Annotated in this window: 65 protein-coding genes and 2 pseudogenes (1 of these 67 running past the window's edge); 53 read left to right on the top strand and 14 right to left on the bottom strand. The window is 25.8% G+C overall.

Going from position 1 to position 57,671, the window contains the following annotated elements; genetic code table 11:
* The 4 genes from MBCUR_RS02830 to pyrE form a co-directional block, all read left to right on the top strand.
* Window positions 1-925 carry the 3' portion of a sodium:solute symporter family protein gene (locus MBCUR_RS02830; protein WP_067089965.1) on the top strand. 659 nt of this gene lie to the left of the window's left edge, so 925 of the gene's 1,584 nt are visible here — the last part of the coding sequence; its start codon lies off the left edge, out of view; its stop codon occupies window positions 923-925.
* A gap of 139 nt (window positions 926-1,064) precedes the next feature.
* A complete protein-coding gene (locus tag MBCUR_RS10995) occupies window positions 1,065-1,172 on the top strand; it encodes a symporter small accessory protein (protein ID WP_394329074.1) in 108 nt (35 codons plus the stop codon).
* Between the two features lie 110 nt (window positions 1,173-1,282).
* On the top strand, window positions 1,283-1,495 hold the full coding sequence (locus MBCUR_RS02825; protein ID WP_067089962.1) for a PRC-barrel domain-containing protein: 213 nt from the start codon (window positions 1,283-1,285) through the stop codon (window positions 1,493-1,495).
* 132 nt (window positions 1,496-1,627) lie between these two features.
* Window positions 1,628-2,152: an orotate phosphoribosyltransferase gene (gene pyrE, locus MBCUR_RS02820; RefSeq protein WP_211265118.1), complete on the top strand. Its 525-nt coding sequence runs from the start codon at window positions 1,628-1,630 to the stop codon at window positions 2,150-2,152.
* A gap of 146 nt (window positions 2,153-2,298) precedes the next feature.
* Here pyrE and MBCUR_RS02815 read toward each other — a convergent pair whose 3' ends face one another.
* The gene (locus MBCUR_RS02815; RefSeq protein WP_067089959.1) at window positions 2,299-2,814 is read right to left on the bottom strand and encodes a MogA/MoaB family molybdenum cofactor biosynthesis protein; all 516 of its coding nucleotides are present in this window, start codon (window positions 2,812-2,814) and stop codon (window positions 2,299-2,301) included.
* A gap of 409 nt (window positions 2,815-3,223) precedes the next feature.
* On the opposite strand from MBCUR_RS02815, the gene MBCUR_RS02810 reads away from it, so the two are divergent.
* The 20 genes and pseudogenes from MBCUR_RS02810 (at window position 3,224) to MBCUR_RS02725 (ending at window position 24,814) form a co-directional block, all read left to right on the top strand.
* Window positions 3,224-4,639 carry a DUF2117 domain-containing protein gene (locus tag MBCUR_RS02810; RefSeq protein ID WP_067089956.1) on the top strand — a complete coding sequence of 472 codons (1,416 nt, stop codon included), beginning with the start codon at window positions 3,224-3,226 and terminating at the stop codon, window positions 4,637-4,639.
* Between the two features lie 161 nt (window positions 4,640-4,800).
* Window positions 4,801-5,778 carry a methanogenesis marker 2 protein gene (locus MBCUR_RS02805; protein WP_067089953.1) on the top strand — a complete coding sequence of 326 codons (978 nt, stop codon included), beginning with the start codon at window positions 4,801-4,803 and terminating at the stop codon, window positions 5,776-5,778.
* A 200-nt stretch (window positions 5,779-5,978) separates the two neighbouring features.
* Complete coding sequence (mmp3, locus tag MBCUR_RS02800; RefSeq protein WP_067089950.1) at window positions 5,979-7,517, top strand: methyl-coenzyme M reductase-associated protein Mmp3; 1,539 nt, start codon at window positions 5,979-5,981, stop codon at window positions 7,515-7,517.
* Between the two features lie 202 nt (window positions 7,518-7,719).
* Window positions 7,720-8,190 (top strand): methanogenesis marker 6 protein, encoded by a 471-nt coding sequence (locus MBCUR_RS02795; protein WP_067089947.1) that lies wholly within the window; start codon window positions 7,720-7,722, stop codon window positions 8,188-8,190.
* 699 nt (window positions 8,191-8,889) lie between these two features.
* The gene (locus MBCUR_RS02790; protein WP_067089944.1) at window positions 8,890-9,246 is read left to right on the top strand and encodes an ArsR/SmtB family transcription factor; all 357 of its coding nucleotides are present in this window, start codon (window positions 8,890-8,892) and stop codon (window positions 9,244-9,246) included.
* 72 nt (window positions 9,247-9,318) lie between these two features.
* The gene (locus tag MBCUR_RS02785; protein ID WP_084269436.1) at window positions 9,319-11,499 is read left to right on the top strand and encodes a heavy metal translocating P-type ATPase; all 2,181 of its coding nucleotides are present in this window, start codon (window positions 9,319-9,321) and stop codon (window positions 11,497-11,499) included.
* A 1-nt stretch (window position 11,500) separates the two neighbouring features.
* Window positions 11,501-12,115 carry a methyltransferase family protein gene (locus MBCUR_RS02780; protein WP_067089941.1) on the top strand — a complete coding sequence of 205 codons (615 nt, stop codon included), beginning with the start codon at window positions 11,501-11,503 and terminating at the stop codon, window positions 12,113-12,115.
* A 719-nt stretch (window positions 12,116-12,834) separates the two neighbouring features.
* Window positions 12,835-13,314 (top strand): methanogenesis marker 5 protein, encoded by a 480-nt coding sequence (locus tag MBCUR_RS02775; RefSeq protein WP_067089938.1) that lies wholly within the window; start codon window positions 12,835-12,837, stop codon window positions 13,312-13,314.
* On the top strand, window positions 13,315-14,553 hold the full coding sequence (locus MBCUR_RS02770) for a methanogenesis marker 15 protein (protein WP_067089935.1): 1,239 nt from the start codon (window positions 13,315-13,317) through the stop codon (window positions 14,551-14,553). It abuts the gene before it with no gap.
* A gap of 79 nt (window positions 14,554-14,632) precedes the next feature.
* Window positions 14,633-15,190 carry a methanogenesis marker 17 protein gene (locus MBCUR_RS02765; RefSeq protein WP_067089933.1) on the top strand — a complete coding sequence of 186 codons (558 nt, stop codon included), beginning with the start codon at window positions 14,633-14,635 and terminating at the stop codon, window positions 15,188-15,190.
* A gap of 341 nt (window positions 15,191-15,531) precedes the next feature.
* A complete protein-coding gene (locus MBCUR_RS02760; protein WP_067089930.1) occupies window positions 15,532-16,398 on the top strand; it encodes a radical SAM protein in 867 nt (288 codons plus the stop codon).
* Window positions 16,399-16,805: 407 nt separating this feature from the next.
* The gene (locus MBCUR_RS10260; protein ID WP_157077591.1) at window positions 16,806-16,997 is read left to right on the top strand and encodes a helix-turn-helix domain-containing protein; all 192 of its coding nucleotides are present in this window, start codon (window positions 16,806-16,808) and stop codon (window positions 16,995-16,997) included.
* A gap of 343 nt (window positions 16,998-17,340) precedes the next feature.
* Window positions 17,341-18,219 carry an AAA family ATPase gene (locus MBCUR_RS02755; protein WP_067089927.1) on the top strand — a complete coding sequence of 293 codons (879 nt, stop codon included), beginning with the start codon at window positions 17,341-17,343 and terminating at the stop codon, window positions 18,217-18,219.
* Window positions 18,220-18,305: 86 nt separating this feature from the next.
* Window positions 18,306-19,454 carry a VWA domain-containing protein gene (locus tag MBCUR_RS02750; RefSeq protein ID WP_067089924.1) on the top strand — a complete coding sequence of 383 codons (1,149 nt, stop codon included), beginning with the start codon at window positions 18,306-18,308 and terminating at the stop codon, window positions 19,452-19,454.
* 243 nt (window positions 19,455-19,697) lie between these two features.
* Entirely contained in the window at window positions 19,698-19,976 is a 279-nt protein-coding gene (locus MBCUR_RS02745; protein ID WP_067089921.1) for a helix-turn-helix domain-containing protein, read from the top strand.
* A gap of 569 nt (window positions 19,977-20,545) precedes the next feature.
* A pseudogene (locus MBCUR_RS11045) lies at window positions 20,546-20,758 on the top strand (transposase); the annotation flags it as partial.
* A gap of 319 nt (window positions 20,759-21,077) precedes the next feature.
* A complete protein-coding gene (locus tag MBCUR_RS02740; protein WP_067089918.1) occupies window positions 21,078-22,502 on the top strand; it encodes a flippase in 1,425 nt (474 codons plus the stop codon).
* Window positions 22,503-22,855: 353 nt separating this feature from the next.
* Entirely contained in the window at window positions 22,856-23,131 is a 276-nt protein-coding gene (locus tag MBCUR_RS02735; protein WP_067089915.1) for a DUF749 family protein, read from the top strand.
* Between the two features lie 189 nt (window positions 23,132-23,320).
* Window positions 23,321-23,857 carry a DUF2096 domain-containing protein gene (locus MBCUR_RS02730; protein WP_084269430.1) on the top strand — a complete coding sequence of 179 codons (537 nt, stop codon included), beginning with the start codon at window positions 23,321-23,323 and terminating at the stop codon, window positions 23,855-23,857.
* A 246-nt stretch (window positions 23,858-24,103) separates the two neighbouring features.
* A complete protein-coding gene (locus MBCUR_RS02725) occupies window positions 24,104-24,814 on the top strand; it encodes a metallophosphoesterase family protein (RefSeq protein WP_067089912.1) in 711 nt (236 codons plus the stop codon).
* A gap of 41 nt (window positions 24,815-24,855) precedes the next feature.
* Here MBCUR_RS02725 and MBCUR_RS02720 read toward each other — a convergent pair whose 3' ends face one another.
* Window positions 24,856-25,275, bottom strand: a complete 420-nt coding sequence (locus MBCUR_RS02720; protein ID WP_084269428.1) for a UPF0146 family protein — start codon at window positions 25,273-25,275, stop codon at window positions 24,856-24,858.
* Window positions 25,276-25,738: 463 nt separating this feature from the next.
* Between MBCUR_RS02720 and MBCUR_RS02715 the strand changes: the two genes are divergently transcribed.
* Complete coding sequence (locus MBCUR_RS02715) at window positions 25,739-26,086, top strand: NifB/NifX family molybdenum-iron cluster-binding protein (protein ID WP_084269426.1); 348 nt, start codon at window positions 25,739-25,741, stop codon at window positions 26,084-26,086.
* Window positions 26,087-26,194: 108 nt separating this feature from the next.
* Window positions 26,195-26,977: an endonuclease NucS gene (gene nucS, locus MBCUR_RS02710; protein WP_067089907.1), complete on the top strand. Its 783-nt coding sequence runs from the start codon at window positions 26,195-26,197 to the stop codon at window positions 26,975-26,977.
* Window positions 26,978-26,998: 21 nt separating this feature from the next.
* On the opposite strand, the gene MBCUR_RS02705 is transcribed toward nucS, so the two are convergent.
* Entirely contained in the window at window positions 26,999-27,292 is a 294-nt protein-coding gene (locus MBCUR_RS02705; RefSeq protein ID WP_067089905.1) for a manganese efflux pump, read from the bottom strand.
* A 49-nt stretch (window positions 27,293-27,341) separates the two neighbouring features.
* On the opposite strand from MBCUR_RS02705, the gene MBCUR_RS02700 reads away from it, so the two are divergent.
* The 3 genes from MBCUR_RS02700 to MBCUR_RS02690 are packed head-to-tail and all read left to right on the top strand — an operon-like array spanning window position 27,342 to window position 29,796.
* A complete protein-coding gene (locus tag MBCUR_RS02700; protein WP_067089904.1) occupies window positions 27,342-28,577 on the top strand; it encodes a tyrosine-type recombinase/integrase in 1,236 nt (411 codons plus the stop codon).
* A gap of 3 nt (window positions 28,578-28,580) precedes the next feature.
* Window positions 28,581-29,207 carry a hypothetical protein gene (locus MBCUR_RS02695; RefSeq protein WP_067089900.1) on the top strand — a complete coding sequence of 209 codons (627 nt, stop codon included), beginning with the start codon at window positions 28,581-28,583 and terminating at the stop codon, window positions 29,205-29,207.
* Between the two features lie 58 nt (window positions 29,208-29,265).
* On the top strand, window positions 29,266-29,796 hold the full coding sequence (locus tag MBCUR_RS02690; RefSeq protein ID WP_067089897.1) for a hypothetical protein: 531 nt from the start codon (window positions 29,266-29,268) through the stop codon (window positions 29,794-29,796).
* A 528-nt stretch (window positions 29,797-30,324) separates the two neighbouring features.
* On the opposite strand, the gene MBCUR_RS02685 is transcribed toward MBCUR_RS02690, so the two are convergent.
* Window positions 30,325-30,528, bottom strand: a complete 204-nt coding sequence (locus tag MBCUR_RS02685; protein ID WP_157077589.1) for an AbrB/MazE/SpoVT family DNA-binding domain-containing protein — start codon at window positions 30,526-30,528, stop codon at window positions 30,325-30,327.
* A 200-nt stretch (window positions 30,529-30,728) separates the two neighbouring features.
* Here MBCUR_RS02685 and MBCUR_RS02680 point away from each other — a divergent pair, with 200 nt between their 5' ends.
* From MBCUR_RS02680 to MBCUR_RS02610, 17 genes are all read left to right on the top strand, one after another.
* Window positions 30,729-32,003 carry a phage tail tape measure protein gene (locus MBCUR_RS02680; RefSeq protein ID WP_067089892.1) on the top strand — a complete coding sequence of 425 codons (1,275 nt, stop codon included), beginning with the start codon at window positions 30,729-30,731 and terminating at the stop codon, window positions 32,001-32,003.
* Window positions 32,004-32,012: 9 nt separating this feature from the next.
* Window positions 32,013-32,735: a peptidoglycan-binding domain-containing protein gene (locus MBCUR_RS02675; protein ID WP_067089890.1), complete on the top strand. Its 723-nt coding sequence runs from the start codon at window positions 32,013-32,015 to the stop codon at window positions 32,733-32,735.
* Between the two features lie 125 nt (window positions 32,736-32,860).
* Window positions 32,861-33,886 carry a hypothetical protein gene (locus MBCUR_RS02670; protein WP_067089887.1) on the top strand — a complete coding sequence of 342 codons (1,026 nt, stop codon included), beginning with the start codon at window positions 32,861-32,863 and terminating at the stop codon, window positions 33,884-33,886.
* 32 nt (window positions 33,887-33,918) lie between these two features.
* A complete protein-coding gene (locus tag MBCUR_RS02665; protein WP_067089885.1) occupies window positions 33,919-34,908 on the top strand; it encodes a transglutaminase-like domain-containing protein in 990 nt (329 codons plus the stop codon).
* A 26-nt stretch (window positions 34,909-34,934) separates the two neighbouring features.
* Window positions 34,935-36,080: a phage baseplate protein gene (locus MBCUR_RS02660; RefSeq protein ID WP_067089882.1), complete on the top strand. Its 1,146-nt coding sequence runs from the start codon at window positions 34,935-34,937 to the stop codon at window positions 36,078-36,080.
* The gene (locus MBCUR_RS02655; RefSeq protein ID WP_067089879.1) at window positions 36,081-36,458 is read left to right on the top strand and encodes a DUF2634 domain-containing protein; all 378 of its coding nucleotides are present in this window, start codon (window positions 36,081-36,083) and stop codon (window positions 36,456-36,458) included.
* Entirely contained in the window at window positions 36,455-37,567 is a 1,113-nt protein-coding gene (locus MBCUR_RS02650; protein WP_067089877.1) for a baseplate J/gp47 family protein, read from the top strand. Before MBCUR_RS02655 ends, MBCUR_RS02650 begins: the two co-directional genes overlap by 4 nt.
* A gap of 50 nt (window positions 37,568-37,617) precedes the next feature.
* On the top strand, window positions 37,618-38,139 hold the full coding sequence (locus tag MBCUR_RS02645; RefSeq protein WP_157077588.1) for a hypothetical protein: 522 nt from the start codon (window positions 37,618-37,620) through the stop codon (window positions 38,137-38,139).
* Entirely contained in the window at window positions 38,136-38,321 is a 186-nt protein-coding gene (locus MBCUR_RS02640) for a hypothetical protein (RefSeq protein WP_067089871.1), read from the top strand. The genes MBCUR_RS02645 and MBCUR_RS02640 overlap by 4 nt, the downstream gene beginning before the upstream one ends.
* A 1-nt stretch (window position 38,322) precedes the next feature.
* Window positions 38,323-38,556, top strand: a complete 234-nt coding sequence (locus MBCUR_RS02635) for a hypothetical protein (protein WP_067089869.1) — start codon at window positions 38,323-38,325, stop codon at window positions 38,554-38,556.
* A 5-nt stretch (window positions 38,557-38,561) separates the two neighbouring features.
* Entirely contained in the window at window positions 38,562-38,690 is a 129-nt protein-coding gene (locus MBCUR_RS10920; RefSeq protein ID WP_281190508.1) for a hypothetical protein, read from the top strand.
* Between the two features lie 9 nt (window positions 38,691-38,699).
* Window positions 38,700-39,269 carry a hypothetical protein gene (locus MBCUR_RS02630; RefSeq protein ID WP_067089865.1) on the top strand — a complete coding sequence of 190 codons (570 nt, stop codon included), beginning with the start codon at window positions 38,700-38,702 and terminating at the stop codon, window positions 39,267-39,269.
* A 23-nt stretch (window positions 39,270-39,292) separates the two neighbouring features.
* On the top strand, window positions 39,293-40,309 hold the full coding sequence (locus tag MBCUR_RS02625) for a hypothetical protein (protein WP_067089862.1): 1,017 nt from the start codon (window positions 39,293-39,295) through the stop codon (window positions 40,307-40,309).
* A 5-nt stretch (window positions 40,310-40,314) separates the two neighbouring features.
* Window positions 40,315-40,491 carry a hypothetical protein gene (locus MBCUR_RS10255; RefSeq protein ID WP_157077586.1) on the top strand — a complete coding sequence of 59 codons (177 nt, stop codon included), beginning with the start codon at window positions 40,315-40,317 and terminating at the stop codon, window positions 40,489-40,491.
* Window positions 40,492-40,505: 14 nt separating this feature from the next.
* Window positions 40,506-40,940, top strand: coding sequence for a hypothetical protein (locus tag MBCUR_RS02620; RefSeq protein ID WP_067089860.1), 435 nt, complete (start codon window positions 40,506-40,508; stop codon window positions 40,938-40,940).
* Window positions 40,941-40,966: 26 nt separating this feature from the next.
* Window positions 40,967-41,170: a hypothetical protein gene (locus tag MBCUR_RS02615; protein WP_169805783.1), complete on the top strand. Its 204-nt coding sequence runs from the start codon at window positions 40,967-40,969 to the stop codon at window positions 41,168-41,170.
* Window positions 41,167-41,862, top strand: coding sequence for a pseudomurein-binding repeat-containing protein (locus MBCUR_RS02610; protein ID WP_067089856.1), 696 nt, complete (start codon window positions 41,167-41,169; stop codon window positions 41,860-41,862). Before MBCUR_RS02615 ends, MBCUR_RS02610 begins: the two co-directional genes overlap by 4 nt.
* 192 nt (window positions 41,863-42,054) lie before the next feature.
* Here the strand turns inward: MBCUR_RS02610 and MBCUR_RS02605 are convergent, their stop codons facing one another.
* The 6 genes from MBCUR_RS02605 to MBCUR_RS02580 form a co-directional block, all read right to left on the bottom strand.
* The gene (locus MBCUR_RS02605; RefSeq protein WP_067089853.1) at window positions 42,055-42,441 is read right to left on the bottom strand and encodes a hypothetical protein; all 387 of its coding nucleotides are present in this window, start codon (window positions 42,439-42,441) and stop codon (window positions 42,055-42,057) included.
* Window positions 42,442-42,586: 145 nt separating this feature from the next.
* Entirely contained in the window at window positions 42,587-42,775 is a 189-nt protein-coding gene (locus MBCUR_RS02600; RefSeq protein ID WP_067089850.1) for a hypothetical protein, read from the bottom strand.
* 27 nt (window positions 42,776-42,802) lie between these two features.
* On the bottom strand, window positions 42,803-43,030 hold the full coding sequence (locus tag MBCUR_RS02595) for a hypothetical protein (RefSeq protein WP_067089848.1): 228 nt from the start codon (window positions 43,028-43,030) through the stop codon (window positions 42,803-42,805).
* A gap of 94 nt (window positions 43,031-43,124) precedes the next feature.
* On the bottom strand, window positions 43,125-43,394 hold the full coding sequence (locus MBCUR_RS02590; RefSeq protein WP_067089846.1) for a hypothetical protein: 270 nt from the start codon (window positions 43,392-43,394) through the stop codon (window positions 43,125-43,127).
* On the bottom strand, window positions 43,394-43,657 hold the full coding sequence (locus tag MBCUR_RS02585; RefSeq protein WP_067089844.1) for a hypothetical protein: 264 nt from the start codon (window positions 43,655-43,657) through the stop codon (window positions 43,394-43,396). Before MBCUR_RS02585 ends, MBCUR_RS02590 begins: the two co-directional genes overlap by 1 nt.
* 415 nt (window positions 43,658-44,072) lie before the next feature.
* On the bottom strand, window positions 44,073-44,402 hold the full coding sequence (locus MBCUR_RS02580; RefSeq protein WP_169805782.1) for a manganese efflux pump MntP: 330 nt from the start codon (window positions 44,400-44,402) through the stop codon (window positions 44,073-44,075).
* 510 nt (window positions 44,403-44,912) lie between these two features.
* Here MBCUR_RS02580 and MBCUR_RS02575 point away from each other — a divergent pair.
* From MBCUR_RS02575 to MBCUR_RS02555, 5 genes are all read left to right on the top strand, one after another.
* Window positions 44,913-46,913 (top strand): minichromosome maintenance protein MCM, encoded by a 2,001-nt coding sequence (locus MBCUR_RS02575; protein WP_067089840.1) that lies wholly within the window; start codon window positions 44,913-44,915, stop codon window positions 46,911-46,913.
* Window positions 46,914-47,309: 396 nt separating this feature from the next.
* Window positions 47,310-47,717, top strand: coding sequence for a translation initiation factor IF-2 subunit beta (locus tag MBCUR_RS02570; RefSeq protein WP_067089837.1), 408 nt, complete (start codon window positions 47,310-47,312; stop codon window positions 47,715-47,717).
* A gap of 278 nt (window positions 47,718-47,995) precedes the next feature.
* On the top strand, window positions 47,996-49,048 hold the full coding sequence (locus tag MBCUR_RS02565) for a 60S ribosomal export protein NMD3 (RefSeq protein ID WP_067089835.1): 1,053 nt from the start codon (window positions 47,996-47,998) through the stop codon (window positions 49,046-49,048).
* A 296-nt stretch (window positions 49,049-49,344) separates the two neighbouring features.
* The gene (locus tag MBCUR_RS02560) at window positions 49,345-50,322 is read left to right on the top strand and encodes a tyrosine--tRNA ligase (RefSeq protein ID WP_067089833.1); all 978 of its coding nucleotides are present in this window, start codon (window positions 49,345-49,347) and stop codon (window positions 50,320-50,322) included.
* 250 nt (window positions 50,323-50,572) lie between these two features.
* Window positions 50,573-50,800, top strand: coding sequence for a hypothetical protein (locus MBCUR_RS02555; RefSeq protein WP_067089831.1), 228 nt, complete (start codon window positions 50,573-50,575; stop codon window positions 50,798-50,800).
* A gap of 153 nt (window positions 50,801-50,953) precedes the next feature.
* On the opposite strand, the gene tmk is transcribed toward MBCUR_RS02555, so the two are convergent.
* Window positions 50,954-51,544 carry a dTMP kinase gene (gene tmk / locus MBCUR_RS02550; RefSeq protein WP_067089828.1) on the bottom strand — a complete coding sequence of 197 codons (591 nt, stop codon included), beginning with the start codon at window positions 51,542-51,544 and terminating at the stop codon, window positions 50,954-50,956.
* Between the two features lie 447 nt (window positions 51,545-51,991).
* On the opposite strand from tmk, the gene MBCUR_RS02545 reads away from it, so the two are divergent.
* Window positions 51,992-53,938: a MutS-related protein gene (locus MBCUR_RS02545; RefSeq protein WP_067089826.1), complete on the top strand. Its 1,947-nt coding sequence runs from the start codon at window positions 51,992-51,994 to the stop codon at window positions 53,936-53,938.
* Window positions 53,939-53,982: 44 nt separating this feature from the next.
* On the opposite strand, the gene MBCUR_RS02540 is transcribed toward MBCUR_RS02545, so the two are convergent.
* Both MBCUR_RS02540 and MBCUR_RS02535 read right to left on the bottom strand, forming a co-directional pair.
* Window positions 53,983-54,414, bottom strand: coding sequence for an amino acid-binding protein (locus MBCUR_RS02540; RefSeq protein ID WP_067089823.1), 432 nt, complete (start codon window positions 54,412-54,414; stop codon window positions 53,983-53,985).
* Between the two features lie 21 nt (window positions 54,415-54,435).
* Entirely contained in the window at window positions 54,436-55,740 is a 1,305-nt protein-coding gene (locus MBCUR_RS02535) for a phenylacetate--CoA ligase family protein (protein ID WP_067089820.1), read from the bottom strand.
* Window positions 55,741-56,723: 983 nt separating this feature from the next.
* Between MBCUR_RS02535 and MBCUR_RS02525 the strand changes: the two genes are divergently transcribed.
* On the top strand, window positions 56,724-57,233 hold the full coding sequence (locus tag MBCUR_RS02525) for a type I restriction-modification system subunit M N-terminal domain-containing protein (RefSeq protein ID WP_067089816.1): 510 nt from the start codon (window positions 56,724-56,726) through the stop codon (window positions 57,231-57,233).
* On the opposite strand, the pseudogene MBCUR_RS10555 reads toward MBCUR_RS02525, so the two are convergent.
* Window positions 57,151-57,671: pseudogene (locus tag MBCUR_RS10555) on the bottom strand (hypothetical protein); the annotation flags it as partial. The gene MBCUR_RS02525 and the pseudogene MBCUR_RS10555 overlap by 83 nt on opposite strands.

Here is a 57,671-nt window from a genome sequence, read left to right as displayed (position 1 = left end):
TTCTCATTATCCTGCAGAGGCAATTGCTCTTGGTGGAACTGGTTGGACGAGTTTCCCAAGTTTTGGAAGTCCAATATGGTGGAATTTAGTAACAACTGTTATTATAGGTGTTGGGATTGGTGCTTTAGCTCAACCTCAACTGGCTGTTCGCTTTATGACTGTTGAATCGAATAAAGAAATTAATCGTGGGGTTCTAATGGGAGGAATATTTATTGCTGGGACTGTTGGTTCTGCCTACATTGTTGGAGCTCTTTCAAATCTTTATTTCTTTAGATTTTTTAATGATATTTCAATTAACATTGTAGGTGGAAACATTGATAAAATTATTCCAAGTTTTATTAATGCTGCACTACCTGAGTGGTTTGTTTATGTATTTTTACTAGCTATTTTATCTGCAGCCCTTTCTACTTTGTCTTCACAATATTTAGCTCAAGGGACTTCTTTAGGAAGAGATATTTATGAGACTATTAAAAATAAGAAAAACCAAAATTCTATTACTTTAACAAGAATTGGTATTATAATTGCTGTTATTTTAGCATTTGCTCTTAGTTTAATACTTCCAGGAAGTATAATTGCTCAAGGAACTTCTTTATTCTTTGGAGTATGTGCTTCTGCATTTTTACCTATTTTTATTGGTGCTTTGTATTGGAAACGTCTTAACCGTCAAGGAGCAATTGCAGGTTTAGTCTCTGGAACTGTAGCAAGTTTATTTTGGCTATTATTTATTTTTAAAAAAACAGCTATTGGTTTAGGTATTTGTAAATTCTTACTTGGTCAAGATATTTTAATTAATGCAATGCCATGGCCAGTTGTTGATGGAATTATTTTTGCTGTTCCAATATCCCTTATTGTAATGGTTGTTGTAACTTTACTTACTAAACCAATGGAGAAAAATCATATTGATCTTTGTTTTAATGGTGTATAGTAAAAATTTTCTTTAAAGAGTATTTTTAAAGAATATTTTTAAAGAGTTTTATTAAAAACTTTTTTATTAGATGATCTTTTTTATCAATTCTTTTTTATATAAGATTTATTCATTTTTAAGCATTATTTAAGGTGTTATGATGATTTTAGGCATTAATGACCCATGGGTTTGGGGAGCATATCTTCTTGTTATTTTAACTGCTCTTTTATGCGTTGTTTACGGAGCAATTAACTGGAACAAAGATTAAAAAATTTTTTTTTAAAATTTATAAATAGCTAATTAAACATATTATTACTGATATATGTTTTTTAGTTAGATATTATTGTATTTTTTAATAAAGTTAAATGGAGAATTATTATGAGAGTTATTAAAGAAATTGTTGGAAAAGAAGTTTTAAATAAAAATGCTCAAATTATTGGAAAGGTTCATGAAGTTGAAGTCGATGAATCAACATTCATAATTACTAGTTTAATTGTAAAAAAACATGGTTTTACTGTAACAAAAGACGAAATCATTGTTCCTTTTGATGCCGTTGAAAAAATTGGAGATAAAATTTTACTAAATGAATAAATAGTTTTTTTTTATTTAAATTTTTCTATTTTTCCATTTTTTTTTTTTTTTTTTTTAAACTAAATTTTTAACTGAGTTTTTTTTTTGGAATAGTTTTTAAATTTTATTATTTTCATGGTTATAGGGATTAAAATGTCTAAAGAGAGATTAATTCAACTTTTAAAAGAAAATGACATTGTAAAATTTGGTGATTTTACATTATCTTCTGGGAAAAAAAGTAAATATTATATTGATATGAAAAAAGCAATTACAAATCCTATAATTCTAAAAACAATTGCAATCTTAATATCTAATGATTTTAAAAATCTTCAAATAGATAAAATAGCTGGACCTGCTTTAGGTGCAGTTCCAATTGCAACAGCTATTTCATTAGAGTCAAATACTCCTTTATTAATGATTAGAAAAGAAAAAAAAGGTTATGGGACTTCTAAATTAATAGAAGGTGAGTTAAATCCTGGAGACAATGTAATTGTTGTTGAGGATGTTACTACTACTGGAGGATCTCTTTTAAAAGCCATTAAAGCCATTGAAGAAAATGGAGGAAATGTAATTTCTTCCTATGTTGTTGTAGATAGGAAAGAAGGGGCATTGTATGAATTTAGAAAGAATAATGTTCATTTAAAACCTCTTCTTCAAATTTCTGATTTTTTAAGTTGAGAAATCAGATTTTATTTTAAATTTTTTCTGTAATTTATATTGTTATAATTATTCTTTTTGCAATATGCTTATAGTTGATATGTCAATTACATATTTATAGTTAATACTCCATTATATTGTTTTATAAATTTTAATGTTTGTTTGAATTATTCTTTTAAATGTTTGGTTAAATGACCTAATTCGTCAATAATTAAACTTAATCCTAATTTAACTGCATTTGGTGATCCAGGCATTGCAAATATGAGTGTTTTTTCAAATATTCCTCCAGTTGCACGCGATAAAAATGCTGTTGAGCCTAAGTCTTTATATGTTTCATATCTAAATATTTCCCCAAATCCAGTTAGTTCTTTTTCAAAAATACTTTGTAATGTTTCAACTGTAATGTCTCTTGAACTTATTCCAGTCCCTCCAGTTGTAAATATTACATCAGAGTTATTTTTTATCATATTAATTGTACTTAATAGCTCATTTTCATTATCAGAAATTATTTCATAATGTGATAATTCATACTTCTTTTCAATTTCTGCTATTATAATATGACCTGATTTGTCAGTTTTTTTTCCATCTTCTGTCTTTGATTTACTATCACTAAGAGTAATAACTGAACATTTAATTGTTTTTGGAGATAATTTTTTATGTTCTTCGGCTGTTTTACTTTTCATATTTTCCACTCAAAAGTATAAATGATATTGTGAGTGGGTAGGGTTAAAAACGGATTGGAGGCGGTTTCAATGCCATATTTAAAAATATCATAGAGTTATGATGTTTCCCTACCCATAAAAATTTTTATTTATTATAATTTAAATAATTTTCTTTTTATCTATTCTACTTTTAATAATATAATTATTTGGTCAACTTAAGGGAAAATTACTAAATTTTCTACTGATTATTTTAATTGGGTTATAAATATATGAAAAATTATTTTTGATACTATGAAACAGTATTAAAAAATTCTTTAATTGGTCGAGTTGTTTAAAATAGAAATACTCATATAAGATAACCATAAAAATGAGAACATATATATTTAGTAGTATAATAATTATTTTCTTTTTTTATTTTTCAGGTGATTAATTGATTTCATGTTTAAAAATAGCTATTGTTGTTCATGGACCAAAAATAATAGATTCTTCTTATGGATTGAAGATTATAAATTTTTTAAAACAGTATGGAACAGTTCATTGTCGTTTAGGGGGGACAATGGGTAGAACCGCAGTCATTGATGCAAACTTACAAGATTTAATTGACATTTCTCAGAAATTATTGCCTAGCGAATCTGTAAAATATTATAAAAATTATAATAAAACTTTTTTTGAAGATAATTTTGAAGATAATTTAAAAGATAATTTTGATGTTATTTTTTTATTAAACTATGGAAAATCATCTATTACAGGTCACACTTTTGGCTTTAAAGTTTTTAGGAATTCTTATAATGAAAAAATAGATAGTATCTATTTTAAACATGAAACTATGAATAATATAGATAATACTAATGATAATAAGAATAATAATAGTAATAATAATAGTAATAATAATGCATACAAGGATAATGCTAAAATTTCACCATCTTTTATTCAAATTGAAAGGCCTGGAGAGATTGATGGTACGATCATTCCTTGGTTTAATGAAAATGAAAAAATAAATTGTTTAACAACTGATTTATTAGAAAAATTTAATTTAAATCTTGTTAATCCTTTGAATATAATTGAAAAACATTTTCCAGATAAATTAAGATATTCTTCTATTGAAAAAGTAGAAGATGAGGATAATGATTTGCTTTATATTCGTGAAGTCCATGGGGTAAGTCCAAATGAAAACATATTTGTCAATGGTGTAGTTATTGGAAAATCAACATCTTCAAATCTTTCTATTATTTTTAAAAATGGATTTATCATTGATGTTTCAGGAGGAAAAGTAAAAAAGCATGGAATAGAAAAACTTGGAAAAATAGATCTTGAAAAAGCGATTATAAAGACAGGTTTACTTAGAAAAAATCTAGTTAAACCTCGTGTTGTTGATATTGAGGAAAATAGCTCTTTAATCAAGGATAATAATATTGATAATAATATATTTGAAATAGCTATTGTTGATCATGCAGCATATGATATTTATTCATTGAATAACTGTGATTTAGTTTTAACTGTGGGTGATGATACAACTTTAGTTGGATCAGATATACTTTATAGATTCAATATTCCAGTCATTGGAATTACTGATGGAGATTTAGATAAAGTCGTTGAATTAGGGTTTAAAGCTAAAGGATCAAGAATAATCGAAGTTGAAAAGGGTTTTGATGATATTATTGGTCAAGAAATTCATAAAAAGTTGTTTAACTCTAAAAATAAAATTTCACTACCAATTTTATTTAATGTTATTAAATCAAAGCAAAGTAAAAATTCAATTAAAGAAGACATTATTGAGAATTTATTATCTAAAATTATTAAAATTATCAAGGATAAAGATTTAAATTATAAATTAACTAAATTATAAATTAACCAAAGTATAAATAGCAAAATATATAATTATCTAAAAATTTATTTTTTAAAAATTTTTTAAAAACTTTTTTTAAAAGTTTATTTTAAAAGTTATTATCAAAATTCATATAAAAAGGATATTATTATAAATTTAATCAATTAAATAGAGATGAAAAATTGGATTTAAAAAGAATTATAAACTCAATACAAAATTTTGAAGGAGTAAAAAGAAAAAAAGCTATTGAAAATGTAACTAATTCTTTAAAAGAAGTTTATAATATTACCAATAATGTTGTAGTTCCATTTGGTGATGATTCTTCAGCCATTGATGTGGATGGAGAGAATCTTATTTTAATAGCTGCTGATGGTATATGGGGGAAATTAATCGAAGTAGATCCTTATTGGGCAGGATATTGTTCTATTTTAGTTAATGTAAATGATATTGCAGCTATGGGTGCTAAACCGATTGCTATGGTGAATACATTATCTTTAAATGATGAAAAAATTGGAGATAAGATATTAAAAGGAATTATTGATGGTTGTCATAAATTTAATGTCCCTATGGTAGGTGGTCATCTTCATCCAGATGCAGATTTTAATTCTTTAGATGTTTCAATTGTAGGAATAGCTAAAAAAAATCATATACTAACTAGTGGTGGAGCTAAACTAGGGGACAAAGTTTTAGTTGCAATAGATTTAGATGGTAGACAACATCCTAAATTTAAATTAAACTGGGATACAACTTATCATAAAGATCCTAAACTTGTTCAAGACCAGATTAAAGTTATGGAAAAAATAGCTAAACTTGATTTGATTAATTCTTGTAAAGATATTTCAAATCCTGGTGTTTTAGGGACTTTAGAGATGTTACTGGAGGCATCTTCTTTGGGGGCTATTGTAAATTTAGAAAAAATTCCAAAAAGTCCTGATATTGGTTGGGATGATTGGTTAAAGATTTATCCTGGAGCTGCTTTTGTTTTGACAGCTAATCAAGATAATGTTGAGAAAATTATTGAGATTTTCGAAGAATATAGTCTAAATACTGCCGTTGTTGGTGAAATTATTGAGGATAAGAAGCTTTTCTTAGATTACAATGGCGAAAGAGAAGTTTTATTTGACCAAAAAATAAACCCTGTTATTGGATCTTTTGATTAAAGTTTATTGTAAATTTTATTGTAAATTTTATTGTAAATTTTATTATAATATGGGAATTTAAATATACTACTCAATTAATTATTGCAAATTCCCATTTATTTTAGTATTTTTGTTGTTATTTTCAAAATAATTAAATATGAATTAAACAATATATTTAATTAATAGTTCTTATTAATTAATGATTAATTTTAGGGAAAGCAATGTTAATAAAAATTAATGGTGAAGATTTTGAAATAGAAGATGGATCTACAATTGCTGAAGCTATTGACTTAGCTAATGCACCCTACAACGAAGGTTGTATTCTATCTTTAATTAAAGGAAAAAAGGAATTTGAAGAAAATATTAATAAATACAAAATTAAAACATCTAAAGGTAGTATAATAATTGCTTTGTTGGAAAATAAAAATTTATCCGATGCTGTTGAAACTTTTAAATCTAATTATAACGAGTTTTCAAATTCTCATATTCGATGGACCACATCTAATGAAATGGCAGTTGGACCTATAGTTAGTAAGCTAAAACCTTCAACTGAAGAGTATACATTTAAACAGTGGGATGTAATTTTAAGTCTTTCTGGATTTAGTGCTGATTCTACCCATATACTCATGTTTAAAGAGGACACGACTGGAATTTATGGAGTTCCTCAAAATACTAATGGTGTTTTTGCACATGTTATTGGGGGTAAAAGAACTTTAAAGTTACTGGAAGACTCTGATGAGATTTATTCTATTGAACCAATTGTTGAGCGAAGTAGTGTTTTAGATACTGCATCTATTTCAGATTTAGATACTATTTTAAATGATGGAAATGAGCTATTTACTTATGTTTTAGTAGAACCTAATTCTAATTCGCCTCAATCTGTTGAACATTTATTCTCTTTAATTGATGATGATACATTATCTGTTGATTATGATTCTAATTCATTTTTAGGATTTTATAAATTACATGGTCTTAAAAAAATCCCTGAAGAGGTTACAGCTAGAAAAAGAGGCACTATTACTTTAAGAAATGATGGGGTAGGTATTGGAAGAGTTTATTTTTATCGTGAAGATAGAGTTATTTCTAATGCTCATACAGCCATTGGACATGTTAAAAAAGGAATGGAATTAATTGACATGGCTAAAAAAGGAGATTTAATTACAATTAAATCGAATCCTGATAGAATATTAACCCTAGATTTAACCCAAAGTGAAGCCTCTAAATTTTTAGATTCTAAAAATATACTTCATGAAAAGGATGGACTATTAGATGATGATGCAGTTGTAGTTATTCAAGATCCTGCTTTTACCATGGATATTATTAAAGAAGGAAAAGTAAAAACTTTTGGAATTAATAAAAATGATTTAGCACTAATTAAATTAGAGTCTAATGCACCTCGTTCGATTTTATACTTTAAAAAACTTAGTAATTTAATTGAAAGACCTATTGGTCAATTAAAAGTATTTTTTGCATATGAGGGAATTTCTACAATATTTGAAAAGAAAGATTCTGAATCAAAAGGTTTAGTTCCAGAAAATACTCCTGAAAATCATGTTGATGCTGGAGTTTTAGCTTTAACTAATATGTCAAGAAAAAATCTTGGTTTAATTGGTGTTAGATTTGAAGATAGTGATACATATGGTCCCACAGGTGAGCCATTTACTGGAACAAATATTATTGGTAAAATAACCACAGATTTAGATGTTATTAAGAAACTTAAATCTAATGATATTTTATATATCAAAGAAGATAAAAATTAATTGTTATTTCATTGCATTTTATTATATATTAATTATTTTTATTATATATTAATTATTTTTTTATTGAATTATTTTAATTTATTTTATTATTTTATATTTTAATTATTTTTTTAATATTTTAATTAGATAAATCTTTTAATTTTTTAATAAATTTATTTGAACACAGATATATTTAAGATAAGTATTTAAAAATGGTGTAAAAATGTTTGAAAATGTTTCTCCATCCCCTGATTTAAACCATGAGGATTTAGACCCAGAAAATCGCACAAGAATGATAATTTTAGGTCCAAAAGCAGAAGTAAGTGAAAGTGAAGTAGTAACTTTTTTACATCTTTTAAATTTACCTATAACAATTAAACAAACATGTTATGGTGCAATGGTTTCAGGAAAAAAAGAAGATGTATCTAAAAGTTTAAAAGAACTTAGAAAACTTGATCAGTATAATTTGTTTTTTAAAGAAAGAGGTTTTCCAGCAGGAGACCCAAGACGATGTAGAGGCCATAGAAAAGGACCAAGAGAAGGCTTTCATCAGCTAGAACATGAGTTTAAACTTTTAGGTGATGTATCAGATGCTTTAAAACACCCAAAAAAAGTTTTTACAAATAGAGAAGAAGCTATTTCTGTAGATGAGTTTGAAAATATAATGAATGAAGTTTTAGAAAATGAGAAGTAGATATTTTTTTTAATGTTATTTTTTTATCTTTTTTAATGTTGTTTTTTTATTTTTTTTTAATGTTATTTTTTTTATCTTTTTTTTTTAAAAAAAAGTTAAATCCTCAATTGAATAGTTGTACAAGGCTGATGACAAGTGTTTTATTTGAGCATAATTGAGGATTCTATTTTTTTTTGGAGATATATTCATATAGGCGATATATCATAGGTGTGTCTTTAACTACTTTCGTAGCCAATTATTATATTATTTTTTTTAGTATTTAAATGTTTAGGTATACCTAAATTTTTACTAAAATATTTTTTAAAAAGTTTCTTTTTTACTTTATTTTTTGATCTAATTTTAATATATTCGACTTTTTTATGGGTTTAAAAAAAGTTAAATCCTCAATTGAATGTTTCATGACTAAGATGATGTAATGTTAATTATGGGTTTAATTGAGGATTCTTTTTTTGGAGATATATTCATATAGGCGATATATCATAGGTGTGTCTTTAACTACTTTCGTAGTCAATTATTATATTATTTTTTTTAGTATTTAAATGTTTAGGTATACCTAAATTTTATATTGTTTTTCTTGATTATTTGTCACAATGATATAAATTAAAAAAGGAAAACTTTAAATATGTTCATATGAATATATCTTCATATGAAATAAATTATTTTTATTTTTATTATTTTTATTATTAATAATGTGATATCATGTCAAATCAAGTTTGTGAAATAAAAAGTGTTAGAGATAATTTATTAAATGAAATATCAAATGGGTTACTTTCAGAGGAGGAATATTATGAATCTTCAGAGCTATTTAAAATATTAAGTGATTTCAATAGACTTAGACTTATGGATGCTCTAAATACTCATGAATTATGTGTATGCGAGCTTTCTTTGTTGTTGGATATGAGCCAATCAGCTATTTCTCATCAACTCAGACAATTACGTCATAAAAAAATAGTAAATTTTAGAAAAGAGAATAAAAAAGTATTTTATTCAATTTCCGACAATGAAATTATATTTTTATTAAATAAACTCCACAATAAAAAGAAATCAGAGAAATAATGAATTAATAATAGTTGAAATAATTATAGTTAATAGCTTAGTAATTTAAAAATTTTTTAAGGTGAATATTTAATGTTTAATGATAAAGAATTTAATGAGAAAATTAACAGTAATGGTAATAACAATAGTAATAACAATAGCAATAGTAATAATAATATTAACAAAAATATTAATAAAAATTATCCCATTGAAGGTTATTGTCATGATGAGGAATGTCATGATGATTTTTGTTCTGATGAAGAGTGCCATGATGATTGTAGGGATGACCACTGTCATGAAGTGGGATGTAGTTGTGAGCATGGGCTTTTGGAAGACATTGATAAAGACACACAAAACAGTTCTAAAGAACCCCACATAATAATTGGGACTGGAATAATTCTAATAACAATTGGAAAGTTACTTGAATACTTCATGGTTCAACCTTCGTTTTCTTTTGGATTTTTCCATACAAATGAACTAATTTCTTTTATAATTTTTCTTGTAGTTATTGTTGCAGTTGGAAATGGAGTAATCATAGATGGTATTAAATCTCTTTTTAAAGGCAAAGTTAGGATGGAGCTTTTAATGACAATAGCTACATTTGGTGCTTTTTTACTTGGAGATGGCTTTGAAGGTGCTTCATTAATGGTTTTATATTATTTAGCTGAATATATTGAAGGTTTGGCTCTTGACAGATCTAAAAAATCATTAACAAAACTTGTAAATTTAAACCCAGATAAAGCAATCTTAAAAAAAGATGGAAAAGAGCTTGAAGTTGCTGTAGAAGATTTAAAAATTGGAGATACAGTTGTGGTTCGTTCAGGAGATAAAATCCCAATAGATGGTGAGATAATATCTGGAACTACATCAGTAAACCAAGCATCTATTACTGGCGAAAGTTTAGCTGTTGATAAAAATATTGGAGATGAGGTTTATAGTTCAACAATAAATGAAGATGGATACATTGAAGTTGAAGTTAGGAAAACTTCTAAAAACACTATTTTTTCAAAAATCATAGAATTAATTAAAGAATCAGAAGAGAAAAAAGCTAAAATTGACCTATTTATAGACAAATTTGCAAGCTACTACACTCCTTTAATGGTAGTATTGGCTATTCTTGTAGCAACTGTTCCTTACCTATTTTTCCAAGAAGACCTTGTAACTTGGATTAAGACAAGTTTAATTTTACTTGTTATCTCATGTCCTTGTGCTCTTGCAATATCCACACCTGTTTCTATGGTTTCAGCTATTACTGCAGGAACTAAAAATGGGATTATAATTAAAGGAGGGGAATATATTGAGGAATTAAACAAAATTAAAGCTATTTTATTTGACAAAACTGGAACTTTAACTGAAGGAAAACTAGAAATCAGTAGTATAGATATTATTGGTGATATTTCAAAAGAAGAGCTTATTTTAATAGCTTGTAGTATTGAAAACATGTCAAAACACCCTATTTCCCATGCATTTAAAAACTATGCTCAAGAAAATAAAATTAAATTGCAAGATGTTTTAAATTTCCAATCAATATCTGGAAAAGGACTTATAGGGATAATTAACAATGAAAAATATTTAATTGGTAAAAAAGATATATTTTCTGATTTAAATCTTGATGAAGAATCAAAAATCTTAATCAATGAAAATTTTAAAAGCTCTAATGACACTATTCTTAAAAATAAGTATGGAAAAACTCAAATGTATATTGGAACCGAGTCTAAAATACTTGGAAGAATTTATTTAAAAGATAAACTAAGAGTAGATGCAAAAGACACTATTGAATCCCTTAAAATAAGAGACATAGAAACTATAATGTTAAGTGGGGACAATGAAGAAGTTGCAGAAGAGGTTTCTAATATTTTAGGTTTAGATGAGTATCATGGAAATCTACTTCCTGAAGATAAACTTGAAAAGATAGAATCTTTAGCTTTAAAGCATGGAGACATTGCAATGGTAGGGGATGGTGTAAATGATACTCCATCTCTTGCAAGAGCAAATGTAGGAATAGCTATGGGTATTGGTGGAGCTGATGTAGCTATTGAAACAGCGGATATTGTTTTAATGGACGACAAGCTTTCTAAAATCGATCAACTCATTTCCATAGCCAAAAAAACCATGTTTGTTTTAAAGGAAAATGTCTTCATTGTAATTGCAGTTAAAGCTACTTTGGTGATTTTAGCCGTTTTGGGGCACATAAATCTTTTAACAGCAATTATAATTGGGGATGTTGGTTTAACATTATTAGTTGTTTTAAATTCATTTAGAATTGGAAGATAAAATGCATAATTTTCTTTTAATTTTAAATTTAATATTATTTTATCTGATTTTTTTTGGTAGAACCTTTCTTTTAGCTCGTCAAGGTGTAAAAGTCATTGTGGTAGATGAAGGATTAAAGTACAAGTCTAAAGTGCAAGCTATCTTAGAAAAATTAGCCATTCCATTTCTAATAATATATGGAGCTGTAATTTTTCTTTTTTCTATTGAATTTAAAATAATATCTATTAATTTCATCAATCTTTCAATTATTAATTTTTACAGTATTTATAGAATTTTTTCAATTACTGGCTTGACTTTTACATATCTAGCCATTATTATTTTTGTTTTAGCTTTATACTATTTTGATAATTCATGGAGAGTTGGTATTGATAATCAAAACCAAGGAGAGCTAATAACTAATGGAATTTTTAAGTTTTCAAGAAACCCAGTATTTTTATCAATGAATCTATTTTTTATTGGCGTTTTTTTAGTTTTTCCTAATATTTTATTTCTTCTTGTAACTATAGCTTTGTTAGTAGCCATTCACAGAATAATTTTAAATGAAGAAAAACATCTTTTAAAGCATTATGGAGAGGATTATATCAAATACCAAAAACAAACTAATAGATACTTTTAATTTTAGTATTAAAGAATTTCACGCTTTTTTTTTAATTTATAATTTTTTTTTTTTTTTTTTTTTTTTAATGGCTGTGCAACAATTCGAAAGTATAAGTTTCTAAATTTAGTTAATTAAGTTAAAATTAGAGTTATAAAGTTCTAATGAATTTTATTATAAAATAAATATAAATATTTAATAAAATTCTATTTTAATTAATATTAATGTCTATTTAATAAAAATAATTATTTTTAAAACATTTAATTTTTATTATTCTTTAAAATATTTAATTCAAATTTAACTAATTAATATAAGCTATTTGCTAATTATAATTATTTTTAAATATTCATTTTTTTTATAAAATATGTATTAATACTTTTTCACATGTTTTAACATATTTTAATTAAATATCTAATTTTACAAAAAACAATCATTGCACAGCATCTTAACTATTTTTTTACAAATTTTCTTTTTTCTAATTTTCATCTAATTTTTTAATTTAATTATTTTAAATATCTTTTTTTATTAAATCATAATAATTAAATAGTAAAAATTTCAAATGTTTAATTAATATAAATTTAATTAATATAATCTTTAATTAATATAATAATATTTTAGTCTTTATTTAATCTTTTATTTTATAATTTATTGAAATTTGTTTTAATGTATTTTATTATATTATAAATTTTATTATATTAGTTTTATTTCTAATAATTTTAACATGTTTATTAGGTGTAGTTATGGTTAAGGTTGCAATTATTCCTCCGAATTCTCTTATCTTAAGTGATTTAATTGAAAGAAAAGGGCATGAGCCATTGGCTCTGCAAAAGGCTGTGAGAAAAAAAGTCATTGATCCTGAAATAGATTCTCCTCCTATGAACATTACTGAAGAAGACCCTATTAAAGGACTTAAATATGCAGCTATTGAAGTTCCGTCAGGTGTTAGGGGTAGAATGTCTATAATAGGTCCTTTAATCGAAGAAGCTGAAGCAGCTATTATTATTGATGATGCACCTTTTGGATTTGGATGTATTGGTTGTGCAAGAACTAATGAATTAACTACATTCACTTTAAGAAAAAGAGGACTTCCTACATTAGAATTAAAGTATCCAAAGACTCGTGATGAAACTGTGGACATGGTAAATAAAATTAATAAATTTTTAGACAGCTTACCTTCTTCTAATTCAGCCAATTCAACTGATTCACAGGAGGAAAAATAAATGGTCAAAATAGCCTTAGTCTCATGTGGAACAGAATACAGTGGGATACAAAGAGAAATAGAAAAAGCTGCAAATACTTTTGGTGGAGAAATAATAATTCCAGAAATAGATTTAGATTATATTAATGAATCATATGAAAAATTTGGTTTTAATGCTCAAAGTTCAAGTTTAAGGCTAATGGTTGCAAGAGCAATGTCTATTGTTGAAGGAAAGACTCAAACAGATGCAGTTTTTATTGCAACATGTTTTAGATGTGCTGAAGGAGCATTAATACGTAATGAAGTTAGAAGATTTATTCAAGATAATACAAATATTCCTGTTGTCACATATTCTTTTACTGAAAGAACTAAAGCAGATGAGCTATTTATTAGAATGGAAGCATTAACTACAACTGTTGCAAGAAAAAGCATTTTAGCTCGTGAAAAGCAAGAAGGTCTTACTTTAGGCATAGATTCTGGTTCTACCACTACAAAAGTTGTTTTAATGGAAAATAACAAGATTATTGGTACTGGATGGACTGCTACAAAGGATATTATAGGATCAGTGGATATTGGTGCTAAGGATGCATTTGAGGGAACAGGATATGGTATGGATGATTTAGATGGTATAGGAACAACAGGCTATGGTCGTCTTACTATTGGAAAAGAGTTAAAAGCTGAACTTATCCAAGAAGAACTTTCTGTTAATGCAAAAGGTGCAGTTTACCTTGCAAACAAACAAAAAGGAGAAGCAACAGTTTTAGATATTGGGGGAATGGATAATAAAGTCATTACAGTTAACAATGGAATTCCTGATAATTTTACAATGGGTGGTATATGTGCAGGTGCTTCAGGAAGATTTTTAGACATGACTTCTCGAAGATTAGATGTGGATATAAGTGAACTAGGTCCTTTAGCAATGAAAGGAGATTATAAAAAAGCATTACTTAATAGCTACTGTATAGTCTTTGGTATTCAAGATTTGGTTACAACTTTGGCTGCTGGTGGCTCAAAAGCAGATGTTGCAGCTGCTGCATGCCATTCTGTTGCTGAACAAGTATATGAACAGCAATTACAAGAAATTGATATTCGGGAGCCATTAATCCAAGTTGGTGGAACATCTTTGATTTCTGGTTTAATAAAAGCAGTAAGTGAAACTTTAGGTGGAATAGATGTTATAGTTCCAGAATATTCTCAGTATATTGGTGCTGTTGGTTCTGCTCTTTTAGTTTCAGGAATAGGAAAAAGACAGGACAAATAATTTTTATATTCCTTTTTATTTATATTTTATTTGTGTCTTATTTATATTATTTATATCTTATTTATGCATTGGTGTTAAAATGTTGGTTGAAAGTCCTGATAATGAGGGTGCAAAAGTCTATGAAATGATTATTAAACAGATATTTCAAGATTTGCAGTTATCTCCGTCTGTAAAGGATATGAAAGTCTGTGTTGATCCTGAAAAGGTTCTTTTTATAATAGCTATTAAATTAGATAAAATTCCAACAGATTTATTTTTGCGGGATTTAGCTGTTGTAAAATATGATAAAGTAAACAATTTAACACTAATTGGCATAAAAGATGAAAATTATCTCCCACAAATACTTAAAAAACTTTGGATGGAGTTTCCAAGAGAAAGTGTTGCTCAACCAAATAGATACACTATTACTATTCCAAATGAAGTTACAGGATTAAATGACTTAAATATTGTTAATGCAAAAGAAAACATTCAAAGAAAGGTCTATGATGCTATTTTTAGAATTATCCCAGAAGGTTTTAGGATAATTAGAGATTTATCTGAAGATGATGTTGTAGCAATCGTTGCTACTGACGAATTGATCAAAGATAGTTGGCTAAAAAGAGGTAAAAAATTTGTTGACGAGTTAAAAAGTGTTTAACCTAGATTTAATTACTTTTTAACATTTTTTAGATTTTTTAATATTTTTTAGTATTTTTTAAGACTTTAATATTTTAGTATTTTTTGTCTTTTTTTACATTTTTTTTTACTTAATTTAATATAACTTTTTAATTTGTTGAAATTTTTATCAAAAAATTTTTATAATATAAAAAACATAACTACATTATTATCATTTATTTTTTTAATTTTATTTTTGAATTATAAATAGATCATTTTTTAGATATATTTTCACATTTAATTTTATTTTATTTAAGAGTATTATTTATTTTTTTCAAATTATTTTAACTTTATTCAAAATTATTATTAGTATAGGTGATGTTTATGAAAGAACTTAAAGGATCTAAATTTGCACACATAACAAAGGCACATCCTTGTTTTAATGAGAAAATGCATGATAAAGTAGGCAGAGCACATGTCCCAATAGCTCCTAAGTGTAACATTTACTGCAATTTCTGTACAAGGGACATTAATAAAGATGAAAATCGTCCAGGAGTTGCCAGTTGTGTAATGGACAGTGATGCAGCTATTGAACATGTAAAAAATGTTACTGAAGACGGGCCAATATCTGTTGTAGGTGTAGCTGGACCTGGAGATTCACTTGCAAATCCTGACACAATTAAATTTTTTAAAAAATTAGGGGAAGAAAAACCAGATTTAATTAAATGTATGAGTACAAATGGACTTCTTCTTCCTGATTTAGCTGAAGAAGTAGCTAAAGTCGGTGTAAATACTATTACAGTTACAGTTAATGCAATTAATCCAGAAATTGCTGAAAAAATTTATACCTTTATTAAGTATCATGACAAAGTTTATAAAGGAAGAGAGGCCGTTGAAATTTTAATTAAAAATCAGCTAGATGGAATTGAAAAAGTATCTAATTTAGGAGTTATTGTTAAAGTTAACAGTGTCTTAATACCTGGAGTAAATGATGAACATATTATTGAAATAGCTAAGGAAGTAAAAAAACGTGGCGCTTCTTTAATGAATGTCCTTCCATTGATTCCATTAAATAAAATGAAAGATATTCCTAAACCAACATGTGAACAAATTGAAAAAGTAAGATCTGAAGTTGAAGAGATTATTCCTGTTTTTAGAGCATGTACTCAATGTAGAGCTGATGCTTATGGAATTCCTGGAAAAAAACACGAGGATCATCATTTAGGAATAACTCCAGCAAGCCATTATTAAATTTTTAATATTTAATTATTTTTTTATTTATGCTTTTGGATTTTTATAGATTATATATTACTTATTAATTTTCAATTATTTTTTTTAATAAATTTTATAAAATTTATTTAACTCAAATGAAATTTCTTTAAATAGCTTATTTTTTCTTTTTTCTTTTTTCTGGGTTTAATGCTACTATTTTTATATTGCTATTTTACTTATTACTATTTATTTCTTCTTTTCAACCATGATTAATATGTGGCATTACTGTGATACATTACTCAATTTAAGGACTTTTTTTTAAAATGGCTGTGGAACAATTCGAAAATCTAAGTCTCTAAATTTAGTTAATTAAGCTAAAATTAGATTTATATTGTGATACCTATTTTTTTGCAACATTTATATAGTATAAAATCATAATATTATGTGTGAGTAAAAATTCTAAAGAGCTAGTGGAGCATTATATTAGTTCTATTGAGCTTAATGATTTGATTTACAAGTTAGAAAAGGTAGCAAAGAAGGTTAATCGGTTGCATTTCATACGACAGTTTTATGAAGGAAAGACAGTTAAACAAGCTAGTTTAAATTTAGGAGTTCCTGAAAAAACAGCTTATAACTGATTGCATAAATGGAATGAAAGTGGTGTTGATGGATTGAATCATAAAAAAGAGCCAGAAGACTATCATTTTTAACTGAAACTCAATTTAAAGAAGTGGAAGAATTTATTAAAGATAATGATTCTTAGAAACTAAAGATGTTCATTAATTCATAGAAAAGAATTATGGTATTGATTACAGTCTAAAATAAGTAAAACAAACAATAAAAAACCTCGAATACTAGTGGATTAAGCCTTATCCAATATTTTCAAAGTCTCCTAAAAATACAAAAGAATATAATGAAAGAAAAAACACAGAATATTATTTTAGGAATACGGATATTCTTAGATGGAATAGGGGTGATTTAATGGGAAAGAATTTAGATATAGCTAATTTAGATATAGTGAGTATAGAAGATATTTTAGCTAAAAATAGCTATATTTCTGATGAAACTATAAGTACTGTGGTGTTTTTAGCTATTAAACTTAAAAAACCGATTTTAATTGAAGGTCCTCCAGGAACTGGAAAAACACAACTTTCTAAATCAATTGCAAAAGCCTTTGAAAGAGATTTTTTCAGAATACAGTGCTATGAAGGAATAACCTTTGAACAGATTGTAGGGGAATGGAACTATCAAAAACAGCTATTAAGTCTTGAAATGTCTAAAATAAAGGTAGCTAAAATAGAGAAAAGTGAAGAAGATGTTTTTAAAGAGAAGTTCTTTATAAAACGACCTCTTTTATCAGCTTTCATGAACGAAAAACCATCAATAATGCTTATTGATGAAATTGATAAAGCTGATGAAGAAGTTGAAAGTTTTCTACTACAAGCTCTTGGAGAAAAGCAAATAACAGTGAATGATCTTGGTACATTTGATTTAAACAATGATTTACTTGTTATGATGACTTCAAACTCTCAAAGACAGCTACTGGATGAAACAAAAGATAGGTGTCTATACTTATACATAGATTACCCAGATTTCAAAAGAGAAGTAGAAATAGTAAAATCTCAGATCCCAAATGCCTCAGAAAAGCTAATAAAAAGCATAGTCAAAGCTATACAGCAGATAAGACAGCTAAATCTAACAAAAAGCCCATCAATAAGAGCAACAGTAGATTGGGCTAAAAGCTTAATGATATTTGAAAAAGAAGAGTTAGACGAAGATTCTTTCAAAAATACAATAAATATAGCTATAAAAAACGAAGACGACAAACAAAAAGTCTTAGAAGATATTAAAATAAAATAATTAAAATAAGATAAAATAAATAAAATCATGAATAAAACAAGATATAACAAAATAAGATAAAATAAAAAAATAGAGAATATAAAATTATGATGGAAGAAATAGTCAAATTTTCAGGGAAATTACGGGAAAATGGGATTCCATCTAGTATTAGAAGTACACAATTAGCTTATGAAGCTAATGTTCTCTTAGAAAAAAATGGAGGGAACTTAAAAGAAGGATTAGCAGCTATCTACTTGAAAGATCAACGACATAGGAAAAAGTTTGACAAAGCATACGAAGATTTCTTTCTTAATGAAGATAAAGAAGAAGAAAAGGCAGTACTTCATGAAAATGGAATAAAATCACCATTTATGAAGACATACAATGTTTCTGTGAGTAGTAAAAGAGTTTCCAGATATGATCCTGGAAAAGACAGCCAAAAATACAAAATAAGCTATATTCAAAATAGTTTAAATGAGATAAACAACGAAGCTAACAAAGAAGGAAATTCTGAGCTTTTAAGAAATGATATAAAAACTATAAACACATTACAAGTGGAATTAATTGATCTCTGTCAGAAATTAGGTCAGAAAATAGCTACTAAAAGATCCAGACAAAATAAAATAGCTAAAAAACAAAAACCAGATATTAGAAGAAGTATTAGAAAAAATATGAAGCACGGAGGAACTCTCCTAGAACTTATGAAAAGCAAGCCAAAGATCAAAAAGCAAAACCATTACTTCCTCTCAGATATAAGTGTTTCCTGTGATTGGATTAGTATATGGTTCTTTTGTATGGTTTACATAGCTCAAAATTCGTTTAACCGAGCAAAAGTCTATGAATTTGACAATAAAATTGCTGAAATAACTCCTGCACTATATGAGCCAGATTTAATAGATGCATTTATAAAGGTAATGAAAATAAGACATTCTAATTCCATGATTCGAGGAAAATCCAATATGTTCACGGCATTTGAAGAGTTCGAAAAACATGCCAACCTAAACAGAAAGTCTTATCTCCTAATTTTAAGTGATTGTAGAGATTGGGCAGGACCAAAAGAGAATAGAATCCCAAAAAGTGCAGAACTAATTGAAAATATGGTCAAAAAATCAAAGAGAGCTATAATCTTAAACCCAGAGGAAAAAAAGAAATGGAATGTAGCAGATAGTTGTGTCTCCCACTACGAAAACGTAGGTGCAGAAATCTTTGAAGTAAGAAACCTAGAACAGCTAGCTAATTTAATCATTGAAATTTAGATAATAGTGCCCTATATTATAATTTTTTCCTAATAATGTATTATATTATGTTATAAGTATATTTACATTGTGTATATTTAGATTATAGTACGATACCTATTTTTTGGCAATATTTATATGATATAAGATCATAGTATTATGTATGAGTAAAAATTCTAAAGAGTTAGTGGAGTGTCATATTAGTTCTATTGAGCTTAAGGATTTGATTTATAAGTTAGAAAAGTTAGCAAAGAGGTTAATCTGTTGCATTTCATACGACAACTTTATGAAGGAAAGACAGTTAAACAAACTAGTTTAAATTTAGGAGTTCCTGAAAAAACAGCTTATAACTGGTTACATAAATGGAATGAAAGTGGTGTTGATGGATTGAATCATAAAAAAGGAGCTAAAAGACCATCATTTTTAACTGAAACTCAATTTAAAGAAGTGGAAGGATTTATTAAAGGTAATGATTCTTTAGGAACTAAAGATGTTCATTATTTCATAGAAAAGAATTATGGCATTGATTACAGTCTAAAATAAGTAAAACAAATAATAAAAAACCTCGAGTATTTGTGGATTAAACATTATCCAATATTTTCAAAGTCTCCTAAAAAATGCAAAAGAATATAATGAAAGAAAAAACACAGGATGTAAAATCCTGATGAGGATATTTATGGCATTTTTGATGAATGTGTTGTAAAATCTACCAAATATATCAAAAGTTCTTTAAAAAGTGAGAAGAAGCAAAAATAAAAGTTAATCCAGAGAGAATTAAAATTAGTGCTGCTGGATTTCAACCACCTAATGGGAATTCAACATTATAAACAATTCAGACTAATTTAGACAAGATATCCTTAAAAAATATCTGATACAGATACATTTAAAGAATTAACTCTAAAAAGAATTAAAAAAACAATAAATTTAGAAAATACAGAAGATAAAAGAAAAATAAGCAAAATTAAAGCTCAAAACTTCACATTAATATTATTAAACTACTTCAATATTAATGTCCCAATAGATTTAATTAAAAAACCTTTAAAACTAAAAAATTATCTGATAATAAAAATGAAGTTAATAAACTATTCCCTAAATCTTTAAAATCTGAAAAAAGAATTATTATCATAATAAACAACTTCTCTCTCCATAAAACTTACCTATCAAGAATTATATGCAAAATTTTAAATATAACACTAATTTATTTGCCTAAATACTCCCTATTTTTAAACCCAATAGAACAACTATGGAGAGCAATAAAAAATATACTAAATAGAAACCCCATTCCAAATATTGAATGCCTAAAAAAGGAAGTGGTTAAAGTTTAATACGAATTAGCTGACGAAATATTTTTTGTCGAAAATTGGATAGATAAATATATTATCAAAAAATAGGTATCATACTATATAAAATTTTAATGAATTTTATTATAAAAATAAATATAAACATTTAATAAAACTCTATTTCAATTAGAGGGTCGGACAAAAATAGCTTTTCTCAAAAAAAAGTTTCTTCTTTTGCTAAACAAAGGATTTTCCTAAGATTTTGGCAAACTGATATGGAATTTTGTCCGACCCTCAATTAATAAAAAAATAAATATCATGAAACTTAATTGTATGTTAAGCAGACTTTAAAGAGGTTTAATAGATGAGCTCAGTACAGAAAATTTTTAAAAATATTAGTTGGTTGGCCATATCACAGGTAATAGCTAATATATTTGGTTTTTTCTGGACAATTTTAATTGCCAATTATCTTGAAGTTGGAGATTTCGGAATTATTAATGCAGCTATCTCCTGTTTAACAATAGCTTCTATTTTCATGGATCTTGGTATGAGTACATACATAACCCGTGATGTTTCAAGAAACAATGAATTAGTAAGCAAATATTTAGGGAACATGGTTCCATTAAAACTTATTTTCTCTTTTTTAGTTTTAATAATTGTTTTGGCTGTATTAACGCTAATAAATTATCCTATTTTAAATTTAGAGGTATTTTTCATCTTTGGTTTACAGTTTGCACTATCAAGTATGTCTGTATTTTTTTATGGGATTTTTCAAGCAAATGAGAAAATGAAATATCAAGGAATAAGCACTATCCTAAATAGTTCTATGATATTGATATTTACAGCATTATTAATTTATTTTAAGATAGGCTTGCTTGGAGTTCCAATTACTTATATGTTAGCTGCATTAATTTCTTTAATTTATTTAATAATAACTATCAGGAATATTATTAAAATCAACATTGAATTTGATGCTAAATTCTGTTTTAATGCTATTAAAAAATCTTTACCTTTTGGTCTTACAAATTTTTTTACAACAATTTATTTTTTAATGGACACAGTAATGTTAGTAGTCATTTCTGGAGACTTTGCAACAGGAATTTATAGTTCAGCATATAAAGTCATTTTTGTTTTTACTGCACTTTATAGTACTTACACCATTGTAATTTTTCCTTTGTTCTCTAAATTCTATCGTGATTCAAGTGATTTTTTGAAGTTTACCTATGAAAAGTCAATGAAATATCTTTTAATGGTTTCATTACCTATTTGTGTTTTAATCAGTTTTTATGCAGGAGATGTAATTTCTTTAATTTATAAAAGTGAGTACATCCTATCAGCTGAGGTTATTAAAATATTAATCTGGTGTCTTCCATTTTTGTTCATAAATGGATTGTACACACAACTTTTAAATTCTTCATTTCATGAAAAAACAGTTACTAAAATTAATATAATTGCTTGTGTATTTAATGTTATAGTAAATTACATTCTTATAATTCATTTTAGCTTTATTGGCGCAAGTATTGCAGTTGTTTTAATAAATATGTTAATATTCATTTTATTTAATTATATAGTGTCCAAAGAAATTTTTAAGTTGGATTCACTTATATTAAAATCAATTGGGAAAATTCTAATTTCAAGCATTATTTTAGGAATAATACTTTATGCATTGAATGTTTCATTGTGGATAGGTATTTTAATATCTATATTTGTATACTCTTTTTCATTAATTCTTTTAAAAACATTAGATTCTGGAGATTTTTATATTTTAAAACAAATTTTTAGAAAATGAATTTCTATAAGCTAAATATTAGAAATAAAGTTTTTAGGAGTAATCTTTGAAATAAAGTTGTAGAAATTCTAAAAATTATTTTATCCATTTTATCCATTTTAAATTTTTTTTATATTTTTTTTATTATCATTTTAAGTCTTATAACAAACATATATTAAACTTAAAAAAGATTAAAAATAAGATAATAAAAAAAATTGAAGACATTTACTAAATTAATAAATTTGGAATTATACAAAAAAATTTAAATATTATTATGTTCTAAATTATATAAGATATAATAAAGTTTTTTATAATTAATTATTTATTTTTATTTAGTTTTTTTAATTTAATTTACTTAATATTGGAGTGATTTTATGTTTATAGCAAATTTATCTGGTATATTTTTATATAAAGATTTACCTAAACAATATCAAAGATTTGTACAATTTAAAGCAAGTATTGAAAAAAGAGAAGAAATTAAGCCTGATGATGCAATAGCTGTTTTAGATATTGTTGGTGTTCCTGAAACTCATCATATTTTGTTTTTGGACCAATATAAAGATATTGAAGAAGTTAAAGCAGAATTAAAAGAAGCAGAAGCAAAAGTTAATTACACTACTTTAAAAATAATTAAAAATCATCTAAAATAATTTTTTTTTAATTAATTAGCTTTTTTTTTTAAGATAAAAATGGTTTTTTATCTATCTATTTCTTTTTATTTTATTCATTTTTTTTTTTTTTTTTTTTTTTTTTTTTTTTTTTTTTTTTTTTTTTTTGATTTTCTTAATTGCTGTTGTTGTGTGTTTTTTTTAAATTATGTTAAATAATTTGAGGTAAAAATGAGTGAAGATATAGACTTGCCAATTGATCAAACTTGGCTAATTTTAGTTGAATTGTTGACTGACTTGAAAAAAAAAGGTGTAGATATTCCATCTATTTTAAATAGGGATCTTTCTCTTGTAAAATCTTCAGTAGGCTTTTATAAAAAAGACATGACTCATCCTGATATGATTAGAGAATTTGACAGAGCAAACATTACAATAACTGAAATCCAAGATAAACTATTCACATTTGCATTTGATTTTGGTAATGGCTATGTAAAACTATGGAGTGATAAGTTAAGGCGAGCTAATCTAGGAGAGACTGTATATGAGAAGCCAGACTCTTCATCTAAATTCCTTTCTAATGCTCCTCCAGGATTTTCTTTTGGGAGGATACATCTTAAAAAACCAATATCTGAAGATAGGATTCAAGAAATAGCCGAATATGATAACTTAATAATTGAATTTGATGAAGATAATGTATTAGCTCTATATGGGGATAAAATAAATGTTCAAAGAGGTTTAAAAGAATTAGCAACATTTTTTGATGAATAAATCATTTTATGCATGTTTTTAAAGATAAAAATTAATAATAAAAATTAATAATAATTAGTAATAACAACTAATAATAATAATAATAATAATAATAATAATAATAATAATAATAATAATAATAATAATAATAATAATAATAATAATTTAAATGCATATTTAAATTTAACAAATTTATTATATTTCATTTTTATTTATTCTTTTCATTCTTTGATTAATTGGTTATTATCAAATAACTCAGGTATTATTATGAAAGTTTTACAAATTAGTGATATTCACAGTGAAATAAATCCTAGATTAAATAGCTATTTAGATGAAAATAAGATTGATTTACTTATAATATCTGGAGATATTACTAATTTTGGTCCATCTGAATTTGCTATGGATTATTTAAATGAATTGAAAGAAAAAAATATTGATATAATAACTATTCCTGGTAATTGTGATACTCCTGAAGCTATTTCGGCTATTGATTCTTCAGAAACCTTGTCTGTACATAATAACGTTGTTAAATACAAAAATATTATATTTTTTGCTTTTGGTGGCTCTAATCCTACTCCATTCAATACACCTTTTGAATTTGATGAAGATACAATATATAATAAAATTAAATCCTTAATTGAAAAGAAATCAATTGATATTGCTGATAAATCTTTCAATGAATCAATAGATGATGTGAAGGAAGATTATTTTAAAGTTTTACTTACTCATGCTCCACCATTTGGCAGTGGTGCAGATTTAATTCCTAGTGGTGCTCATGTTGGTAGTACAGCCATTGAAAAAATCATTAAAGAAAATAATTTTGATATAAATCTTTGTGGACACATACATGAAGCTTGTTCTATAAGTAAAATTAATAATACTATAATAGCTAACCCTGGAAATCTTCATGAAAGCCATGGCATACTATTTGAGCTTAAAAAAAATAAATTATTAAATATTGAAATTGTTGATTTGTAATTTTTTTATTTTTTATTTGTGGAACTTTTCTTTTGCTTTTTTTATTTTTTTAGTTGGTAAAAATTAGTTTTTTTATAACTTTTTAACTTCATTTTTTCTTTTTTATATATATCGTCATTGTATAATGGCTTAATAATTAAAATAGCATTTTCTTTGTTTGCTAGTTTTATAATATTCTCTTGAAGTTCATATGGTGGTCTAATAGAATAAATTATATCTGCATTATTATATATTTCAAAATTTGGATTAAAAATATCATCTTTAATGATTTTGGAGTTATCTGGATTAATATCAGTTAATATTAAATCAATTTCATTGCAATTGGATTTTTTCAAATAATTACTTACATCAAAGAATTTTCCAACAGCTATTTCTATGACTTTTACTTTTTTGTTATTATCTTTAAGTTTACTTTTTTCAATAGCTTTTTTTTCTATATACTCTCCAAGTGATTTCCACATTTTATTTGCCTTATTTTTAAATTTTAATAAATTTTTTATTTTCTAGTAATATTTCATTTTGTTTGATTAAATACTTAATTTTTTATTATTTCTTCTTTTTTATTATTTCTTTTTTTTACTATTTTTCTCTTTTTATTTGTTTCAAATTTTTCTTTTAGCAAATTATTTAAATAAAAAAATAAATAAGATATTTTGAAATAATTTAGAATTTTAGAAAAATAAATTTTTTTAAATAAGTTAAATATTTTTTAAATATTATTTATTTTTAAATAATATGTATTATATATCTATGAATGATTTAGTAATATTAATATTAAAGTATTAATATTAAAGTATTAATATTAAAAATACATTTAAAATTATTATTTAAATTGTTATTTAAATTTTTATTTAAATATATTATTAAAACTCAGTAAAATTGTTATTAAGTATATTTATTATTTGATTTTACTGATTAAAAAGTATGGATAGGAAGTTTATGGTGTTTAAAGTAGCTGTTGCAAGTGATGATGGAGAAAATGTTAATGTCCATTTTGGAAAGGCAGAAGAATTTTTAGTTTATGAAATAAAAGATGGAGAATATGAATTTATTGAAAAAAGGAAAGTAGACCCTTCATGTGTAGATGATGGAGATCATTCTTCTCTTAGACAAATTGTAATTAATTCAATAAAAGATGTTCAAGCAGTAATTGTTTCAAATGTTGGTCCTGGGGCTATTGATGATTTAATTGCTGAAGATATTCGTCCATTTGCAACTTCTTTTGCTATTGATAATGCATTAGAAGAATTAGTCAAAGTCTTAAAGGAATAGAAACAATAACTACTGAACAATAAACTATTTAGTAATAAAATACTAAATAATAAACTATTTAGTAATAAACTACTATTAACCAATTACCAACTTAATATTTTTAGAGAAATGAAATTTAAAGGAAAAGAAGATCCAAATATTGATGAATCTTTTGATTTAATTGATGAAGGGTTAAGAAAAAAAGCTACAATTGTGATTTTTGCATGTTGTAAAGTAATTTATGAAGGTCGGGCAATTAGCCAGTTAGATTTTGGAGAAAGAATAATTTTAATTAAACCTGATGGTTCTTTTTTAATTCACCAAGATAAAAAAGTAGATCCTGTAAATTGGCAACCTCCTAAATCAAGATCTCGTGTTTTAATACGAAATGAAAAGTTATTTTTAGAAAGTTTTAGAAGAACTCCAAGAGAGCACTTAGAGGTAGAAATTAGAAAAATCCACTTTTTAAACTATGCATTAATCGAAGACTATCAAGAACTTGAAATAGCTGGTTATGAAAAAGATTTAGGTGATTTGATAATAGATAAACCTCATTTAATTGAAGAAGGATTCAAACCAACAAATAGAGAATATTCAACAGAACATGGATTTATTGATATTCTTGGTAATGATAAAGAAGGAAATTTAATGGTTTTAGAGTTAAAATCTAGAAAAATTGGTGTTAATGCAGTAAAGCAAATAAGGAGATATCTTTCTGATTTTGAGGATGAAAAAAACAGCTATTTAAAAGACTTAGGTGTTGAAAAGAAAAAGATTCGCGGACTTTTAGTTGCTCCAAAAATAGATGAAGATGCAAAAGAAATGATTGAAGAAGAAGGAATTGAGTTTGTATCTCTTGAACCTCCAAAAGAGCTTAAACGAGACAAATTAGTTACATTAGATTCATTTTAGATACTTTTTTTTAAAATTTTTTTATAAAAGTAAAGCACTTACTCCTTCCCATAGGAATTCTAGAGAAAGAAGTATAATAATAACTCCTCCAAGTATTTTAAATTTGCTACTATAATGATTTCCAATATATTTTCCAATTAAAATTCCTATTTCAGTCATTATGAATACAACAATTCCAATAACAGCAATTGCTTGTAAAATATCGATTTTTGCAAATGAAAATGTTATTCCAAGGGCAAATGCATCTATGCTTGTTGCAAATGATAATATTAGCAGCTTTTTATAAGAAAAGTAATTAGATTCCACTACATCCATAAAATCAAAAAAACATTTAAATAAAACATGAAATAATATATATTAAACAATGATTAGCAACGACCAAAAATTAGAAAATCTAATTATTCGTAGAAACATTAAAAAAGAAAGAATAAAAACATATTACATAGTATTTAATGAAATACATGATTTAACAGGCTTAAAACCATCAGAACTAATTGCTGAAGCACGTAAAGAACAAAAACCAGACTGGGACAAAAAGATATTCCTTGAAATGGAAGATAGAAAAATAAACAAATACTTTAACCAATATTATAATTATCTTAAAACGAAAAACAATAATAAAGGAACAATAAAACTAAAAATAAGTGCATTAAGAAGCTTCTACAACGAATACAATATAGAATTACCAAAACCATTCTTAATAAAACAAAAACAAAGAAGAACACGAAAAACAGAAATACCCTCATGGCAAGATGTTAAAAAAGCAGTAGACAATACCGAAAACCTAAAATACAAAGCATTAATACTATTTCTAGCAACAACAGGCTTAAGAGTAAGTGATGTAGTTAATTTAACCATAAAAGACTTATTAAAAGCAACCAAACAATATCATAATGGAACAATAGAAAATCTACTCGAACAAGACCAAAATAACATAATCCCAGTATGGGACTTTGACCCACAAAAAACAAAAGACGAAGGAAACCTCTGCATAACATTTAACACTCCAGAAACAACAGAATACTTATTTAACTACCTTAAAAACCGTATAAGTAAAGGATATAATACTAATAATGACTCTCCACTTTTTAACAGCACACAAACAACTAAAAAGTATAACTCAAAAAGCGTAACAACAATATTCAAACAAGTAATTAACCCACTAGTCGGAAACAGATTAGACACACAAAATAGAGCTTTTTTCCGTCCACACAACTTAAGAAAGCTTTTTAAAACCACTTGCAGTAATAATATTGGTCGTGCAAGCATAGAAGTAGAAGAAGAACTACCGTTTACTAAGCAGTATGATATAGTATCTATATTAGCTGGACATAAACCACATAACTCACAAATAACTGAAATATACGAAGCTATTGACTCTGAAGACATTAAACCCTATTATGTTCATTTAATCCCTTATTTAAGTATAAATAAAGTTAAAATTAAAGATATTAAATCAGATGAGTACATTAAATTAGAAAATAAGTTAAAAGACAAAGACACACAGTTAGACAATTTAACTGCTCGTTTTAACGATTTTGAAAAAGAAAGAAATAAAATTATGACTCAAATTAAAAAATTAAAAGAAAATGGAAGATAAACAATGAATAAATTAGAGAAAGTAGAAAAAATAATAAAAGATACAGAAAAAGACTTTAAAAATTATAAAACATTAGCAAAAGAATTAAAAAATCCTACTGGGAAAAATAAGGTAATAATTGAAAAAATTGCAGAAAGAAGTAAATTATTAAATCTATATCTGAATAATGTTGGAAGATTTAAAACACAAGGATTAATTACAAATGAAGATTATGAAAATAAAAAAGAACAAATATATAACTTAATGAGAAATAGTTTTAAACTTTCTAATGAAGAATTTAATAAAAAAATAAGTGAAATATATAATTTTACAGAAGAAGAGTTAGAAAAATACGAAATAGACCCTTTTTTTGATGGCTATGGACTTTATAATTATTTAATAAGAGAAATAGAAAAAATTAAAGACATTAATGATTTTGACAAATTTAAAAAACTAATAATAAAAGTCGAACATCATAATATTTCTGATAATTCTAAAGCTAAAATATATAAGTTAACAGCTGAAAAATATCTTGAATTTAATAATAAATTACTAGCTATTAATTATTATGAAAAAGCACTAAAATTTTATCCGAAAATTGGGGTTAAAAGAAAATATGATAAACTTAAAAAAGAGTTAAATTTAAATTAAATATTATTTATTATATAATATATATTATTAAATATTAAAAAAATGGAGAAAAAAAATAATGGATAGAAAAAAAATAAATGGAATAATAATTGCAGTATTCTTAATTATACTAGCATGTATCGCAGTAATAGCAATAACTGGAGACAATACAGATTCAAATAAAAAAACAATAAATACAGACATATTAAAAGTAAAAAATGCAACATTAGAAAATAATTATAATTATAAAAACTTATCAAATGTGGATGATGAATTCAGCTTATATTATAATGAGGATAGTTTTATTGTATTTATCCCAACATTTAACGAATATAAAGGATATGACGAATACTATACTGGTATAATGAAAATAACAAAATATGAGAATTATGATATAACTAATGTTACAATTGCAGGATTTAAAGGGGAGTTATTGTTTGATAGTGATTTGAATAGTTTAGAATTTTTATTTGTTGCTAATGATGGAAAGAGATACTCTATTTCTGCAGAACATAATGATATTCTTAAAGAATTTAATATTGAAGATAAAAATATTGCAAAAAACGTATTTGAAGATGTCTTAACTGCTTGGAAAACTAAATTAAATTAATATAAATTAATTTATTTTATATTTTTTTTAAATTATTAGTATTACTTTTTAGTTAAATAGTATTACTGAAGATTACTTTTCATCTGCTCTCTCACACTTACTTTATATGTGTAGTAGAAACAAAGAAAATAATGGCAATTATTTTTAAAATTACACAACAAATAATAAATTTAATAAAAGTTATTAATTATTAAAAATATTGTTAAAAAATGTAAAGAAAAAGTATAAATAAATAAAAAACTAAAAAATATTAATGTAATCAAAAATTTAAGAGAGAAAATTTTAGGTCGACGGTGTTACAGCACCTCGCTAAATTTCTCTCTAAGGTTACTATAAAAATTAATTCACTGGACGTGCTAAAATTAATGTAACCAACATTAAATATAAACGGTATGATATAAATACCTTACGATTTTACTTTATTAATTATTCTAATAGTTATTTAAGGTTAGCTAATGCTAAAAAAAGTAAAATACTCTTAAAATTAAAAAAAGCTATTTCTAAATATATTAATACAATAAAAAATATTTATTCTATTTTTTTAACAAGAAGAAATTTAACATCATTTTTTGTTAATATTCTCCAATTTAAGCTGTCTCCGTTTTTTAAATTTATTGAATTGGCTATTTCTTTCGGAATAACGGTTCTATTTGATTTTGATTTATTATTATTACTGCTTACTTTGCTTATTGCTTCGATTATTATATTTTCTTCTGTATCAATCAGTGTCATCACCTTAATTTTTCTTGTATTTAATATTTATATGTTATTTTTAGTATTTAATGTTATCCTTTTTAAAGTTTTTTTAAAGGATGAAAAAAGGATACATATATATACTATAAAAATTAAATTATAATTAAGGAAGTAAAATTCCTTGAAAACAGTGGAATTACAGTTCCACTAATGGACGTGCTACTTTTTTAAATAAGTATATGATAGATTCTCAAGATGCTAGTTTTGCTAGTGAAGAATTAGCTGGTAGTTTTGATGCATTAAAAGATAAAGCAAGTAATAGTTTCGCTGGAATAGTTTCAACAGTCGGTGAAACATTATTACCTATCTTAATTCCTGTTTTAGATAAAGTTAGGGATGTTTTAACTAAAGTTAAAGATGGTTTTAATAGTTTACCTCAGCCAGTTAAGGATTTTACGGGGGTTGTTATTTTCCTATCTGGGGCTTTTATCAGTGCTTTTTTTGCTATTAATGGTATTATTGCCCCTATGAAAGCTTTATTGATTTTTACTGGTTTATTAAAAACTGAAGAAGAAGGATTAACTCTTGCAAAAATTGCAGGAATCATTCAAACTAAAGCAAGTGCTTTCGCTGATTGGGCTGCGGGTGGTGCAAGGTCTGCATATGCTTTTTTAACTGGTGGAAATGTGCTTGCAACTATAGCAGATACTGGGGCTAAAATAGCCAATACTATTGCTACTGGTGCAGTTACAGCGGCCACTTGGTTATGGAATGCAGCATTAAGTGCGAATCCTATCGGTATTGTTGTTATTGCTATTGTTGCATTGATAGCTATATTTGTTTTGCTTTATAATAAGAATGAGACTGTTCGTAATGCTGTTAATGGTTTATGGGAGGTTTTGAAAGGTGTAGGGCAGTTTATAGTAGACGGGCTTATAAGTGCTTGGAATTGGTTAAAAGACACTTTAACAGGTTTATTTGATATGATAGTTAATAATCCGTTTGTTAAATTTGCTATTACATTGTTTACATTATCTAATCCTATTTTGTTTATTATAACTCATTTAGATTTATTAAAAGCCGTATTTGAAATGGTTAAAAATTTTATTATGTTGGCAATTGGAGTTATAATTGGTTATTTCGACCGTTTTAAACGAGGAATGATAAATCTTAAAGACAAAATTAGTGAACAAATATCTAATGTTATTACTTATTTTAATAATCTTAAAAACAAGGTTCTAGGGTATATTCAACCAATTATTGATATTTTAAACAAGGTTAAGAGTGTTGGTGAGGGTGCTTGGAGTTGGTTAAGTGATAATCTTAATTTTGGTGGTGGAGACATTCCTTTTAAGTATAGTTTGACTGGTGAGGGTAATGTTAATGGTGGAGCTTATTCTAATACTTATATTACTAATAATAACTTAACTGGTTTAATAACTAAAGATGTTATGGACATTATTAATAATGTTCGTAATGATTATGAGTCTACTGATAGAAAAAGGAGCGCATAGTGTTTTGTTATGGCTTATGAAATTTATCTGGACAATAATTTTATTGGGGATAATCTTGGTATAAGTGAGAGTAATAACATTGACTTACAATACTCTGATAGTACAACTGGTAATGCTTTATTAACTGCTCGTAAATTAAAAAGTCGTTTATGGTCTTTTGATTTTGTAATGGATTTAAATAAAGATTATAATGATAAAAAAGCTTTATTTGACAGTTTAAAAGAAAAAATACTAAAGGAAGAGATTAGTTTTGTTTGTTTACATGAGGGTGTTGCTAGTATTAGTGCATGGGTGGTTATTTTAAGTATTACTCCTGATTATAGTGTTGATAATGTTGTTACTTATAGTGTTGAGGTTTTAGAGTATAAAAAACCTGTTAAAACTGTTATTAAGTTTAATACATTTAATTATAAACCTGCGACAGTAAAAACAACTCCTGCTAAGACTAAGAAAAGTACTATTTTAAGTAAAAACAATCCATATGTACTAGAATTATTAAAATGCAATCCTGTTTTTAACTGTAAGAATCGTAATCAGAAATGTGTTTCTTTATTACAAAGATTATTACAAATGGACGGGTATTATACTAAATTTCGTGTTGATTCATGGTTTTGTGATAAAACACTTAAAGAATTAAAAAAATGGCAGAAAAACAAGGCTAAAATTAAGGTTACTGGTAAGTTTGATAATGCTACTAAGAATTATTTGAAGAAAAGATTTAATATTAAATAATTAAATTTATTTCTTATATTTTTATGTGAATAATTTAAACATTTAATCTATTATATAAAAAATATAAGAAATAAATTTAAGACACGAAAAAAGCTAAAAAAATACACAAAAAAAGAAATAATATCATGTCAACAGAATTCTATCACTCAAAAAATAAAACAAACAATTACACAAAAAAAGAAATAAGTAGCGACTGGGACATAAAAAACGATTGGAACAAAATATCCGTACTCAATTTCAGTACAAACGAAAACCTAGACGGTGCAGACCATGTAAAACTAAGAGGATTAGACATAAACAATTTTGGAGGACAAATAGTAGATTTTGATAAATCATATAATGATTTAAATACTTATAATGCTTATGATTATCGTCGTTATCTGCAAACAGAAGTAACATACAAACCTACAGGGTATCGTAGAAGCAGTGATATAGTTAAAAACTTATTAAAAAAGTATGTTATAAATAGTAATACTCCAATAAGCTTAAAAGCTAGTAATACTCCTAGTAAAGATATTTTTGTTAAATTAATATGGGAAAATGTAACAATACTAAGAATAATAAACGAACTAATCTATCTTGAATTCATAAACGGAACATTAATAGACTATGGAATAGATGATAACGGTACAATAACTTATAAACCATTACCAGCACAAATGAACATTCCAGTAATAACAGAAGCTATTGACGGTAGTTATAGTGTAGATTATAGTGATATACAAACCAGTTTAAGAGTAGACGGACTATTAGTAAAAGAAAACAAAGAATTAGTAAATCTCTGGGGTACAATTAATAAATCAGTTAATGTTGCTGGTGAAACAGATAAAAAAGACGATGAGATACTTAAAATTGTTAAAACAGTTAATTTAAGATGTAGACAGTTTAATTATTCTGCTAATGGTCCACATAAATATAAAGAAGCATTCAAGGCTGGAAAATGTAGTGATAAAGGAATGAGTGAATTAATTTATCACTATCTTAGCATTCAAAGTGTTCCTGTCCGTATTAGTCGTTATCGTGCAGGAAACAGAGACCATGACAGTGTACTAGTTTATTATAAGAACAAATGGCAAGATTTTCTTTATTCTGGAATGAATAAGAACTTTAAAGCAACTTCTGCAAGTAAAAAAGGAAGACTGATAAAATAGTTAAAACAACAAGATTTGAAGGATACACTGTAATGGTCGGAGTTAAATGGGTAATAGACGGAAATACTATAACAATAAGATGTTATCCTAAAAAAAAAGGAGTACCATACAAATTAACACAAAAAACATGGTCTAGAACCTGTCCAACATGCAAAAAAAAGAATATTTTAATAGGGAAAGGTGCAGGTAAAGGAGAATGGGGTCCAGAAGGAGGTGTATTTTGTTCTAATCCTAATTGTGATGCTGATTTTTGTGGAGTAACTGGAAGAGATACTAAAATAGGTAGTACTCGTAAATTAACCCCTGCAAGTAATGTTACAAGTTCATCTGCAACTAAAATTAATGATAAAAAAATAAATGATGCAATAACTGAATTTAATGAAGACAGTGAACCTAAAAGAGAGTTTAAAATCACTATTCCAGTTGATAAACGTATTATAGCTGGTCATTATGCTATGATTAATATTCCTGTTGGAGTTATACCTTTAAATCCTTATTTTGTTACTAGTGTTAATACAAAAGGTGGAACAATGGATGTTACTTTAAATAATTATGTTCCTGTTCCAGATGAGAATTATACTCCTCCAAATGATTCTAAAACTAGTGGAGCTAGTGGTACAGTTAAAGCAACAGGAAAAGCAGGAAGCAAAATAGAACAAGACTTAATGAATAAAGGTGCTGAATTAAAGACAATAAATAAAATATACAATTATATCCGCAAAGCTGGTTCATACGGAATGAAGTACAGTTATTACTTTAATCATATAAAAGGCGGAGATACAGATAAATTTCACCCTGCAAGTGCTAAATACTGCATTAACAATAAAAAAGCCAATTGTACTGATTTCGCATGGATATTCTGGGCAATGTGTAAAGGTGCAGGTATAAAAGTAGAGGTTTGGCATGGTCATGCTAATTTCCCTCGTCGAATTGGTCATTTATGGAATAAATATCAAGGAAAAATTTATGATTGTAGTGTAACTAGAAAACCAACTGGTTACAGTGGTAGAAAAGTAATATAAAACTATTTGAGGTAAAAAAGAATATTATGAGTTATGATAATAAAAATCCATACGAAAGATTAAACGACGGAGTATACTCTGAATACATAAATAACAGTATACTACTAAGCAGTGTACTAGTAAGTACAGCAGGATTAAACTTACCAGGTCAATTTAATAATAACAATTGGAATATTAATGGTGATACTTTAAAAGCTTTATGGTCAGATATAACATACTTAAATGGAAATACTGTTAGTATAAGTAATGGTAATTTGTTATTTAAAAGTATAACATTTAAAATAGATATAAAATTAAGCTTATTTGGTTGTTTAACTAAGATAAAAGCAAATACAAACACAAACATACAACTACAATATAGTAATAATAACATTACTTTTATAAATATAAATAATGATACAGATTTAACAACTTTAAATTTAAATAGTGCTACTTTTTACATAAAAATAAGTGGATTAAACAATAATACAGTAACTTTAACTAATTTATACTTAGAAATTGTTACAAAAAGATTAAATACTAATGATAATGTTATTTTACAAAATAAACAGTTAGATAATATTGTTAGTAATTTTAATAACCTGTTATGTGAATTTGAAGCTTTTAAATCACAAATCCAGCAAAAAATGTATCCTGTAGGGACTGTTTTTGAAACATTAAGTAATACTCCTCCAGACCAATTATTAGGGTTTGGAACATGGCAAAAACAAGAAAATATCTTCCGTTTATCCAGTGGAACAAGAAATGCAGGAACAACAGGAGGAACCTCAAATGTAACCTTGTCTATTGCAAATTTACCGTCTCATAATCATTCTGTTGGAGTAGATGATTCTCAAGCTTCTTCAACAAATCAAGTAACTGCTAGTACATCTAGTCAATCATCAAATACCACTTCTACTAATACTCATGAGCATGCATATTATACAACTCAAGCTAATGGAACTGGAACAAGTAGTTTAAGACTTGGAGGTGGAAGTACAACTATTAAAACTAATTTTACTGAAAATAATACTCATTTACATCGTTTTGACCATACTCACACTATTCCTAGCCATAATCACACGATTCCAAAACATGGACACAATGTATATCAAAATAATGTGGGTTCTAATCAGTCTTTTAGTATTTTACCACCTTTTAAGGTTTTTAATGTTTATGTGAGGACAGCATAAATGGTTTACGGTGTAGATTACGATGTAAATGGTGCTGTTAATAGTCGTGGAGATATATTGCTTGTTGCAGATGAAGAAAATATGAAACAAGCAATAAAAAAAAGACTATTAACCTTAAAAGGAAGTTATTATTACTTTGACGATGATTATGGTACTGATTTAATAATAACAACAGGTTATAATAAAGATAAAGCTACTTACGAGCATATAAAATTAGTAATAGAATCCGAACTCTTAAAAGATGAAAGAATAAGTAATGTAAATGTAACTAATATGACAGAACACAGTATAAAAATGACTGTAACACTGTTTAACGAAGAAGAAATAAATATTGGTTATGATATTGAATTAAACCGTACGGAGGATAATGAATTATGATTATAGATGTTCCTGATGACCGTGTTTTTACTCGTAATGACGGTACAGAACGGAAATTAAGTGAAATAGTACAAGAATGTTATTCTTACTATGAAGATGGTTTTTACCAAGGATTAACAAAGATAACTGATTTTAGTGTCGGTAGTGAAGCTTATAACTTATTATTATTTGTTTCAAATATAATTTTTGATAGAGAAACAGAATCAAATTTAAAACAAAGAAATTACTTAATTAATCTCGCAGAAGGGTCTGCTTTAGATGATTGGGGAGACCGTGCTTGTATTAGTCGTAATGAAGCAGAATTCACTGTTTTACCAGTTATTTTTAGTATTCCAACAGTTAAAAATGTTGATACTGTTATTCCAACTGGAACGGAGGTTTCAAGTAATGATTATGTTGTTTTTAGTACTACTGAAGAGTTAATAATCCCTGCAGGAGTTTTAAATGGAGAAGTAGAAGTTATATGTAACACTCCAGGAATAATTGGTAATGTTAAATCTAATGAGATATTTATAATTAATAGTTTGTTAGATTATCCTGTAACTGTTAATAATCCTGGTTCTGGGACTAATGGGGTTGATAATGAAGACGATGAAGCATTCCGAACTAGAATTAAAGAAACAGCATGTAATTATCCTCCGATGAGTCGTTCCTGGATTGAAAAAATAAGTCAAAAAGTTGTAGATAGTTCTAAATATGTTTATAATTCTTCAAATAAGACTGGTACTTTATATTATAAGTCTGATAAGTCTAATGCTCAAAATGACTTAGTTGAATTGTTTAATAATCCTGTTTATAATCCTGCTGATGTTGACTTACTTTTTAATAGTGCAAATAAAATAACTGTTATAAATACTAACTCTAAAATTAATATAACCCTTGACGGGAGTGTTATTTTTAATGTTGTTAAAATTGAAGCTACTAATATAATTAATGATTTTTTCAATAATATGAAAGTTAATCAGAATTTTAAAGCTAATTGTCTCTTATTTCAGTTGCAATCTATAGCTGGTGTATTAGGTGTTAGTTTTACCAATATAAATGATGTTATTATCAATATTAACGAGTATGCTGGAAGTATAACTCCTTATCCAATTGTTGAGGCTTAGAAAGCATGTTTTATGATAGTAGTAGTCCAAATGGGGATTTAATTTGTAGTATGTACGATAAAAGTAATAATATTATGAATCCACCTTCTCCATTAGGTTTTTTCATTTATAAAGTATTTGGAGTAGCATTAGATAATTTAGAAATAATTGAAAACGAAGATTTAATGAATATTGACCCTGTTAAGTGTACAAACAAATTTTTAGACATTTTAGGTACGAATATAGGTTTAAAAAGAGGAAATTACAATGATTTAAAATATCGTGTACTCTTAATCTTAGAAATGTATTGTACAAAGACCGTACAAGGATTAAAGAATACATTAGATAAAATAATGGATATTTGGGAGTACGAGGATTTAGGTGGTGAAGAGATTCAAGTTATTGTTAATAAGAGTAAGTTTCGTTATTCTGATAAAACAAAGACTAATGAATTAGCTTCAGATAAAAATACAGAATCTGGAGATATACTTGAACCAGATAAGAGCATTACTATTGTTTATCCTGTTAATGTTGTTCCTCAAGAAATTAAAGACTTAATAAACGATTATTTAACAGGAAGTTTAAATTTATGAATTTAATAGTAAAAGCAACTGTTTTAACAACTAACGGAGATTATTGTAATGTTTTTACAGAAGATGGATTAAATCTAGATAGTTGTCAAAAAACTAAAGACATAACAGTTTTTAAAGGTGATAATGTTCTTGTTATAGTGGATAAATTTAATAATTGTTTCATAATAGGAGTATTAAGATAATATGGTTAGTCGTGATGATTTTAATTGGGATTATGAGCGAATAGAAATTGAAATAGACGAGGTTTTCGGTGAAAATACTTTTAAAACTAGTAATTTTAAAGTATTTGATATAGAAGGAAATTTTTATCTTTATGGAGTATTTGAGAAAGGTTTTTTCATTATTAATGAAGATTACGAGATAGTAGACGGAAAAGCAGATGATACAACTGCTTTAAATAATTTAAATTGTGAATAGAAAAAATGACATATAAGACATATCAATCAAATAATATAACTCAATCAGTCGTAAATACAATATCTGACGATGAAGAGGTTGTAAGTGTTGTTTTAAACTGTCCTTACTGGACAATAGTAACATTAAAGGAGTAAAAAAAGAATATGAGTCAAAAAATAATGGTTAGCAGTGGCACCTTATCTGGTTTAATTAATAATATTAATACTAATTATCCAGATAAAGCCATAACAGGGGGAATATTTAAAGATGTAGACGGGTTCAAAGCTATTCTTGATAATCAGAGAAATAATAGTTTTTTTAAGTATTTTAAGCTTGACCCTGTCTCTGGAGTGTTAAATTTTGTTGGAACAGTAAATCCAACTTATATTAAGTCTGTTTTTACTAATATAAGTGGAAATAATGGAGAATGGCAAGTAGTAGGATTTATTAGTAGTGATGGCTCAAGTAAATACTCATCATATCTTTATAATGGTACAACCTGGGTTTTAAAAGCCTCAAATCAAGAACTAGAAGAAGGAACATTACTACACGAAGAAAGTACAGGAAACGGATATTACTGGTTTGAACAATGGAATACAATAGACCAGGAGCTTCCAGATAGTCTTGTAATGAGTAACAGTATAGATTCAATTGAAAGTATTACTGAAGATGCTTATAATCAGTTAAATCCTCCTTTAACTGGAGTATTGTATATTTTAACTGATGTATTTTAAATATTAATTATGGTAAGATAATTATGAGTATTAATCTTTTAAGAACAAATAATAAAGCACCAAACAGGATAATGTTAAATGGTAAATCCATAAAAAAGATAATGTTAAACGGTGAAATAGTATATGAGAATGTTATAACATTTACAGTACATAATGATTTTACCTATAACCAATGGGCTACAAATAATCCAAATAACGATTATACACATGTTTTTATTGAAAATGGACATTATGGAAATGATGAAGAAATTAATCTAACCGATACTGGTACTAAAATTATCAATGGGGAGTCAAATAATGTTTATATTAATGCAAGATTCAAATTTAACACTATAGACGAACAAAGCTCAATTAAGAATTTAACAATGGATGGAACAAATGTTACCCCTCATTTTTATCAACAATATCTGTTTAGAAACTGTTGTAACTTAGAAAATATTACTATAACTAACTATAATGACCAAACAGAGGGTTCAAATCATGCGTTTGCTAATTATATGTTTTATAATTGCATTAATCTACATAATATTATTATTGAGAACTGCATACTTGGAGGAAGAGATGTTGGGTCTCATTGGAGGTCTTTTTGCGGTATTGATAATCTAGACGGTTTAATATTCCGTAATAATATTATTAGAACTCATCCTTATGTTTTTTATGCTTTATTCCGTTCATATGACATATATACATGTAAAAATATTAATAATGTTTTAATTGAAAATAACACAGGAACTAAAATGTTATTTTTGGAAAATGGAAGTCTTAGATTTAGTAATTTTAGCAATATTAAAATAAAAGTAGATAATATTACAGATTTTTATGGTTTAGATTCAGTTGATGGGGTTGATAATGTTAAAATTTGTATAGGTGGGGGTAAAACTGTTCATACACAAATAAAGAATTGTAATAATGTTAGTAATTGTAATTTAACTTCTAGTTATGTTACTTATAATAATTCAAGAAATAATAATGGTGTTTTGATTGGTTCTAATGGTGATGGTGAGTCTAATACTGTTTCAAGTAATCCGTGCGGAGGATAAAGGATATGACTAAAGATATACTAGAAATTACACAAAGAATAAATGAGATAAGTGAAGAAGCAGGATACTCTAATATTGAGTTTGTAGATGCTAAATTAAAATTAAAAGATAATTTAGGTAATGTTATTAATATTTTCTTGCACGAATGGATTAAATCAGACCCTAGTGAGGTGTTAGGATAGACTCATATATTTTAATGTCTGTTATAACTGTTATTAGTACTATTGCGGGATTATTAGCTAGTTTAAAGATAATATCTAAGTATACAAACATCTTAGGGGATAAATTTAGCAATTATGTGGGAGATAATATTAATATTAGTAAATTAGACCCTGATTCACCTTTAAGCTCTTTACACAAAGATTTTAATGATACATGTACTTTATTATCCGAACATATTAAAATAGACAAAGAATTTCAAGCAAATATGATTAAAAGTGTTGAATTATTGCGTCATGATAGTTGTGTTAATTCTATTCGTAATGAAATGTTAGCATTAATGGCTTTAAACAGCCACCCTGACCTTATTAATGAACGATTAGTTAAATATCGTGAATTAGGTCGTAATGGATATATTGAAGATAAAATTAAAGAATATACAAAAAATTATGAGGTTAAAAAAATATTATGATAAATAAAGAAAATATACAAAAAAATATGGTTTCCGTGATTGGGTTCTTAATAATTGTTTTACCAGGAATACAAGCAGTTTTAACAGATAATGGTGGAGCATTAACTTATAGTTCCATTGGAGCAGTAATATTAGTTATATTTAAAGCCTTACAGGTTAAAACTGTTGATAGTAATATTAAATCATATGAAACAGATGAATCTGATGAAATATTGGAGGTTTTAGAATGAGTACCGTATCATGGGAACAGTATAGCCAAATGGTGAGTAATGTTAATATTTTTAAAGCTAAGAATAAAAGAAATCCTAATACTGTTACTATTCCAGAAATAACTAAACCTAAACCAGGAATCGCTGTTTTAGAGTATAGTTGCAGTAACTGGAACCAAAGAAACTTTCCAAAATCAAATTCTGTTGATTATAGTAAATATAAAAAGTATAGTGCTTATGTATGTGGTAATACAGCATTCGCTAACCTCTTAAAATGCTTAAAAATGACTAATTGGACATATGATGAAATTGTAAAGACTACAATACCTTTATTTAATACTAGAGTTGGAATTGGTACTGTTCCACCTGATTTTACATACGGAGTACAAAAAACATTAGCAAAATACTATCCAGATTATCGTCTTGTTACAACACCATTTGACCGTAAAAACTTTATTAAAACATTATATGAATTATTAAAAAAAAGCCCTGTTATTGTTAATCTTGAAACTGATAAAACAATTGGTTATAATAATCGTTATGGTCATTACAGCCTTGTAAGTGGTGTAGATAAAGATAAAGGATTAGTAAAATTCCTAGACAGCAACCATATTCCAGGAATTCCAGCCCCTAAATGGTATAAAGCTGATGTAATAGCCCGTTTAATCGAAATGCATGGTAAAAGACCATTATGGACTATTGTTAAAAAATAAAGGAGAAAAAGTACATGTTTATTCAAATAAAAGTAAACGATAAATGGCATAGAATACAAGATTTAAATTTTGAGTATAAATAACTTCTATTTATACGAACATGACAAAATTAACAACAGTATAATAGTTAATTTAAAAGAAATAGACGATATTAGAGTAATAAAATAAACATAAGTATAAAACTATTTAATTTTATACTTCTTTTTTCATTTTTTCATTTAAAATATTTCTTAAAGCTAAAGACCTTCGTCCTTTACCTCCAAGATTTTTTTCTTCAGCATAAGAGTCTAAAAACTCTAATTGCGAAACAGTAACATAAAATTGTTTTTTTCTTAATGTTTCATTATCTTTTTTCTTATAATAATTTTTAATTATTTTATTAGATAAATTTAAACACTCAGAAATAAAACTTAAATCTTCATCTTGTGAAAAAGAATCTATTATACTTTCTAGATTCTGTTTTTCATAATCTAACTGATAAATACATTCATCAGTTAAGTTATTTTCTAATTTTAAAGATAAAGCAAATATTAACTCATCTTTAAAATTATTTATAATTATCTCGTTTTTAGTTGTCATAATAAACATTATATGCGATTATAAAATAAATAATTATATATGTTTCAAGTATAAAATTAAAAAATATTAAAAGTTTTTTTTTTGATGCAAATTGAAACAGTTATTTTAAATATCAAATTAATAGAAGTCCCATTTTAACGGACTTCTAAAAACCTAATTTTTCTAATAATGAGATTCTTTTATCTGTAATTTGTATAAGAATCTCCCTATAAATATGTGATTTATCTAAATCTTTTTCTAATGAAATCATCTTATTATATCTACCGATTTTTTCAGATAATTTCATTAATTCAATTAATTCTTCTCTTTCTATTTTTAAGTTGTCAAATTTCATTTTTTCACCTTTTTATTTAAGCTTAGATTAAAAATCTAAGCTTTTTTCTATTTTTTTAACAATTTCAGTATTGATGTAACCTATTAAGTTACAATCCCTGTCTACTAAAATATCCTGTCCCCAGCCATTTTTCATCCAATAGCCGACAGTATGGTTTTTTAAGACAATTAAACCATTTTCCACACCTAAAATTTCATTAGGTATTATTTCTCTTTCATTCTCTTCTTTATTTTTGATTTTAATTGAAAAACTCATTTTATCTACCTCATTTTTTTATTTGTATTATTTACTTTGTGCTTACTAGTATATATACTTAACTTATAATTTTAAAAAAAATTCTTTATTTATTTTATATTTGTATAATTAATATTTCTTCCCCTAACCAGTGTTTAGGGACTAAAACATGTAGGTTTCCGATATTATTGGCTTTTTTAACTTCTTTAATTAAAGATTCTTCAATTAAATAAGTGTTTTCATCAATACAAGATTTAACCATGCTTACTTGTACGGTTTTATTTTGCCATGATTTAGTTAATCCCACATGGCACCCACTACCCCAAGATTTAGCTAGTTTAACCAAAGGTAAGTCATTTTTATCTATTTTTAGTGTTATCTCCATTATAAAAATCCTCCTTCTTCTGTTATTATTTCTTGTTTTATTGCTTCTGCTTCTGAATTAGAATACAAGTAATTTATAATTTCTGTATTCTCATTTTTTTCAACAAAAGTTATATATTCCCAATTTGCATTAAAAGAAGATTTTAATGTTTTAGGATTAATATTTCCAACACAATAAGCTTTAATGGTGTGTTGGTGTCCGTTTGCAAATTCTACGGACACAAAATCATATTTATAAAAGATTTCTTTTAATTCTTTTAACATTTTTTTACCTTTTTATTTTTTTTTAATAAATAATTTTTTTAGAAGTTTTTTCTGAAAAAAAGAGAAAAATATATATACTCAAAAGAGCATATATATCCAAGTAGAGGTTTTAAACCCTACTTGTTTTTTATATCCTTTAAAAGCCGAAGATAAACCCTCACGAGGTATTTATCGGCTTTTAAAAGACTCATTATTACTTTTCTTAGCAAAAAAATTGCTAAGAGGGTAATAATGAATAAAAACCTTTTTCTCAGAATTTCACCCCCAAAAAAATTTTCGGAATTAGAAAAAAACTGATTTAATTCTAATTCCTATACTATATTATATTTTATATAGTATATAAATGTTTTGTTTTTTTTAATAAAAATTAATATTTTTAAAAATTGTTATAACTCTTTGTTATTACTTTTTAATGTTAAAAGTGATAACTATAATGTCTAAAGTAGTGAAATACTTCTACTTTTTTATAAGAAAATCCATCAATATCTTCTGTTTTTTTATTTTTAATTCCTTCATTAAGCATGTTTGCTCCAACAATAAATATCAATAGAAAACTAATCAAAGGACCATAGATGGTGACAATACTACGAACACTTTCTCCAGCAAACCATCCTAGAAGTGGCATTAACCCATGAAATCCTCCAAAAAACAAACCTGTCAGTATGGTTTGATATTTATTTATTTGGGTAGATGTTGATTTTGAAATAGCTATTGTAAATATGTCCATTCCCACTGCTATTGACAATATAATTAAAGAGATTATATTCATTTTGATTCCTTTTAAATTTTTTATACATTTTATGTTTTTTATATATTTTCAATGTTTTATACATTTTATATTTTTTATATCTTTTTAATTTTTTTATATTTTTTTTATATTTTTAATGTTTATTTTAATTTTATTTTAATAAGTTTTGGATAATAGTTAAAATTATAAACTAGTAAAAACATAATATATTTAGTAATGTTAATATTTTAATAAATTAATATTTTAATAAATTAACGTTTTTAAATATAAATTTAGTCTTTATATAAATATATATAAAATTATATTAAATGTTTTTATTAAAAATTTTTCTAAAACATTTTAAATATATTTTTCTTCTTTTTTCACTTAAATATTATAGAAAATAGTTCTATTTACGAATTTTTAGTTGTTATTTAATTTAATAACAATTTATTCAATTTAATACTAATTTATATTTTACCATATTTTTTGTTTATTATTCTTATATAAAATTAAGTCAATGATATTATGGACTCAGCAAACAAAATAGCTTCGCCAATAAATAAATTTGAAGAGTTTTTTTCAACTAAATATAAAGAAGAATTATTTCAAACCTTGGAAAGGTATCCTGAAGAAAGGTCTTTAATAGTAAGGTATCTTGATTTAGAAATGTACGATCCTTCCTTAGCAGATGCTTTAATAGAAAAACCTGATGATATTTTGCATGCTTCAGAGCAAGCAATAAAAAATGTTGATCCTTCTATGAGAGGAGCAGATTTAAATATTAGATTTGAAGATTTGTCCAATATTATCCCATTAAAGCTACTACTAAGTAAGTACATAGGAAAATTCGTCTCTGTCGATGGAATTGTAAGAAAAACTGATGAAATAAGACCACGTATTGAAACAGGAGTTTATGAATGTAGGTCTTGTATGAGAACTTTTCCAACATCAGCATCTTCTGGAAACAATGTTAATCCTCCAGCTATTTGTCCGGAATGTGGTGGACGGTCATTTAAATTATTGGAAAATGAATCAACGTATATTGACACTCAAACTGCAAGAATTCAAGAACCATTAGAAAATTTATCTGGAGGAACAGAACCAAAACAAATTTTAATCACATTAGAAGATGATTTAGTTGATACAGTTAATCCTGGGGACTCTATAAGAGTAACAGGAACTTTAAAAACTTTTAAAGATGAAAAAAGTCAGAAATATAAAAATTACATATATGTTAACTATATTCAACAGCTTGAGCAAGAATTTGAAGAGTTGGATCTTAGTGAAGAGGACATAGAAAAAATTATTGAGCTTTCACAAGATGAACATATTTATGAAAAGATCCTTAACTCCACTGCTCCGGCGATTAAGGGGCAGAGAGAAGTTAAAGAAGCTGTTGCACTTCAATTATTTGGTGGGTCACCTAAGATTCTTGAAGATAAAACTCATTTAAGGGGAGATATTCATGTTTTAATCATTGGGGATCCTGGTATGGGTAAATCTCAGATATTAAAGTATGTTTCTAAGCTAGCTCCACGTAGTATATATACAAGTGGCCAAGGTACAACAGGTGCAGGTTTAACTGCTGCTGCTGTTCGTGATGAGTTAGGAGGGTGGTCTTTAGAAGCTGGAGCATTAGTTTTAGGTGATAAAGGTAATGTTTGTGTTGATGAATTAGATAAAATGAGGAAGGAAGATAGGTCAGGACTTCATGAGGCTCTTGAGCAGCAAACAATAAGTATTGCTAAAGCTGGAATCATGGCTACTTTAAATTCAAGGTGTTCTGTTCTTGCAGCAGCTAATCCTAAATTTGGGAGGTTTGACAAATTTAAACCTACTGGTGAACAAGTTGATTTGCCACCAACAATTTTGTCTCGTTTTGATTTAACTTTTTTACTTGAAGATAAGCCAAATGTTGAAAAAGATAGAGAGTTAGCTAGCCATATTTTAAAAACCCATAAATCATTTTCTATTGAATATGCAATTGAACCAGAACTTCTTAGAAAATATATTTCCTATGCTCGTTCTAATGTTCATCCTGTTTTATCAGATGAAGCTATTGAAGTTATTCAAGAATTTTATGTTGCTACAAGAAATGCTAATGTTGGTGAAGATGCTGCAGTCCCAATAACTGCTAGATATTTAGAGGCATTAGTTCGTTTAGCCGAAAGTTCTGCAAAATTAAAACTTAGTGATAAAGTTTCAGGTGAAGATGCTAAACTTGCTACAAAATTACAGAGACATGTTTTAGAAACTATGGGCATGGATTCTGAAACTGGTGAATTCGATGCAGATTTAGCTGAAGGAAGACCAGCTAAATCTAAAAGAGACAAGTTAAATAGAGTTGCTGAGGAAATAAAAGAATTACAACAAGAATATAATGGTCAAGCACCTGTCAATGTTTTAAAAGATAATTTAAAAGAGAAGTATAATATTAGTGAAGAAAATGCAGACATGTTTATCAAAGACCTTAGAAATCAAGGTGTTATTATTCAACCTAAAACAGGATACTTAAAATATGTCTGATTTGAATGTTTTTTTCATGCTTTAATCAAATAATTATTTTATTTACCATTTTTGACTAGTTTATTTACTATTTTATTTAATAGTTTACTTGCTTTTATTTGCTATTTTATTTATTTTTTATTTAACTTTTTATTTAATTTCTTGTTTAATTTCTTATTTTTTTAGATAAGTTTAATAAGTATTAATTACATATTTTATTATGTTATAAAATTAAACTATTAAATTACTTAAAACATTTAATTTATTTTTTTCTTCAATGTTTACATTCAATTTTTTATTGATGTGTTTATTGATATTTTTTTTATATTATGTTGTAATTATTTTTCTTAATTATTATTTTTTATCATTTATGATATTTTTTATCCATTTTTTTATAAATTTTTAGAGGTTTTTTCAATGACAGATTATGATGATTTATTATCAAGGGCAATAGACCAATTACCACCAGAAGTTTTTGAAACAAAACGTTTTTCTATTCCTAAAGCATATTCAGTGATTCAAGGAAATAGGACTTTTATTCAAAATTTTAAAGAAGTTGCTGAAGGATTAAGCAGAGATTCTCAACATGTTTTGAAATTTTTACTAAGAGAGTTAGGTACTGCAGGAAACTTAGAAGGTAGTAGAGCTATACTTCAAGGTAAATTTACTCATTTTTTAATCAATGAAAGATTAGAGGAATATGTTGACAGATTTGTATACTGTCAAGAATGTAACAGGCCTGATACAAAAATTATGAGAGAAGGAAGAACTTTTATTTTAAAATGTGCTGCATGTGGAGCTAAAGCACCATTAAAAACAATATAGCTTTTTTTAAAATTTTTTCTACTTTTTTATCTTTTTTATTTGCTTTTAACTTCTTTTTTGTTAGTGCATTTTTTTTTAATTTTTTTAATTTTTTATTTATTAGTGCATTTTTTTTTTTTTTTTTTTTTTTTTTTTTTTTATTTTTTTTTTTTTTTTTTTTTTTTTTTTTTAATTTTTATTATTAATAACTTTTTTATAATTTTATTGCTTTTTTATAATTTATTTACATTTTTATACTTTTTTTTGAGTTTTAATAACTTTTTTAATATAGGTGAAGCATGTTTTGTCCTGAATGTGGAGAAAGTGAAGGTGAACTAATTGAGGGAATTTGTAAAAAATGTTTTTTAAAGAAATTTAAAATATTTAACATCCCCAAAGAAATAAGAGTTACTGTTTGTCCCCATTGTAATGCTAAATATAGTGAAGGTAAATGGATTGATTCAAATATAGATGAGACTGAAATAATTTATCGTGCTCTTGAAGGAGCAATTGAGGTTGATTCTATTGTTGAAAATGAAGAAATCATTTTAGGAATTGATCAAATCAGAGGAACAATTGCCGAATCTGTTGTTGAGGCAAAAGCTAATGTTTTTGGTGAAGAAATAGATCAAATTGAAAAAGTAGACGTTAGATTAATTAACAATCCTTGTCCAAATTGCAGTAAAAAGAATTCAGGATATTATGAGTCAGTTATTCAATTAAGGGCAGACAAAAGAGATTTAACTCATGATGAATTAAAATCTGCGGATATAATTATTTCAAAAAATTTAAATAGCTTTTTTAAAAAAGATAAATTGGCATACCTTTCTCAAAAGGATAAATTAAAAGAAGGGATTGATTATTATATTGGTTCCTTAAAATCAGCAAAGAAATTATCTTTAGCCATTAAAGAAGAATTAGGTGGGATAATTAAGGAGTCACCGCGACTTATTAGTGAAGATAAATCTACAGGTAAAGGTCTTTACAGAGTTTGGATATCACTACGCCTTCCAATTTTTAAAAGACATGATTTTATAAAATACAATAATAAAATAGCCCAAGTACAAAGCTTTGATGGAAAAAAGATAATGGCTACTGATTTAAATACCAATGAAAAAATAGCTATTTTATGGAAAAATTATGACTCAATTGAATTTTTAAAAGAAAAAGAAGAGATAAATAATACTACAATAATCTCTAAATCTCCAACAAAGCTTCAAATTTTAGATCCAGAAACTTATGATGTTGTTGATATTGATATCAATAAAAATATTAATGAAAAGTACGATAATTGTAACATTGATGAGGAAATATCTGTTGTAAAAATTAATGGAATATTATACACTGTTTAATGCATTAATTACTTAAAAATTATTGCTTTTTTATTATTTTATTTACATCTGTTTCATAAATAAAGCATAACATTTTTATACATTATTTTTATAATAATAGTATAGAGTATTTTTTTAGCCACTTATATTTTTTAGATATTGTGAATATAAATAAGAACATAAAATATTATTAGTAATAGCTATTTTTTTATTTAAATCTTTATGTAATTAAAGTTTTTTTTATTAAAATAATAGCTTTGTTTTTCAGATTAAATTTTAAAATATTATTATTTTCATTATTTTTATATTGTGATTTTATGGATAGTAAAGAGAAAATAGAATTGATTGAGAAGGATGCATTAGAGATTATCACTGTTGATGATTTAGAAAAGATATTAAATAAAGAGAGTCCTGTTGTCTATACTGGTTATGAGCCTTCTGGAAAGGTTCATTTAGGTCATGCAATTACAGTTTTAAAGCTTAAAACATTACAAAAATTAGGATTTAAAGTTAAAATTCTTCTTGCCGATTTTCATGCATTTTTAAATGGAAAAGGTACATTAGAAGAAATTGAAGAACTTGCTAAATACAATGAGAAATGTTTTAAAGCATTAGGCTTAGATGAGGATACAGAGTTTGTTTATGGCTCCTCTTTTCAAACTACAGCAGAATTTACCACTAATGTTTACAAGTTAGCTACTTTAACAACAATGGATAGAGCAAGAAGAAGTATGGATCAAGTCAGTCGCCATAGTGAACATCCAAAGGTGGCAAATGTAGTTTATCCTTTAATGCAAGTGGCTGATATGGTTTATTTTGATGTAGATATTGCCTTAGGGGGAATGGAACAAAGAAAAATTCAAATGCTTGCAAGGGAATATTTGCCTAAAATAGGGCATTCTGCTCCTGTTTGCATCCATACTCCTCTTTTACATGGTCTTGATGGTGATGATAAAATGTCTTCAAGCAAAGGTAACTTCATTGCTGTAGATGATGATGAAAAAACAATAGCCAAAAAAATTAAAAAAGCTCACTGTCCTATGAATGAAATTAAAGCTAACCCCATATATGAAATAACCAAATACTTTATTTTTCCATTTAATGAGGAAATATTAATTGAGCGACCAGAAAAGTTTGGTGGAAACCTTCAGCTTAATGAGGAACAATTAGAAATAGCTTACACTTCTGGAGAGCTACATCCTATGGATTTAAAAATAGCTGTTGCTAAATATTTAACTGAATACTTAAAACCAGTTCGAGAATACTTTGAAAACAAACTTTTAGAAAAAGTTTGATCAAAAGAATTTAGAAAGAATTAAGCATTTAATCTTGTAATAAATGTTTTTATTAGTTTTTAATTTTATTTTTTGCTTGTTTTTTTAAATTTTTTATTAGTTTTTAGTTTTTTTTTAATTTCTTTTTAATTATTGTATTTTTTTTTTTAAAAAATTTTTTAAAAAAACATCAAATTTATTTTTTTAAAAATTAATAAATTATTTAAATTAAAAATTATAGATTTATATATGTATTTTTTAAGGTGTATTTATGGATAATGATGGGATTGAATTTGAAGAGCAGGAATATGAAATGAAGCTTCCAAATGGTGTTGGAGAAAAAATGTTAGCTGATGCTATATCTAATTATAATGTTAAGTTGAAACACACAAATTTTGGACCAGTGTTAGTTGGTAAAATCCATGATTTAGAAGATGCCAAAGATTTCCTTATTAAATCATTAAATGAAATGTTTAAAAAGTTTGAAAATAAAAAATAAAAAATAATTTTTAATTATTTAATGTTTTAATTTGGCTATTTGAACTTATTATTTTCTTATTTTATCTATTTAATATTATTCTATTTTTATCTATTTAATATTATTCTATTAAATTTTTTCTTATTTCTGTTTAAGATATTTTTTAAGATTTTATTATTCAATGATTCCACTAACACATATTTCAAAATATGGTGCAATTGCTCTTTTAATTTCTAATTTTACTCTATTTTCTCCAGTGTTAGCATTTATTATTTTAAAATTTGATTCTTCAGCCATTTTTAGATAATTTTTTCTCACATTTTTTAGAAATTCATCACTTTCAAATGTGTCTTCTCCTTCAATTCGTGATAGTGCACTTTTTTCATCAAGGTCTAATAATAAAACAATATCTGGCTTTTTAACATATTTATTTATTTCTTTTATCCATTCAAATGGCTTCTGATAAGCTAAACTTGAATAAAATGATCTATCGCTAATAATGGCTATTTTTTCATTCTCTTTTTTTTCTATTTCGTCCATAAGTAGCATTCTATCTGCAGCAAATAATAAACCAAGTGTTCTTTGAGTATTTTCATTTGTTGCATTAGGATTTCTAAGTATTTTTCTTATTAGTTTCCCTACATCAGAATTTGTTGGTTCAACCACTATTTCTGTTTTAAATCCAGACTCAATTAGCCATTCTTTTAGATGCTGAATTTGTGTAGATTTTCCAGCTCCATCTATACCTTCAAAAACAATATACATAATATTATTTTATAATTAATTGTTTTTATAATTTCTTTTTTTAATGTTTTTTTTTTTAATATTTTTTTAATTTCTATTTTTCATTCTCTTCTTTTTCTTTTTTTTTTTAATTTAATCAAATTTAATTTAAATAAAATTTATATATTTTTATAAAAAATATTACTTTTCAACTGCTCTCTTACACAAATAGGTTATATATAAAAAATTATAATTAGTATTAGAAAATCATATTCTAAATTAAATTCTTTTAACTGAAGTATTTATTGAATTTTTATTGAATTTCTAATAAAAACTTTATTGAATTATTTATTGAACTTTTTTTGAATTGTTAATTTGAAAATATAAATTTAAAATATAATTTAAAATATAATTTAAAATATAATTTAAAATATAATTTAAAATATTAAATAAGATTATTTTAATGATAAATAAACTGAAGTGAACCATATGAGCATTAATGAAGAAATAGACAAGAAACATATAAAAAATTTAGTAGAAATAAAGGGTATAGGGGATAAATTAACTGAAAAAATATTAAATTCTGTAGGAGGTGAAAAAAATTTATTTAGTATTGTTGAAAATTTAGAACTTGAAAAATTAACAGATATTGATGGAATAAGCCAAAGGAAAGCAATTGAAATAATGAATAAACTTTTAGGTAATCCTTCTACTAACTTTTTAAAGAGTGAAAGAGCCATTCAACTTTATGAAGAAATTATAGATAAAATTTTAGATTATACTAACACAAAATACTCAGAAAATAGAATTAAACTTCTTTCTCCATTAAATGATAAAAATAAAATCATAGATAGAATAAATTTTGTTATGGAGTCAAAAATTAAGGTTTCTAAGCTGCCTATTATTAAATTACGTGGTTTAATGAAAAATTTATCTGATCCAGTACTGGTTAAGCCAAAATACGATGCCAGCAAAGCAATTTTAACTGAATCTCCAGAAGATAATGACTATTTAATTGATTTAGGATTAAATCAATATTTTCCAATATTAAATCTTTCTAGTTCTTCTTCTATTGAAGATGAACTCCAAGAATATGAATTAATATTTTATGTTTATTCTCAAGGATTTTTAGATGTTTCTGATGATGATAATATGGTTTTAATTTCTAAAGATTCTCCAGCTCATGAAATTGTTCCAGATATTATTTTAGATTACTTTAATCAAAACTTAGAGCTATTTGAAAAAGTTTTAGAAACTCGAAAAATTTTAAATCAAGATTCTGTATTAGAAGACATTCCAAGAATTTTATCTGAATTAAACTCATATAAATTAAAAGATGTAGATTTAGATTCTGTTTTATCTAAAGCAAAAAAGGATGCAGATGAAAAATTGAAAATAGCTATTAAAAGTGTTGATATTGAAGGGGACGAAGTTTTAGAACTTTTAAATAATAATTTTCCTCCAAAAATTGATAAAATATTTGATGATATACTAACTCTTTCTAAAAAAGAAATTAAAGAAATCACAGGAATTGATTTTGATCCATTTTTAAGAAAATATCCACTTGAGCTTGACGGTGAAGAAATTGAAAGAATTAAATTTAGAGAAAATTCCAGAGCAGAAAATGAGTATTTTGATTTGAAGGTTAGATCTGCAAGTTATTTAGAAAGCATTAAAGAAAAAGCAGAGTTAGAGGTTAAAGAAGCACTAAAATTTGATTTTGAATTTGCATTAGGTAGTTTTGCTTTTGAATATGATTTAAATCCACCTATAATTGGTGAAAATTTTAATTTAAAAGATGTTATTCATTTAAATCTTGCCCTTGAAAAAGGAGAAGATATTCAAAGAGTTGATTACTGTTTAAATAAAAATGAGAATGTTGCACTTTTAACTGGTGCTAACAGCGGTGGAAAAACAACTTTACTTGAAACTATTTCTCAAATAGCTATTATGGCACATATGGGGCTACCAGTTTCTGGAAAAGAAGTTGAAATTAAACTTTTAGATGAGATATATCATTTTTCAAAAAAGAGATCACTTGATGCAGGTGCATTCGAATCATTTTTAAATGTTTTTATGCCTATTGTGACTACCGATAGTGAAAAATTAGTTTTATTAGATGAGTTAGAAGGAATTACTGAATTAGATGCTGCAGTAAAAATAATATCTAGTTTTATTGATATGATTAAAGAATCTAACTCTTTTGGAGTTATTGTAACTCACATGGCGAAAGAATTAATGAATTATACCGATATTAGAGTAGATGGAATTGAAGCTAAAGGTTTAGATAAAAATTACAATTTAATTGTTGATAGAACTCCTAGAATGAATTTTTTAGCTAAAAGTACTCCTGAATTAATCCTTAAAAGAATTTATGAAAATTCTGAGGGTCGTTTAAAAGAAGTATATGGCGAAGTTTTAAAGAAATTTAAATAAGTAAAATCATTTATTTCTTATAAAATTAAATATTTTAATAAAAATTAAAATTCTTCTAAATCTTTTTGATTAAGTAATTTTAAGTTTTCATTTTTAAGTAATTTAATACTTTTCTCAATATTTTGCACCCTAAATACAACAATAGCTTGGTGGGACTGTTTACTTACAAATGCATACAAATATTCGAGATTAACTTCTTCTTTGTCAAGTATTGTTAATACTGAACCTAAGCCATTTGTTTCATCAGGAATTTCAACAGCTATTACATCTGTTTCTTTAACAACAAATCCATCCTCTTCAAGAATATTTTTAGCTTTTTTAAAATCAGATACAATTAATCTTAAGATTCCAAATTTTGATGTATCTGCTATTGATAATGCTCTAATATTTATATCTGCTTTAACAAGAGTATTAATTGTTTTTTTTAGTCTTCCTTCTTTATTTTCTATAAAAACTGATAATTGTTTAATTTTCATTTTTTCACCATTTAAATAAATTTAATTCTCTAAATTTCTTTTATCTATTACTCTAACTGCTTTTCCTTCACTTCTTGGTAGAGATTCACTTTCAACAATCTGTAAATTTACTCTAAGTCCAATTTCTTTTTTGATTTCATTTGCTATTTTGATTTCAATTTCTTCCATTTCCTTCATTTCATCTGAAAAAAGCGCAGGTGTAGCTTCAACTAGAATATCGATTTCATCTAAAAATTCTGGTCTTGTAATTATTATCTGATAGTTAGGTGTTAAACCTTCAATTTTTAAAATAGCTGATTCTATTTGTGATGGGAAAACTATAACTCCTCTTACTTTTAACATATCATCTGATCTACCACTAATTCTTGAAATTCTTGGAGTTGTTCTACCACATTTACATTTATTCCAGTTAATTGAAGTTAAATCTTTTGTTCTAAATCTAATAACTGGCATTCCTTCTTTTGTAAGTGTAGTTAAAACTAACTCTCCTTTTTCACCCTCATTTAAACTTTTTTTTGTTTTTGGGTCTATGATTTCTGGATAAAAATGGTCATCACTAATGTGGAGACCTGATTTTTCCAAACATTCCATTGCAACTCCAGGACCAGTTAATTCGGTTAAACCGTAAATATTTAGGGCATCAATACCTAATTTTTCTTCTAATTTATCTCTCATTTCTGAAGTCCACATTTCTGCTCCAAATATTCCTGTTTTTAATGAAATATCCTTTTTTGTTAGTCCTATTTTTTCCAATGACTCAGCAAGATACATTGCATATGAAGGAGTACATGTTAAAATTGTTGTTTGAAAATCAGACATTATCTCCAGCTGTCTTTTGGTGTTTCCTGAAGACATTGGCACAACAATTGCTCCTAATTTGTATCCTCCATGATGGACTCCAAGACCACCAGTAAACAATCCATAACCATAGCCATTTTGAATAATATCTTTTTTGCCTCCACCAGCCATTACAATAGCTCTTGCAATAATTTCTTGCCAAATTCCAATGTCTTTTTTAGTATATCCTGTTACTGTAGGCTTTCCTGTTGTTCCAGATGTTGTGTGAATTTCAACTATTTCCTCTTCATCAACTGCAAACATTCCAAATGGATAAGCTTCTCTTAAATCCGCTTTTGTTGTAAATGGGATTTTTTCAATGTCTTTTAAAGTTTTAATATCTTCAGGTTTAACTCCTGCATCATCGAACTTTTTTTTATAGAAAGGAACTTTTTCATAAGCTGTTTTTACAATTTTTTGAAGCCTTCTTAATTGTAACTCTTTCTTTTCATCAATATCCATTGTTTCATATTTTTCATTGTAAATCATAGTATCATCATAAACTTAATTTTTTAAACTACATTCAGCATTTTATTCCTTTTAAATTCATTTAAATTATTTAAATCAGAATATTAGTTTTTACTATTTTTTTATTATTTTCATATTAGTTTTTATATATTTTTAATATTTTTATATACTCTTTATATTATTTCTATATTATTTCTATATTATTTTTATAATTTTTTATATTAATTTTAAATTTTAAAGTTTTACTTTTATAATTAAATAGAAGAAGTTTAAAATTAATTAAATTTATTAGCTCATGCTTAATAAAATTCAAAAACAATTGATTAATATCAAATTTCCAAAATATCAAAATATTAAAATTTAAACTATTTGAATTTATAAAAAAATTTAAAACAAGAAAAACTAAAAGACCATTTGCTAAAAAACACAACAATAAAGTAGTTTTTTCTTAAGAATGCAAAAATATTGGGAAAAACCATTAAAAAATGCAGAAAAAGAGAAAATGAGCAACAATTATAGGCATCCATATATAAAAAAACAAACTTCCATTAAATGTTGTCATAGCATCGTTTTTTTATTGTTGCTATTTGATTAATGTAAATTTATAAGTAGGTTAAAAGAAGAAAAATAATTAGTAATTAGTCAAAATTTAAAAAAGAAGAGGAGTCAAACAATGGTGCAACATCTATCCTACATTCTTTCTAAGGATACAAGGAAATAAAATACTAAAGAGGTATATACTATTGTAACCATTATAATATATTGTGTAACTATTATATAAATTTTACTACAAAATGACAAGAATATTATTTTACTATCAGTAGCTTTCCAGCCACAAAATGTTAAATGTAAGCTATATTAGATTTAAAAAAAGCTTTAAGACTATATAAAAATGAAAATAATTAAAATATTAGCTATTAAAATAAAATAGAGAACCTTATTTATCATTAAATTTAAAAAATTATACTATAAAACTATCCAAAATCAAATATTAGATGAGAAAAATGTCAGAATATCAAAATAATTTAGAAAGCAAGTTATGGGCAATTGCCGATGAACTTAGAGGAAATATGGATGCAAGCGAATTTAAAAACTACATTTTAGGATTTATTTTTTATAAATATCTATCAGAAAAAATCGATTCATACTTAAATAAACAATTAAAAAATGATAATTTAACATTTACTAAAGCTTATGAAAAAGAAGAATTCAAAGAAACATTAAATACAGTTGCATTAAATACTTTAGGATATTTCTTAGAACCTAAATGTCTTTTTCAAAATGTAGTTGTTAAAGCTAAAAACAATGAATTTATTTTAGATGATCTTGAAAGAGCTTTAAAGAGAATAAGTGGTTCAGCAACAGGGCATGAAAGTGAAAATGATTTTGAAAACCTTTTTGAAGATGTTGATTTAGGATCTTCAGGCATTGTCAAGAACTTCGCTGATTTTTTTTCAATTTTCTTTCATTCCATTTTCTTTCTCTCAACCTGCAACGGGTATCAATCCCTTTAATAATTTTAGTTCTGCGTTTATTGTGTTTAGGATTTGTTTTTCCAAACATGTTTTCGCAGAGATTGCTTGTTTTTGGTACATTATCGTCTGTTAAATGGAGTGTGAAAGTTTTAAAATAGGGAATTACTTTTTTTTGTAATTGAATTTGGATAAAGTTTGGAAGGTTGTCAAATTCTTTTATAAACCAGTTTAAAGATTTTGTTGCTTCATCGTAGGATGGTTGATTAAACATTAGCATGAATTTCTCAATGTAGTAGTTTACAAGGTTTTTTTCGTAAGGTGATACTTTGTTTTTCTTTTTGTATTCTTTGAATGCATTTTTAAATGATTTTCTTGTGTGGAATAGGCACCATTGGTGTTTAAATCCTAATTTTTCTACTATAGGTTTATATTCTGTTTTTAAATCTGTTGTTATGGCTATTTTCTTTTGGTTAATGA

The organism is Methanobrevibacter curvatus (assembly GCF_001639295.1).
GTDB lineage: Archaea > Methanobacteriota > Methanobacteria > Methanobacteriales > Methanobacteriaceae > Methanoflexus > Methanoflexus curvatus.
The sequence above is the reverse complement of the archived record's forward strand: the minus strand, read 5'-3'. Positions and strand labels throughout refer to the sequence as shown.

Excerpts from the sequence above, each read along its gene's own strand:
- MBCUR_RS10995 (WP_394329074.1), top strand. The coding sequence starts at position 1,065 with ATGATTTTAGGCATTAATGACCCATGGGTTTGGGGAGCATATCTTCTT.
- MBCUR_RS02825 (WP_067089962.1), top strand. The coding sequence starts at position 1,283 with ATGAGAGTTATTAAAGAAATTGTTGGAAAAGAAGTTTTAAATAAAAAT.
- pyrE (WP_211265118.1), top strand. The coding sequence starts at position 1,628 with ATGTCTAAAGAGAGATTAATTCAACTTTTAAAAGAAAATGACATTGTA.
- MBCUR_RS02815 (WP_067089959.1), bottom strand. The coding sequence starts at position 2,814 with ATGAAAAGTAAAACAGCCGAAGAACATAAAAAATTATCTCCAAAAACA.
- mmp3 (WP_067089950.1), top strand. The coding sequence starts at position 5,979 with ATGTTAATAAAAATTAATGGTGAAGATTTTGAAATAGAAGATGGATCT.
- MBCUR_RS02795 (WP_067089947.1), top strand. The coding sequence starts at position 7,720 with ATGTTTGAAAATGTTTCTCCATCCCCTGATTTAAACCATGAGGATTTA.
- MBCUR_RS02790 (WP_067089944.1), top strand. The coding sequence starts at position 8,890 with ATGTCAAATCAAGTTTGTGAAATAAAAAGTGTTAGAGATAATTTATTA.
- MBCUR_RS02785 (WP_084269436.1), top strand. The coding sequence starts at position 9,319 with ATGTTTAATGATAAAGAATTTAATGAGAAAATTAACAGTAATGGTAAT.
- MBCUR_RS02780 (WP_067089941.1), top strand. The coding sequence starts at position 11,501 with ATGCATAATTTTCTTTTAATTTTAAATTTAATATTATTTTATCTGATT.
- MBCUR_RS02775 (WP_067089938.1), top strand. The coding sequence starts at position 12,835 with ATGGTTAAGGTTGCAATTATTCCTCCGAATTCTCTTATCTTAAGTGAT.
- MBCUR_RS02770 (WP_067089935.1), top strand. The coding sequence starts at position 13,315 with ATGGTCAAAATAGCCTTAGTCTCATGTGGAACAGAATACAGTGGGATA.
- MBCUR_RS02765 (WP_067089933.1), top strand. The coding sequence starts at position 14,633 with ATGTTGGTTGAAAGTCCTGATAATGAGGGTGCAAAAGTCTATGAAATG.
- MBCUR_RS02760 (WP_067089930.1), top strand. The coding sequence starts at position 15,532 with ATGAAAGAACTTAAAGGATCTAAATTTGCACACATAACAAAGGCACAT.
- MBCUR_RS02755 (WP_067089927.1), top strand. The coding sequence starts at position 17,341 with ATGGGAAAGAATTTAGATATAGCTAATTTAGATATAGTGAGTATAGAA.
- MBCUR_RS02750 (WP_067089924.1), top strand. The coding sequence starts at position 18,306 with ATGATGGAAGAAATAGTCAAATTTTCAGGGAAATTACGGGAAAATGGG.
- MBCUR_RS02740 (WP_067089918.1), top strand. The coding sequence starts at position 21,078 with ATGAGCTCAGTACAGAAAATTTTTAAAAATATTAGTTGGTTGGCCATA.
- MBCUR_RS02735 (WP_067089915.1), top strand. The coding sequence starts at position 22,856 with ATGTTTATAGCAAATTTATCTGGTATATTTTTATATAAAGATTTACCT.
- MBCUR_RS02730 (WP_084269430.1), top strand. The coding sequence starts at position 23,321 with ATGAGTGAAGATATAGACTTGCCAATTGATCAAACTTGGCTAATTTTA.
- MBCUR_RS02725 (WP_067089912.1), top strand. The coding sequence starts at position 24,104 with ATGAAAGTTTTACAAATTAGTGATATTCACAGTGAAATAAATCCTAGA.
- MBCUR_RS02720 (WP_084269428.1), bottom strand. The coding sequence starts at position 25,275 with ATGTGGAAATCACTTGGAGAGTATATAGAAAAAAAAGCTATTGAAAAA.
- MBCUR_RS02715 (WP_084269426.1), top strand. The coding sequence starts at position 25,739 with ATGGATAGGAAGTTTATGGTGTTTAAAGTAGCTGTTGCAAGTGATGAT.
- nucS (WP_067089907.1), top strand. The coding sequence starts at position 26,195 with ATGAAATTTAAAGGAAAAGAAGATCCAAATATTGATGAATCTTTTGAT.
- MBCUR_RS02705 (WP_067089905.1), bottom strand. The coding sequence starts at position 27,292 with ATGGATGTAGTGGAATCTAATTACTTTTCTTATAAAAAGCTGCTAATA.
- MBCUR_RS02700 (WP_067089904.1), top strand. The coding sequence starts at position 27,342 with ATGATTAGCAACGACCAAAAATTAGAAAATCTAATTATTCGTAGAAAC.
- MBCUR_RS02695 (WP_067089900.1), top strand. The coding sequence starts at position 28,581 with ATGAATAAATTAGAGAAAGTAGAAAAAATAATAAAAGATACAGAAAAA.
- MBCUR_RS02690 (WP_067089897.1), top strand. The coding sequence starts at position 29,266 with ATGGATAGAAAAAAAATAAATGGAATAATAATTGCAGTATTCTTAATT.
- MBCUR_RS02685 (WP_157077589.1), bottom strand. The coding sequence starts at position 30,528 with ATGACACTGATTGATACAGAAGAAAATATAATAATCGAAGCAATAAGC.
- MBCUR_RS02680 (WP_067089892.1), top strand. The coding sequence starts at position 30,729 with ATGATAGATTCTCAAGATGCTAGTTTTGCTAGTGAAGAATTAGCTGGT.
- MBCUR_RS02675 (WP_067089890.1), top strand. The coding sequence starts at position 32,013 with ATGGCTTATGAAATTTATCTGGACAATAATTTTATTGGGGATAATCTT.
- MBCUR_RS02670 (WP_067089887.1), top strand. The coding sequence starts at position 32,861 with ATGTCAACAGAATTCTATCACTCAAAAAATAAAACAAACAATTACACA.
- MBCUR_RS02665 (WP_067089885.1), top strand. The coding sequence starts at position 33,919 with ATGGTCGGAGTTAAATGGGTAATAGACGGAAATACTATAACAATAAGA.
- MBCUR_RS02660 (WP_067089882.1), top strand. The coding sequence starts at position 34,935 with ATGAGTTATGATAATAAAAATCCATACGAAAGATTAAACGACGGAGTA.
- MBCUR_RS02655 (WP_067089879.1), top strand. The coding sequence starts at position 36,081 with ATGGTTTACGGTGTAGATTACGATGTAAATGGTGCTGTTAATAGTCGT.
- MBCUR_RS02650 (WP_067089877.1), top strand. The coding sequence starts at position 36,455 with ATGATTATAGATGTTCCTGATGACCGTGTTTTTACTCGTAATGACGGT.
- MBCUR_RS02645 (WP_157077588.1), top strand. The coding sequence starts at position 37,618 with ATGTACGATAAAAGTAATAATATTATGAATCCACCTTCTCCATTAGGT.
- MBCUR_RS02640 (WP_067089871.1), top strand. The coding sequence starts at position 38,136 with ATGAATTTAATAGTAAAAGCAACTGTTTTAACAACTAACGGAGATTAT.
- MBCUR_RS02635 (WP_067089869.1), top strand. The coding sequence starts at position 38,323 with ATGGTTAGTCGTGATGATTTTAATTGGGATTATGAGCGAATAGAAATT.
- MBCUR_RS10920 (WP_281190508.1), top strand. The coding sequence starts at position 38,562 with ATGACATATAAGACATATCAATCAAATAATATAACTCAATCAGTCGTA.
- MBCUR_RS02630 (WP_067089865.1), top strand. The coding sequence starts at position 38,700 with ATGAGTCAAAAAATAATGGTTAGCAGTGGCACCTTATCTGGTTTAATT.
- MBCUR_RS02625 (WP_067089862.1), top strand. The coding sequence starts at position 39,293 with ATGAGTATTAATCTTTTAAGAACAAATAATAAAGCACCAAACAGGATA.
- MBCUR_RS10255 (WP_157077586.1), top strand. The coding sequence starts at position 40,315 with ATGACTAAAGATATACTAGAAATTACACAAAGAATAAATGAGATAAGT.
- MBCUR_RS02620 (WP_067089860.1), top strand. The coding sequence starts at position 40,506 with ATGTCTGTTATAACTGTTATTAGTACTATTGCGGGATTATTAGCTAGT.
- MBCUR_RS02615 (WP_169805783.1), top strand. The coding sequence starts at position 40,967 with ATGGTTTCCGTGATTGGGTTCTTAATAATTGTTTTACCAGGAATACAA.
- MBCUR_RS02610 (WP_067089856.1), top strand. The coding sequence starts at position 41,167 with ATGAGTACCGTATCATGGGAACAGTATAGCCAAATGGTGAGTAATGTT.
- MBCUR_RS02605 (WP_067089853.1), bottom strand. The coding sequence starts at position 42,441 with ATGACAACTAAAAACGAGATAATTATAAATAATTTTAAAGATGAGTTA.
- MBCUR_RS02600 (WP_067089850.1), bottom strand. The coding sequence starts at position 42,775 with ATGAAATTTGACAACTTAAAAATAGAAAGAGAAGAATTAATTGAATTA.
- MBCUR_RS02595 (WP_067089848.1), bottom strand. The coding sequence starts at position 43,030 with ATGAGTTTTTCAATTAAAATCAAAAATAAAGAAGAGAATGAAAGAGAA.
- MBCUR_RS02590 (WP_067089846.1), bottom strand. The coding sequence starts at position 43,394 with ATGGAGATAACACTAAAAATAGATAAAAATGACTTACCTTTGGTTAAA.
- MBCUR_RS02585 (WP_067089844.1), bottom strand. The coding sequence starts at position 43,657 with ATGTTAAAAGAATTAAAAGAAATCTTTTATAAATATGATTTTGTGTCC.
- MBCUR_RS02575 (WP_067089840.1), top strand. The coding sequence starts at position 44,913 with ATGGACTCAGCAAACAAAATAGCTTCGCCAATAAATAAATTTGAAGAG.
- MBCUR_RS02570 (WP_067089837.1), top strand. The coding sequence starts at position 47,310 with ATGACAGATTATGATGATTTATTATCAAGGGCAATAGACCAATTACCA.
- MBCUR_RS02565 (WP_067089835.1), top strand. The coding sequence starts at position 47,996 with ATGTTTTGTCCTGAATGTGGAGAAAGTGAAGGTGAACTAATTGAGGGA.
- MBCUR_RS02560 (WP_067089833.1), top strand. The coding sequence starts at position 49,345 with ATGGATAGTAAAGAGAAAATAGAATTGATTGAGAAGGATGCATTAGAG.
- MBCUR_RS02555 (WP_067089831.1), top strand. The coding sequence starts at position 50,573 with ATGGATAATGATGGGATTGAATTTGAAGAGCAGGAATATGAAATGAAG.
- tmk (WP_067089828.1), bottom strand. The coding sequence starts at position 51,544 with ATGTATATTGTTTTTGAAGGTATAGATGGAGCTGGAAAATCTACACAA.
- MBCUR_RS02545 (WP_067089826.1), top strand. The coding sequence starts at position 51,992 with ATGAGCATTAATGAAGAAATAGACAAGAAACATATAAAAAATTTAGTA.
- MBCUR_RS02540 (WP_067089823.1), bottom strand. The coding sequence starts at position 54,414 with ATGAAAATTAAACAATTATCAGTTTTTATAGAAAATAAAGAAGGAAGA.
- MBCUR_RS02535 (WP_067089820.1), bottom strand. The coding sequence starts at position 55,740 with ATGATTTACAATGAAAAATATGAAACAATGGATATTGATGAAAAGAAA.
- MBCUR_RS02525 (WP_067089816.1), top strand. The coding sequence starts at position 56,724 with ATGTCAGAATATCAAAATAATTTAGAAAGCAAGTTATGGGCAATTGCC.